Source organism: Klebsiella sp. DY2415 (genome assembly GCF_026314315.1).
GTDB lineage: Bacteria > Pseudomonadota > Gammaproteobacteria > Enterobacterales > Enterobacteriaceae > Klebsiella > Klebsiella ornithinolytica.
This window is the reverse complement of sequence record NZ_CP111116.1, coordinates 57,672-114,662: the sequence shown is the minus strand read 5'-3', so window position 1 is coordinate 114,662 and position 56,991 is coordinate 57,672. Positions and strand designations below refer to the sequence as shown.

55 protein-coding genes and 4 pseudogenes (1 of these 59 cut by a window edge) are annotated in these 56,991 nt (G+C 51.9%); 9 read left to right on the top strand and 50 right to left on the bottom strand.

Annotated features, from left to right (window positions below; genetic code table 11):
* Positions 1-151 precede the first annotated feature (151 nt).
* Together OQV00_RS26900 and OQV00_RS26895 are read right to left on the bottom strand one after the other, a co-directional pair.
* Positions 152-465: pseudogene (locus OQV00_RS26900) on the bottom strand (Tn3 family transposase); the annotation flags it as partial.
* A gap of 26 nt (positions 466-491) precedes the next feature.
* Positions 492-1,244 (bottom strand): alpha/beta hydrolase family protein, encoded by a 753-nt coding sequence (locus OQV00_RS26895; RefSeq protein ID WP_212710221.1) that lies wholly within the window; start codon positions 1,242-1,244, stop codon positions 492-494.
* A gap of 240 nt (positions 1,245-1,484) precedes the next feature.
* On the opposite strand from OQV00_RS26895, the gene OQV00_RS26890 reads away from it, so the two are divergent.
* Together OQV00_RS26890 and OQV00_RS26885 are read left to right on the top strand one after the other, a co-directional pair.
* Entirely contained in the window at positions 1,485-2,354 is an 870-nt protein-coding gene (locus OQV00_RS26890) for a DMT family transporter (RefSeq protein ID WP_001567390.1), read from the top strand.
* 133 nt (positions 2,355-2,487) lie between these two features.
* The gene (locus OQV00_RS26885; RefSeq protein WP_042111096.1) at positions 2,488-3,711 is read left to right on the top strand and encodes a MalY/PatB family protein; all 1,224 of its coding nucleotides are present in this window, start codon (positions 2,488-2,490) and stop codon (positions 3,709-3,711) included.
* A 185-nt stretch (positions 3,712-3,896) separates the two neighbouring features.
* Here the strand turns inward: OQV00_RS26885 and OQV00_RS26880 are convergent, their stop codons facing one another.
* From OQV00_RS26880 to OQV00_RS26870, 3 genes are all read right to left on the bottom strand, one after another.
* On the bottom strand, positions 3,897-4,670 hold the full coding sequence (locus tag OQV00_RS26880) for an SDR family NAD(P)-dependent oxidoreductase (protein ID WP_004729618.1): 774 nt from the start codon (positions 4,668-4,670) through the stop codon (positions 3,897-3,899).
* 65 nt (positions 4,671-4,735) lie between these two features.
* Positions 4,736-5,437, bottom strand: a complete 702-nt coding sequence (locus tag OQV00_RS26875) for a DsbA family oxidoreductase (RefSeq protein ID WP_001194072.1) — start codon at positions 5,435-5,437, stop codon at positions 4,736-4,738.
* Between the two features lie 65 nt (positions 5,438-5,502).
* The gene (locus tag OQV00_RS26870; RefSeq protein WP_006687059.1) at positions 5,503-6,609 is read right to left on the bottom strand and encodes an alkene reductase; all 1,107 of its coding nucleotides are present in this window, start codon (positions 6,607-6,609) and stop codon (positions 5,503-5,505) included.
* Positions 6,610-6,821: 212 nt separating this feature from the next.
* Here OQV00_RS26870 and OQV00_RS26865 point away from each other — a divergent pair, with 212 nt between their 5' ends.
* Complete coding sequence (locus OQV00_RS26865) at positions 6,822-7,151, top strand: thioredoxin family protein (protein WP_008502229.1); 330 nt, start codon at positions 6,822-6,824, stop codon at positions 7,149-7,151.
* 29 nt (positions 7,152-7,180) lie between these two features.
* Here OQV00_RS26865 and OQV00_RS26860 read toward each other — a convergent pair whose 3' ends face one another.
* From OQV00_RS26860 to OQV00_RS26845, 4 genes are all read right to left on the bottom strand, one after another.
* Entirely contained in the window at positions 7,181-7,519 is a 339-nt protein-coding gene (locus OQV00_RS26860) for a carboxymuconolactone decarboxylase family protein (protein ID WP_000888080.1), read from the bottom strand.
* 4 nt (positions 7,520-7,523) lie between these two features.
* Entirely contained in the window at positions 7,524-8,105 is a 582-nt protein-coding gene (locus tag OQV00_RS26855) for a TetR/AcrR family transcriptional regulator (RefSeq protein WP_008502230.1), read from the bottom strand.
* A 141-nt stretch (positions 8,106-8,246) separates the two neighbouring features.
* The gene (locus tag OQV00_RS26850) at positions 8,247-8,804 is read right to left on the bottom strand and encodes an OsmC family protein (RefSeq protein ID WP_000108589.1); all 558 of its coding nucleotides are present in this window, start codon (positions 8,802-8,804) and stop codon (positions 8,247-8,249) included.
* A gap of 184 nt (positions 8,805-8,988) precedes the next feature.
* A complete protein-coding gene (locus OQV00_RS26845; protein WP_012695450.1) occupies positions 8,989-9,573 on the bottom strand; it encodes a recombinase family protein in 585 nt (194 codons plus the stop codon).
* A 159-nt stretch (positions 9,574-9,732) separates the two neighbouring features.
* Between OQV00_RS26845 and OQV00_RS26840 the strand changes: the two genes are divergently transcribed.
* Both OQV00_RS26840 and OQV00_RS26835 read left to right on the top strand, forming a co-directional pair.
* Positions 9,733-12,717, top strand: coding sequence for a Tn3 family transposase (locus OQV00_RS26840; protein ID WP_266280882.1), 2,985 nt, complete (start codon positions 9,733-9,735; stop codon positions 12,715-12,717).
* Between the two features lie 103 nt (positions 12,718-12,820).
* Positions 12,821-13,753, top strand: a complete 933-nt coding sequence (locus tag OQV00_RS26835; RefSeq protein ID WP_251121037.1) for a DinB/UmuC family translesion DNA polymerase — start codon at positions 12,821-12,823, stop codon at positions 13,751-13,753.
* A 157-nt stretch (positions 13,754-13,910) separates the two neighbouring features.
* Here OQV00_RS26835 and OQV00_RS26830 read toward each other — a convergent pair whose 3' ends face one another.
* Together OQV00_RS26830 and OQV00_RS26825 are read right to left on the bottom strand one after the other, a co-directional pair.
* Positions 13,911-14,579 carry an SOS response-associated peptidase family protein gene (locus tag OQV00_RS26830; protein WP_071003480.1) on the bottom strand — a complete coding sequence of 223 codons (669 nt, stop codon included), beginning with the start codon at positions 14,577-14,579 and terminating at the stop codon, positions 13,911-13,913.
* Between the two features lie 72 nt (positions 14,580-14,651).
* Positions 14,652-14,870 (bottom strand): annotated as a pseudogene (locus tag OQV00_RS26825) (LysR family transcriptional regulator); the annotation flags it as partial.
* Between the two features lie 254 nt (positions 14,871-15,124).
* Here OQV00_RS26825 and OQV00_RS26820 point away from each other — a divergent pair.
* The gene (locus tag OQV00_RS26820; protein ID WP_071003476.1) at positions 15,125-16,282 is read left to right on the top strand and encodes an MFS transporter; all 1,158 of its coding nucleotides are present in this window, start codon (positions 15,125-15,127) and stop codon (positions 16,280-16,282) included.
* Here the strand turns inward: OQV00_RS26820 and OQV00_RS26815 are convergent.
* Positions 16,279-17,565, bottom strand: a complete 1,287-nt coding sequence (locus OQV00_RS26815; RefSeq protein ID WP_266280870.1) for an MFS transporter — start codon at positions 17,563-17,565, stop codon at positions 16,279-16,281. The two genes, OQV00_RS26820 and OQV00_RS26815, sit on opposite strands and share 4 nt — an antisense overlap.
* A 115-nt stretch (positions 17,566-17,680) precedes the next feature.
* The gene (locus tag OQV00_RS26810; RefSeq protein ID WP_266280868.1) at positions 17,681-19,093 is read right to left on the bottom strand and encodes an amidase; all 1,413 of its coding nucleotides are present in this window, start codon (positions 19,091-19,093) and stop codon (positions 17,681-17,683) included.
* A gap of 260 nt (positions 19,094-19,353) precedes the next feature.
* Between OQV00_RS26810 and OQV00_RS26805 the strand changes: the two genes are divergently transcribed.
* Positions 19,354-20,286, top strand: coding sequence for an AraC-like ligand-binding domain-containing protein (locus tag OQV00_RS26805; protein WP_071003470.1), 933 nt, complete (start codon positions 19,354-19,356; stop codon positions 20,284-20,286).
* Positions 20,287-20,425: 139 nt separating this feature from the next.
* A complete protein-coding gene (locus OQV00_RS26800; RefSeq protein ID WP_202182595.1) occupies positions 20,426-20,707 on the top strand; it encodes a nitrile hydratase subunit alpha in 282 nt (93 codons plus the stop codon).
* Between the two features lie 985 nt (positions 20,708-21,692).
* On the opposite strand, the gene OQV00_RS26795 is transcribed toward OQV00_RS26800, so the two are convergent.
* The 17 genes from OQV00_RS26795 to traQ all read right to left on the bottom strand — a co-directional run bounded on the left by OQV00_RS26795 (position 21,693) and on the right by traQ (position 41,734).
* Positions 21,693-22,958 (bottom strand): type II toxin-antitoxin system HipA family toxin, encoded by a 1,266-nt coding sequence (locus tag OQV00_RS26795; protein ID WP_049077831.1) that lies wholly within the window; start codon positions 22,956-22,958, stop codon positions 21,693-21,695.
* On the bottom strand, positions 22,948-23,268 hold the full coding sequence (locus tag OQV00_RS26790) for a helix-turn-helix domain-containing protein (RefSeq protein ID WP_266280856.1): 321 nt from the start codon (positions 23,266-23,268) through the stop codon (positions 22,948-22,950). Before OQV00_RS26790 ends, OQV00_RS26795 begins: the two co-directional genes overlap by 11 nt.
* A 161-nt stretch (positions 23,269-23,429) precedes the next feature.
* The gene (gene repA / locus OQV00_RS26785) at positions 23,430-24,290 is read right to left on the bottom strand and encodes a plasmid replication initiator RepA (RefSeq protein ID WP_075209041.1); all 861 of its coding nucleotides are present in this window, start codon (positions 24,288-24,290) and stop codon (positions 23,430-23,432) included.
* Between the two features lie 199 nt (positions 24,291-24,489).
* The gene (locus OQV00_RS26780) at positions 24,490-25,026 is read right to left on the bottom strand and encodes a phospholipase D family nuclease (RefSeq protein ID WP_266280854.1); all 537 of its coding nucleotides are present in this window, start codon (positions 25,024-25,026) and stop codon (positions 24,490-24,492) included.
* Positions 25,027-25,029: 3 nt separating this feature from the next.
* On the bottom strand, positions 25,030-25,269 hold the full coding sequence (locus tag OQV00_RS26775) for a thioredoxin domain-containing protein (RefSeq protein ID WP_224250949.1): 240 nt from the start codon (positions 25,267-25,269) through the stop codon (positions 25,030-25,032).
* Positions 25,211-25,435 carry a thioredoxin domain-containing protein gene (locus OQV00_RS26770; RefSeq protein WP_224250948.1) on the bottom strand — a complete coding sequence of 75 codons (225 nt, stop codon included), beginning with the start codon at positions 25,433-25,435 and terminating at the stop codon, positions 25,211-25,213. Before OQV00_RS26770 ends, OQV00_RS26775 begins: the two co-directional genes overlap by 59 nt.
* A 58-nt stretch (positions 25,436-25,493) precedes the next feature.
* Entirely contained in the window at positions 25,494-25,793 is a 300-nt protein-coding gene (locus tag OQV00_RS26765; RefSeq protein ID WP_224250947.1) for a hypothetical protein, read from the bottom strand.
* Positions 25,794-25,911: 118 nt separating this feature from the next.
* Positions 25,912-26,496 (bottom strand): fertility inhibition protein FinO, encoded by a 585-nt coding sequence (locus tag OQV00_RS26760; protein ID WP_266280851.1) that lies wholly within the window; start codon positions 26,494-26,496, stop codon positions 25,912-25,914.
* A gap of 98 nt (positions 26,497-26,594) precedes the next feature.
* Positions 26,595-27,317 (bottom strand): type-F conjugative transfer system pilin acetylase TraX, encoded by a 723-nt coding sequence (traX, locus tag OQV00_RS26755; RefSeq protein WP_154925370.1) that lies wholly within the window; start codon positions 27,315-27,317, stop codon positions 26,595-26,597.
* A gap of 82 nt (positions 27,318-27,399) precedes the next feature.
* Positions 27,400-32,652 (bottom strand): conjugative transfer relaxase/helicase TraI, encoded by a 5,253-nt coding sequence (traI, locus tag OQV00_RS26750; RefSeq protein ID WP_110522042.1) that lies wholly within the window; start codon positions 32,650-32,652, stop codon positions 27,400-27,402.
* On the bottom strand, positions 32,652-34,946 hold the full coding sequence (gene traD, locus OQV00_RS26745) for a type IV conjugative transfer system coupling protein TraD (protein WP_266280848.1): 2,295 nt from the start codon (positions 34,944-34,946) through the stop codon (positions 32,652-32,654). The genes traI and traD overlap by 1 nt, the downstream gene beginning before the upstream one ends.
* Before the next feature lie 195 nt (positions 34,947-35,141).
* Positions 35,142-35,873: a conjugal transfer complement resistance protein TraT gene (gene traT, locus OQV00_RS26740; protein WP_154925376.1), complete on the bottom strand. Its 732-nt coding sequence runs from the start codon at positions 35,871-35,873 to the stop codon at positions 35,142-35,144.
* Between the two features lie 311 nt (positions 35,874-36,184).
* Positions 36,185-36,700, bottom strand: coding sequence for a conjugal transfer protein TraS (locus OQV00_RS26735; RefSeq protein WP_154925378.1), 516 nt, complete (start codon positions 36,698-36,700; stop codon positions 36,185-36,187).
* Positions 36,697-39,591 (bottom strand): conjugal transfer mating-pair stabilization protein TraG, encoded by a 2,895-nt coding sequence (gene traG / locus OQV00_RS26730; protein ID WP_154925380.1) that lies wholly within the window; start codon positions 39,589-39,591, stop codon positions 36,697-36,699. Before traG ends, OQV00_RS26735 begins: the two co-directional genes overlap by 4 nt.
* Positions 39,591-40,961 carry a conjugal transfer pilus assembly protein TraH gene (gene traH, locus OQV00_RS26725; RefSeq protein WP_154925382.1) on the bottom strand — a complete coding sequence of 457 codons (1,371 nt, stop codon included), beginning with the start codon at positions 40,959-40,961 and terminating at the stop codon, positions 39,591-39,593. Before traH ends, traG begins: the two co-directional genes overlap by 1 nt.
* Positions 40,948-41,523: a type-F conjugative transfer system pilin assembly thiol-disulfide isomerase TrbB gene (trbB, locus tag OQV00_RS26720; RefSeq protein WP_250210061.1), complete on the bottom strand. Its 576-nt coding sequence runs from the start codon at positions 41,521-41,523 to the stop codon at positions 40,948-40,950. The genes traH and trbB overlap by 14 nt, the downstream gene beginning before the upstream one ends.
* Positions 41,498-41,734 (bottom strand): type-F conjugative transfer system pilin chaperone TraQ, encoded by a 237-nt coding sequence (traQ, locus tag OQV00_RS26715; RefSeq protein ID WP_154925387.1) that lies wholly within the window; start codon positions 41,732-41,734, stop codon positions 41,498-41,500. The genes trbB and traQ overlap by 26 nt, the downstream gene beginning before the upstream one ends.
* Before the next feature lie 88 nt (positions 41,735-41,822).
* Here traQ and OQV00_RS26710 point away from each other — a divergent pair, with 88 nt between their 5' ends.
* The gene (locus OQV00_RS26710; protein ID WP_177951992.1) at positions 41,823-42,182 is read left to right on the top strand and encodes a hypothetical protein; all 360 of its coding nucleotides are present in this window, start codon (positions 41,823-41,825) and stop codon (positions 42,180-42,182) included.
* Here the strand turns inward: OQV00_RS26710 and OQV00_RS26705 are convergent.
* The 20 genes and pseudogenes from OQV00_RS26705 to traE all read right to left on the bottom strand — a co-directional run.
* Complete coding sequence (locus OQV00_RS26705; RefSeq protein WP_154925389.1) at positions 42,145-42,585, bottom strand: hypothetical protein; 441 nt, start codon at positions 42,583-42,585, stop codon at positions 42,145-42,147. The genes OQV00_RS26710 and OQV00_RS26705 overlap by 38 nt on opposite strands.
* Positions 42,586-42,595: 10 nt before the next feature.
* Positions 42,596-43,348, bottom strand: a complete 753-nt coding sequence (gene traF / locus OQV00_RS26700) for a type-F conjugative transfer system pilin assembly protein TraF (protein WP_154925391.1) — start codon at positions 43,346-43,348, stop codon at positions 42,596-42,598.
* Positions 43,349-43,370: 22 nt separating this feature from the next.
* Positions 43,371-43,697: a hypothetical protein gene (locus OQV00_RS26695; RefSeq protein WP_154925393.1), complete on the bottom strand. Its 327-nt coding sequence runs from the start codon at positions 43,695-43,697 to the stop codon at positions 43,371-43,373.
* A 218-nt stretch (positions 43,698-43,915) separates the two neighbouring features.
* Positions 43,916-44,152 carry a conjugal transfer protein TrbE gene (gene trbE / locus OQV00_RS26690; RefSeq protein ID WP_154925395.1) on the bottom strand — a complete coding sequence of 79 codons (237 nt, stop codon included), beginning with the start codon at positions 44,150-44,152 and terminating at the stop codon, positions 43,916-43,918.
* Positions 44,142-44,753 (bottom strand): hypothetical protein, encoded by a 612-nt coding sequence (locus OQV00_RS26685; RefSeq protein WP_154925397.1) that lies wholly within the window; start codon positions 44,751-44,753, stop codon positions 44,142-44,144. Before OQV00_RS26685 ends, trbE begins: the two co-directional genes overlap by 11 nt.
* On the bottom strand, positions 44,746-46,728 hold the full coding sequence (traN, locus tag OQV00_RS26680; protein WP_154949027.1) for a type-F conjugative transfer system mating-pair stabilization protein TraN: 1,983 nt from the start codon (positions 46,726-46,728) through the stop codon (positions 44,746-44,748). The genes OQV00_RS26685 and traN overlap by 8 nt, the downstream gene beginning before the upstream one ends.
* Positions 46,725-47,351 (bottom strand): type-F conjugative transfer system pilin assembly protein TrbC, encoded by a 627-nt coding sequence (gene trbC, locus OQV00_RS26675; RefSeq protein ID WP_154925401.1) that lies wholly within the window; start codon positions 47,349-47,351, stop codon positions 46,725-46,727. Before trbC ends, traN begins: the two co-directional genes overlap by 4 nt.
* A 12-nt stretch (positions 47,352-47,363) precedes the next feature.
* Positions 47,364-48,356 carry a conjugal transfer pilus assembly protein TraU gene (gene traU / locus OQV00_RS26670; RefSeq protein WP_154925403.1) on the bottom strand — a complete coding sequence of 331 codons (993 nt, stop codon included), beginning with the start codon at positions 48,354-48,356 and terminating at the stop codon, positions 47,364-47,366.
* Positions 48,357-48,377: 21 nt separating this feature from the next.
* A complete protein-coding gene (traW, locus tag OQV00_RS26665) occupies positions 48,378-49,028 on the bottom strand; it encodes a type-F conjugative transfer system protein TraW (RefSeq protein WP_154925405.1) in 651 nt (216 codons plus the stop codon).
* The gene (trbI, locus tag OQV00_RS26660) at positions 49,025-49,417 is read right to left on the bottom strand and encodes a type-F conjugative transfer system protein TrbI (RefSeq protein WP_154925407.1); all 393 of its coding nucleotides are present in this window, start codon (positions 49,415-49,417) and stop codon (positions 49,025-49,027) included. The genes traW and trbI overlap by 4 nt, the downstream gene beginning before the upstream one ends.
* Positions 49,417-52,056: a type IV secretion system protein TraC gene (gene traC, locus OQV00_RS26655; RefSeq protein WP_154925409.1), complete on the bottom strand. Its 2,640-nt coding sequence runs from the start codon at positions 52,054-52,056 to the stop codon at positions 49,417-49,419. The genes trbI and traC overlap by 1 nt, the downstream gene beginning before the upstream one ends.
* Positions 52,057-52,203: 147 nt before the next feature.
* Positions 52,204-52,554 carry a hypothetical protein gene (locus OQV00_RS26650; RefSeq protein ID WP_154925411.1) on the bottom strand — a complete coding sequence of 117 codons (351 nt, stop codon included), beginning with the start codon at positions 52,552-52,554 and terminating at the stop codon, positions 52,204-52,206.
* Positions 52,551-52,956 (bottom strand): annotated as a pseudogene (locus OQV00_RS27105) (hypothetical protein). The gene OQV00_RS26650 and the pseudogene OQV00_RS27105 overlap by 4 nt, the downstream one beginning before the upstream one ends.
* Positions 52,956-53,288 (bottom strand): hypothetical protein, encoded by a 333-nt coding sequence (locus OQV00_RS26645; RefSeq protein WP_154925413.1) that lies wholly within the window; start codon positions 53,286-53,288, stop codon positions 52,956-52,958. The pseudogene OQV00_RS27105 and the gene OQV00_RS26645 overlap by 1 nt, the downstream one beginning before the upstream one ends.
* Positions 53,289-53,401: 113 nt before the next feature.
* Positions 53,402-53,971, bottom strand: a complete 570-nt coding sequence (gene traV / locus OQV00_RS26640) for a type IV conjugative transfer system lipoprotein TraV (RefSeq protein WP_154925415.1) — start codon at positions 53,969-53,971, stop codon at positions 53,402-53,404.
* Between the two features lie 22 nt (positions 53,972-53,993).
* Positions 53,994-54,218, bottom strand: a complete 225-nt coding sequence (locus OQV00_RS26635) for a hypothetical protein (protein ID WP_154925417.1) — start codon at positions 54,216-54,218, stop codon at positions 53,994-53,996.
* Positions 54,219-54,375: 157 nt separating this feature from the next.
* Positions 54,376-54,462: pseudogene (locus tag OQV00_RS27220) on the bottom strand (conjugal transfer protein TraP); the annotation flags it as partial.
* Between the two features lie 112 nt (positions 54,463-54,574).
* A complete protein-coding gene (traB, locus tag OQV00_RS26625; protein ID WP_266280988.1) occupies positions 54,575-55,996 on the bottom strand; it encodes an F-type conjugal transfer pilus assembly protein TraB in 1,422 nt (473 codons plus the stop codon).
* Positions 55,996-56,730, bottom strand: coding sequence for a type-F conjugative transfer system secretin TraK (gene traK / locus OQV00_RS26620; RefSeq protein ID WP_154925422.1), 735 nt, complete (start codon positions 56,728-56,730; stop codon positions 55,996-55,998). Before traK ends, traB begins: the two co-directional genes overlap by 1 nt.
* Positions 56,717-56,991: the final stretch of a type IV conjugative transfer system protein TraE gene (gene traE, locus OQV00_RS26615; protein ID WP_154925424.1), read on the bottom strand. The gene runs 292 nt beyond the window's last position; the window shows 275 of its 567 coding nt (coding positions 293-567); its start codon lies off the right edge, out of view; its stop codon occupies positions 56,717-56,719. Before traE ends, traK begins: the two co-directional genes overlap by 14 nt.

The following is a 56,991-nucleotide window of genomic DNA, read 5'->3' as shown; positions in this document are numbered from 1 at the left end:
GGGCTTTACGGCGTTTACGACGTAAAGGGCGTGATTTCCGGGGCCTTAGCGGCGACAGCTTGCTGCTGACGCTTAGGGGGATGTTCTTCAGTTATTTGGGGTCCGCTTGGAAAACGGAAATTATCCCACGCTAAGACTATATTTTGTACAGCAGTGGAGAAGGATGAGAGACCAGCAGTTCATTAACAGGGACTCCTTTTTGCTTAAGCGGCTCAATGGTTCTTTCTATATAAACCGTATTCCAGAGTGTTATCGCCGCCGTATGTAGTGTCAGCGCCGGTGGCGTGGTAACGCTGATCCTCTCACCCCCAGATCCCTGATTTCATTCAGCCGGTGCATGAAGGATGCTCGCCCAAGGGCCTCACCCTTATTCAGCCCCACCTGTATGCATCGGCCTAAGCCTTTATCGCAAAATCAGTCCAGCATAAACAGCGTCCGATCTCTGCAGAAAATCGCCCTCTGCGCTACGAGTTTGAACGCATTTACTCTGTTTATAGGTAACATTCGCTCCACGATATAATGATATCGGCAACGTATTCAGCATCCTGAGTATGAGTCAGAAGGTGATCCGCCTTACCCAACGAAATGAAACTCTTGGGATGCTTTGCTGCTTTGAATATTTTTTCGGCCTGCTCAATTAACACAGTATCATCTTCAGTCGCATGAAAAATAAGCAGAGGCTTGTTCATGGCGAACACCTTATGAGCGATTTTGTGTTCCTGAATATTGTCCAGCATCTGTTTCTTTAAGGTAAATACCCGCCCGGCCAGCTCAACGGGATAGGCTCCATGCTGGTTAATGTTTTCAACATCATCCTTAAAAAGACGTTTTACGTGTGTCAGTTCTCCGGGTGATCCTATGGTGACAACGGCCTTTGCCTCAGGAACTTCGCCGGCAATAGACAGAATGGCCGATCCCCCCAGGCTATGGCCGATGAGCAAAGAAGGCGCTTCGTACTGTCGGCGGAGATAATCTACCGCGCAAAGCAGGTCCGAAATATTGGATGAGAAGTTGGTGTTGGAAAAATCCCCTTCGCTGTTTCCCAGACCAGTAAAATCAAACCGGAGAACGGCGATAGCATTCTCTGTCAGTTTCCGCGCAATACGCGCCGCGCCTTTGAGGTCTTTGCCACACGTAAAACAATGAGCTAACAGCGCAAACGCTTTAGGATTTTCAGGAAGTTCAAGCAATCCGGCCAGTTCTTCACCAGCCGCATTTTTGAACGTAAATTTTAGTTTTTTCATAGGATATTCCAGGTCTTAAACTGATTTCATATGTTTGATCGCAGGGAAAAATAATCTTCTGCTCTGCATCTGGCATTACGCGTTTTCCTTCCTCTACTGGGGATGTGAAACAGAATTCATTCCGAATGCCTGTCCTCACCTTCCAGTTTGAAAGCTGATTATTGCTTCCTGTTCGGTGATCACTTACGCTATGCTACCAACTAGATGGTAGTTTGCAAGAATTTTATGAGGTCTCACTGAATGGCCAATTGCGCGCTCATTCTTAAAATATCCCTGGCAATGCTGGCATTTGCTGCAAACTCTATTCTGTGCCGTCTGGCCCTGCAGGGAGGCCACATTGATCCCCTTTCATTCAGCAGCCTCAGGCTGGCCAGTGGTGCACTCGTCCTGTCACCTTTCTTGTTTTATCACGCAAAAACTACATTATCGCTGTGGCGTCCGCTGAGCGGATTTTACCTCATGGTGTACGCAGTGCTCTTCTCTGTCGCCTATATCCATCTCGATACCGGGGCAGGTGCGCTGTTACTTTTTGGTGCCGTACAGTTTGCGATGGTGATCCACGGATTATTTAAAGGGGAATCACTCTCCGTTATGCGGGCTTGCGGTTTAGTTATTGCTCTGGCAGGAATTGCTGCCCTGCTGTTACCCGGGGCGAAGGCACCGCCGCTTTACAGTGCACTTATGATGATCGTTGCCGGATTAGCCTGGGCCGCCTATTCCGTCAGGGGGAGGGCGGGCCAGGCGGCCGGGGCTTCAACGGCGGCAAATTTTGTACTCGCCACGCCGATGGCTCTCGCTCTTTCGTTGCTGTTTATGAAGCAGGGTCACTATGATGCTGCGGGCATTGCTTTGTCATTGCTGTCCGGTGCCGCCGCCTCAGCCGGTGCATATGTATTGTGGTATACCCTTTTACCCTCTCTCGGCTCTATCACCGCCAGTACCCTTCAGCTCAGCGTTCCCTGTCTGGCAATGCTAGGGGGTGTGGTATTCCTGGATGAATCACTGACGGTCAGAACGATATTTTCTGCCCTGGCGGTGCTGACTGGCATTGTGATGGTGACACGCGAGAAATCCCCCCGTCAGTCGATGACAAAGGCGAGAGAGCCTTAATAACGCAATTAATTCATGCAGTTGTGATGATTCTCTTATGTTAATCACACGAGCCAGTTTTCCCGCTCCGGCATCAGACTGACAGTAATACTGAGGTCGACGTTTCTGACTACACCTAAGGCAGGTTTATGAAATGAAATATGATTTTGATGGGTACGTAAGCAGAGAGAAAACAGACAGTCTCACCGTGGACGGCTGGCGGGAATACCTGTTTTCGGGACAGTCCGAATTTGCAATGCGGTATCCGGCAGAAGGGCTAATCAACCTCTGGGTTGCTGACATGGCTTTTGCCACACCAGAGCCGATTCTTCAGGCCATCAGAGACCGTCTGGATAGAAAAATACTCGGCTACACTAAAATCTACGACGAAGAATACTATGAGATCTTTGGCAGCTGGTGTGAGCGACAATATGGTCACCGTTTCAAAACGGAAGACATTGTGCTGTCTCCGGGCATTATTCCCGCGCTGAACCGTCTCGTCCCGCTTCTGACCGACAAGGATGACAGTATTCTTATCATGACGCCTTCATATGGCCCGTTTAAAAAGGCGGGTGAATACAGTCAGCGTCGCGTGGTGTACTCGGCGTTAAAAAAATCAGCAGGCGGCTGGGAACCTGACTGGGAAGACTTTGCACGCAAAGCCAGTCAGGCCGATTTACGTGTGAAAATTCTTTTCCTGTGTAATCCGCATAACCCGACCGGACGAGTCTGGCGGCCTGATGAACTTAAGCGGATTATTGAAATTTGCCTGGCCAATGACATCTGGGTGGTATCTGACGAAATTCACTGCGACCTGTCCCGAAGCGGCATCGGTCATACACCGGCCGCCTCTCTTTTCCCTGATTCCACACGCATTATTACCTGCATGTCCTCGAGTAAAACATTCAATCTGGCCGGGAATTTGTTGGCAAATATCATTATTCCGGATCCCGGTGTCAGAAGCGAGTGGCGTCTCAGACACGACGAGTTCATCTCTCCGCTGAGCCTGGCAGCAAACAAAGCGGCGTGGAGTGAATGTGATGACTGGCTTGTCCATCTGAGGGAATATATTGACGGCAATTTCCAGTACCTGCACGACTACCTCAAAAGCTATTTACCCGAAACCAGGTTCTCGATCCCCGAAGGGACATATCTGGCCTGGATAGATATTAGCCGCTACCTGCCCGACACCGCAGGTGAGGATTTATCGCTGTATTTTGCCCGGGAGTCAGGGGTCCTTCTTGAAGGGGGCTTGCTGTTTGTCGACAATGGGGACGGATATATCCGGTTAAATCTGGCCTGCCCACGGAGTATGCTGACAGCAGGGATGAAAAGAATTTCACAGGTACTGCGGATACCGGCTCCTCATCGTGTATAACCCCTTTCTCTCTGGCCGTTTTGTCCTGTCAGGATGTCGTCAGAACCCGGCATAACACCCTGTGCCGGGAACACAAAAGGCACGGATGAACAGGTCGTGAATATTCTTAGTGAAGCCTGCTGATGACATGTCTGGCGACAAAAAAATGCCGCCCTTAAGGGGCGGCTTATGCCAGCGTCACGGGGTTATCGTCTGACCGCCATGATGCCCGCATCGACATCCCAGATAGCGCCCGTCACCCATGAGGTTTTGTCAGACAACAGGAAGAGAATAGTGTTTGCCACATCTTCGGCAGTTCCGACGCGTCCCAGCGGGTGGAAATCGTTCAGCGACTTCATAGCATCTGCGATATCCGCTTTGTCCATGAAGCCTTCGTATATCGGCGTATGAACAATCCCGGGAGACACCGCGTTGACACGAATACCCGCGCTGGCCAGCTCAATCGCCAGATTACGCGTCAGGGCATGCAGACCCGCTTTTGCCATTGAATAGGCCGAGGCCGGCGAGTCACCCAGTGCAGCCTGAGCACCAATCGAACCGACGTTGACGATAGACCCTTCGAGCTTCGCGGCGAGCATGTTCTTCACGACATCCTGTGTAATAAAGAACGTGGCTCGGTTCAGCGAAAGATACATGTCATAATCGGCAAAGCTGTGCTCGGTAAATCCTTTGGGCATGAAGATACCGGCGGCATTCACCATCAGGCTGATATCGCGATGGTGAGCATTAATTTCCTGACGGATAGTTTCCATACCTTCTTCGGTCATCAGGTTCGCCGCGATGACCGCAACCGGTCCCAGAGGGCTCAGTTCTTTTTGCACCGCTTCGGCTTTGTCTTTTTTATTCCCGGTCAGCACGACACTGCCGCCCGCTTCCAGTACCATGCGTGCCACGGCCAGGCCCATGCCGCTGGTACCGCCGACGACGAGCAGTTTTTTACCTTTGAAAAAAGTGTTCATTTTCTGACTCCATTACTGGTGGGTAAGACGTTGCCGGCAGCGTGAAACTGCCGGCGGTTGACGGATTAAATACTGCAGCCATCCGTTCCGCAGGTCTGACCCGCAGTGGCTGAAAATTCGGTTTGCTGTTCATCCCAGACCTGACGCAGGGCATTCAAAAAGTTATCTGCTGCCTGAGCCCCGCTGATGGCATATTTTTCGTTCATCACAAAAACCGGAACGCCGCTGAGGCCAATAGACTGTGCGTGGGCTTCATCGTCGGAAACGGTGGCGCGAAAATCGTCATTTTCCAGGGCGGCTTCAGCGTCAGCTTTCGGCATACCGGCTTCTACGGCCATGGCAACGAGCTGCTGACGGTCAAAGAGAGAGCGACCTTCGGTGATACTGCCATGATAAAAACGTTCTTCCACCGCGTCCGCAATTCCGGCCTTACGCGCGGCAACCAGCAGGGTGTGTGCATCTTCTGTATCACCAAACATCATGCCGTCGAAGTTGTAGATCAGACCTTCAGATTTACCGGCGGTGCCCACCTGATTCATCATCAGCTCCGCTGAATGCTGACTGCCCAGCTTTTTAACGATGGCATCCTTAAAAGGCATCGCGGGAGTACCACCGGCCAGACGGTAGCTGTGATGGCGGATCACCACCTGGTCGCGAAATTCAAAGCGATTCAGACCCTGTTCAAATCTTTTTTTAGCAATCCAGCACCACGGGCAGACCAAATCTGACCAGATATCGATGGTAAGGGTGGGTTTCAGCGTTTGCATAATGATTCCTCAAAGACGTTGGGCGGTCGGATCTCACTTATCAGAGAACCGCGACCGTATGGGATTTATTGCGCCTGCCAGACCGGGTAATCGGTATAGCCTTTTTCCGGGGAACCACTGACGCCGTAGTAGGTGGCGCGGTCACTTTCTGCCAGTGGCCAGCCGTTTTGCATTCTTTCAACCAGATCCGGGTTAGCGATGTAGGGCACACCAAATGCCACCAGATCCAGCTCATCATCTTCCAGAGCCTGCTCTGCGATATCACGGGTAAAACCGCCGGCAGCGATGATGGTGCCTTTAAACGTGTTGCGAAAACGGCGGCGGAATCCTTCCGGAAGTGGCGCTTTGGTGTACACCGGCTGATAGTAAAGGTGTACGTAAGCCAGCTCCCGCTGACCGAGCGCGTCGGTGATGGCTGACCAGGTTTGCTCTTCACCTTCATACGGCGCGAGGTCATAAATGCGGCCGAACGGTGACAGGCGCACGGCAACGTGGCTGTTACCCACGGCTTCCGCCACGGCGTCAATGGTCTCCAGCAGGAAACGCTGACGATTTTCCACCGAGCCGCCGTATTCGTCGGTGCGGGTGTTCAGTTCGCTACTGAGGAACTGGTCAAAGATGAATCCGTTTGCAGCCATGATTTCCACACCGTCAAAGCCGGCTTCCATCGCCAGGCGTGCGGAGTGCACGAAGTCTGCAGTGATGCGTTTCACTTCATGCGTTTCCAGCGCGCGTGGCTGGCTTGGTACAACCGGGCCCGGTTCTCCGGATTCGGTCAGCGCAAAAACGGTGGTATTGACCGCCTGAACGGTGCCCGCTGAAACCGGCGCTATGTGGCCTGGCTGAAGAGAGACGTGAGACATACGGCCGACGTGCCAGAGCTGCGCGAAAATACGGCCACCTTTGGCGTGAACCGCTTGTGTCACCTTACGCCAGCCCTGGACGTGTTCGTCGTTGTAGATACCAGGGGTATAGAGGTAACCCCGGCCTTCTTCTGAAACCGGCATCCCTTCGGTGATGAGCAGGCCAGCAGAAGCACGCTGTGCATAGTACAAAGCCACGACCTCATCCGGCACGTCATTCATGGTGCGGGTGCGGGTCATCGGTGCCATGACTACACGGTTTTTTAACGCCAGGCCAGACAGATTGTAGGGGGTGAAAAGCTTACTCATCGTATACCTCACAGAAACAAAAAGGAGTATCCCGGCAGGGATTTGCACAACCCGGAAATATCATCGACCGGACGTCGCGCACTGGAGTTGCATAAACATCTGATGGATGGCAATATACCAACCATCTAGTAGGTAGGTCAACGGGTGTGCCGTATTTTTTTGTCATAACGCAGCCATTTCTGAATTGTCACTCATTTTGCGAGGTCATCACCATGCGTACATTAACAGCTTATAACGAAGATAATTTCCGCCAGATAGAGCAGTACAAAGGAATATCGGTGGTACGTTTCTCTGCACCCTGGTGTCCGCCCTGTCAGGCCAGCGAAGAAATGTTCAGTCAGTTTGCAGACCGGCTCGATGGAGATATTCAGGTGGGGAAAGTCAATGTAGATCAGGCGCCGGTGCTGACAACCAAATACGAGATCTGGGGGCTGCCGTCTGTGCTGATATTTCATGAAGGGCAATTAGTTAAACGCATACCGGGTGTGAAACCTGCATCGGTATATGCTCAGGCGATTGCGGACATAAAAAAAGGGCAGTAATGCCCTTTTAACGTGGAATTTATTAATGCTTAACCGCGTGCCTGACCGACGGCATCCAGAGTGCGGGCTGAATAAATGACCGCCGCGCCAGCGTTGAGGTTAATCGCCACGCCCAGCGCTTCAGCAATTTCAGCGTCGGTTGCACCGGCTTTCACAGCGGCGTCGGCGTGAAAAGCAATACAGCCGTCGCAGCGGGTTGTGACTGCGCACGCCAGGGCAATGAGTTCACGCACTTTTGCGCCCAAAAGGTCAGTTTTGTTACCTGCGTTGCCCAGGGCAACCACGCCTTTCATGGTCTCGGGGGTCAGTTTGCCCAACTCGCCTAAACGTTGCATTAACTCTGAGCGATAGTTGTTCCAGTCCAGCATAGTGTCATTCTCCTGAATGAGGGGTATTAAGAAGCAGTTTTATATACTTAAGGCTGTTGGCGAAGACTTCGGGTCTGGCCGTTGCATGCGCCACTACGCTTGAGCCTTCACAGACATTAATGATCATCAAAGCAATATCTGATGGTTCGGCATGGGATGAAAACTCACCTGACTCCATGCCCGCCCTGACGACTTTTGTGAGCCACTCGATTTGCATATCGAAATAAAGTGATGTCTGTACAGTAATTGCCTGAGGCAGATTGGCGGTCTCTGCTGACAACGCACAACACAGTGGCAGTAGTGAAGCTTTATGGCTTTGCGCGAAGATATCGATGTAGGCCGCAATTCTTTTCTCCGCGCTTTTCTCAGTAGCCTCTATCTGCTCAAATACGCGTTGCGTATCAGAGAACGCCTGTATTACCACCTGCTCACCCAGAATATCTTTAGTCGGGAAATGGTGATGAATACTGGCCTTGGTGATACCCACTATTTTTGATAAATCAGCATAGCTGAATGCTGAATACCCTTTTTCGCGCATCAGGTGTTCTGCTTCGCTGAGCAGCCGTTCCCGTGTCATGGTTGTCATAATTACTCCATATAATCTACTAGTTGATAGATTATATTGTTGCTATTTTTCCGTAGCAAGTTGTATCACTGACTCAGTATCGTGCAGAGCTGAACGTCACTGCCATCCTGCATTCTGAATGGCAGCATTACATCTCTGACATCACGCCAGGCGTGTAATCATTTCAACCGGATTAGCCAGAGTATCGTGGATTGGCGAATTCTTTTGCATTTCGCTGACCAGCGCTTCTAACTCCTCGCGACTGGCGGTCTTGCTCGTAAGGTGAACATCGACGCGAATAGATTTCGCACCTTTACGCACGTTGCTGTCCAGCCCAAGGAAGCCGTTGAGGTTGATATCGAAATTAAGATCCAGCTCGATACCGTCCAGGTCGATCCCTTTTTCAGCAGCCATCATGGTAAGGGTGGCGGTATAACAGCCAGCCAGCGCCTGCATGATGTATTCAGTCGGGCTCATGCCGGTATCGGTGCCGAGTAAACCTGCGGGTTCATCACCGATATTAGAAAATTTCCCCACACGGCTGGTATCGATAACGCCGTTCTGGATTGTGGCGCCGGTCTCTGTGCGAACGGTTAATCCGCCGCTGGAACGGGCTTTCATCTGGAAAGTCAGGTTACCCAGGCCAGGCTGGCTGCGAACTGCTTCACGGGTATTGTGGATCGCAGCTGCGTCTGCAGAAGGTTTAACGGTAGTAGACATAATGGCTCCTGTAATTTCTTGATAAAAGGTATAGCTGGTGTAATCAGTACCAACCATCTAGTTGGTAGATTAATATCGCGAACCTCTTTTGTCTACTCTTTTATAAAAAATAGGGGGAAAAGAACCCAGCAGGCTGTTTTATTTCATAATAACCATTTGATTTTTTTATAATCTTCCCAGCCGCTCACTCTTGCAGCAATCCAGCCTTTACCCGAAGGATAGTCTGGCGGGTGGTATTAAATTCCCGGGCAATAGCACTGATACTGATGCCAGCATTTAGGCGCTCTGTCACTGTTTGCTTTTGTTCCTCGCTCAGGATGGGGGGGCGACCGAAGCGTTTTCCAGCCGCTTTTGCCCTCGCAATACCTGAATACGTTCGCTCAAGCAGCAAATCCCGCTCAAACTCCGCTACAGCAGAAATTACCTGCATAGTCATTTTTCCGGCCGGACTGGTCAAGTCAACGCCTCCGAGTGCGAGACAATGAACGCGAATATCTAAAGCCGCCAGTTGCTCTACTGTTTTTCGGATATCCATCGCATTACGACCCAGACGGTCAAGTTTGGTGACAATCAGTACATCCCCATTTTCCATGCGATCTAGCAACCGGATAAATCCGGGGCGTTCGCTGGCAGCAACCGAGCCACTGATATGCTCCTCAATAAGTCGTTGGGATCTGATGGCAAAACCCGCCGCTTCAATTTCACGACGCTGGTTTTCTGTGGTCTGTTCCAGAGTTGAGACCCTGCAGTAGGCAAAAACACGTGACATGGGAAACTTTCCGTACGAAATGGATGTCCGAATTATAACGTGTGTCCGAAATTAATTTCACTAAGTTTCGGACATGTGCTGTAAGTGGTGTACGAAACCGACCGGTTTCGGTCACTGTTAACCCATAACATATGGAAACTATACGCGAGGGAAGCATTTATGCCACGGCGACAGATACTGAGCAGTGAAGAGCAGGAGCGCTTGCTGGTTATTCCAGATGATGAAATTATTCTGACCCGAATGTGTTTTCTGAATGAACAGGATATTGCGCTCATTAATAAACATCGACGGCCAGCAAATCGCCTGGGTTTTGCTGTATTACTCTGTTATCTGCGTGGACCTGGATTTATTCCGGACAAAAGCAATACCCCTCACAGTGACGTCATATCCAGAATTGCTTCCCGGCTGAAACTTCAACCTGATTTATGGCCGGAATATGCATCCAGAGAGCAAACTCGCTGGGAACATCTGACTGAACTTTATCGCTACCTGAAATTATCCCCGTTCAGCCGGTCACTGCAAAAAGATTGTATCCAGCATCTGCACCCCTATGCCATGCGTACTGACAAAGGATTTATGCTGGCGGAAGAAATGCTCAGTTGGCTACATAACAATAATGTTATTTTCCCTTCTGTTGATGTGATCGAACGGACGCTTGCCGAAGTTGTCACGCTTGCTGACAGAGCCGTATTTTCGGCACTTACTGCGCAACTGGAAAAGCAGCATAAATCAGCACTCGACAGCCTGATCATATCAGAGGGTGAACAACCTTCCCGTCTGGCATGGCTACTTCAGCCTCCGGGTAAAATAAACGGTAAAAACGTGCTGCAACATATCGACCGGCTTAATTCCATCGCCGCGCTGGAATTGCCTGATGGTATTGCGCTTTCCGTTCACCAGAACAGGTTACTAAAACTGGCGCGTGAGGGCCGGAAAATGAGCAGCAGAGATCTGGCTAAATTCACCGATGTCAGACGTTACGCTACGCTGGTTTGTGTCATTCAGGAAGCGCGGGCCACACTGACTGATGAGGTTATCGAACTGCACGAACGTATTCTGGGCACTCTGTTCAGCCAGGCAAAACGCACACAAGCCGAGAGGCTTCAGCTGACGGGGAAACTCATCCAGAGCAAGTTGAAGCAATATTTTACTGTCGGTCAGGCACTACTGCATGCCAGAGAATCCGGTGAAGATCCCTGGGCAGCGATAGAAGATGTCCTTCCCTGGCAGGAGTTCATCAACAGCCTGGAAGAAACACGGTTTCTGTCCCGTAAGGGCAATTTCGACCCGCTTCACCTGATCACCGAAAAATACAGTACGCTGCGTAAATACGCCCCGCGTATGCTGTCAGCATTGCAGTTCATGGCGACACCTGCGGCGCAGACGCTCAGCGATGCGCTGGACACCATCAGGGAAATGTACCGTAAACAACTTCGTAAAGTGCCGCTATCGGCGCCAACAGGATTTATCCCTGAAAGCTGGCGAAAACTGGTACTCACGCCTTCAGGAATCGACCGCAAGTACTACGAGTTTTGCGTAATGAATGAACTCAAGGGGGCGCTACGTTCCGGTGATATCTGGGTAAAAGGATCGCGCCGCTACAGAAATTTTGATGATTATCTCATCCCGACTGCTGAGTTTGAGAAATCCCGCCACAATGACCAGTTACAGTTGGCCGTTCAGACCGATTGCCAGGCATATCTTCAGGCCCGTATGACGCTTCTTGCATCGCGTCTGGAAGAAGTTAACGCGATGGCGCTTGCCGGTGATTTGCCCGATGTTGATATTTCAGATAAAGGAGTAAAAATCACTCCGCTGGAGAACAGCGTCCCTTCGGGTGTTTCGTCCTTTGCCGATTTGGTTTATGGCATGCTTCCTCATCCGAAAATTACAGAGATACTGGAAGAAGTGGACAGCTGGACGGGGTTTACGCGTCACTTCGCGCACCTCAAAAATAATAACGTCAGACCAAAAGACGGAAGACTGTTGCTGACCACCATTCTGGCCGACGGCATCAATCTGGGGCTGACAAAAATGGCGGAGTCCTGCCCGGGGGCAACAAAATCGTCACTCGAAGGTATTCAGGCATGGTACATCAGAGATGAAACTTATTCAGCGGCACTGGCCGAGCTGGTCAACGCTCAGAAAGCGCGGCCTCTGGCCGCATTCTGGGGCGACGGGACAACATCATCGTCAGACGGGCAGAACTTTCGGGTAGGCAGTCACGGACGTTATGCCGGTCAGGTCAATCTTAAATATGGTCAGGAGCCGGGCGTGCAGATTTATACGCATATCTCAGACCAATACAGCCCGTTCTATGCCAAAGTGATCAGCCGGGTGCGCGACTCAACCCACGTGCTTGATGGCCTGCTGTACCATGAAAGCGATCTGGAAATTACCGAGCATTACACCGATACCGCAGGCTTCACTGAACATGTTTTCGCCCTGATGCACCTGCTGGGATTCGCTTTTGCGCCGAGGATCCGGGATCTTCATGACAAGCGGCTGTTTATTCATGGAAAGGCCGAACGCTATCCGGGGCTTCAGTCCGTCATATCAACAACCAGCCTGAATATCAAAGACATTGAGGCACACTGGGATGAGGTATTGCGCCTGGCAACCTCGATTAAGCAGGGGACAGTCACCGCATCGCTGATGATGAAAAAGTTAGCCAGTTACCCAAAACAGAATGGACTTGCCAAAGCGCTGAGAGAGATTGGCCGCATTGAGCGGACACTATTTATGCTGGACTGGTTCCGTGATCCCGGTCTGCGCCGACGCGTACAGGCGGGGCTGAATAAGGGTGAGGCCCGTAATGCCCTTGCGCGAGCGGTCTTTATGCACCGTCTGGGTGAAATAAGGGATCGTGGGCTGGAGAATCAGAGTTACCGCGCCAGCGGGCTGACGTTACTGACAGCGGCGATCACGTTGTGGAACACGGTATATATAGAAAGAGCTATTGAGTCACTAAAACGAAAAGGTATCCCGATAAATGAGCAACTGGTATCTCATCTTTCTCCCCTGGGCTGGGAACATATCAATCTGAGTGGAGATTACGTCTGGCGTAATAATCTTAAGCTGGGATCCGGAAAATACCGCTCATTACGCACAGTCGACACCACATTGTACAAAAAACAGTCTTAGCGTGGGATAATTTCCGTTTTCCAAGCGGACCCCATACTGGGGGAGATGGCGGCCGGGCAGGAAGTCTACTCCATTGACGAAAGCTTCCTAGACGTCACCGGCATTGGCAGCCTCATTCCGCTGGAGACGTTCGGACAGCAGATGCGCGCGCATCCGGCAGGAAACCGGGCTGATTATCGGCGTTGGGTTTGGGCCGACTAAAACGCTGGCCAAACTCGCCAACTACGCGGCGAAGAAGTGGACGCAGACAAACGGCGTGGTAGACCTGTCCGACCGGAGCCGGCAGCGGAAGCTGCTGCAGCTGATCGACGTCAGCGACATCTGGGGTATCGGACGGCGCATCAGCGTCCGGCTGAACCAGCTGGGCATTAACACGGGCCTGCAGCTGGCCGACAGCAACGTCAGTATGATAAGTAAAAACTTTGACGTTATCGTTGAGCGCACCGTGCGGAAGCTCAACGGTGAGTCTTGCCTCGCCCTTGAGGATGCACCGCCACCTAAGCAGCAGATCGTCAACTCCCGATCGTTTGGCCAGCGCGTTACTCATCCTGAGGATATGCAGCAGGCTGTCGTGCTTTATGCCACCCGCGCAGCAGAAAAGCTCAGGGAGCAGCAGTCACACTGCCGGCACATCAGCGTGTCGATCGCAACCGGGCGTCACGGAAGTGAGCCTCAGTATTCCAACACAGCCTCCCGCATCAGCGATTATCCCACGAACGACACGCGCGATATTATTGAATTAGCACTCAGTGGACTAAGCACTATCTGGCGGGAAGGCTACCGGTACGCAAAAGCCGGCGTCAGTCTGGCCGATTTCTATCAGTCGGGTGTGGCGCAGTATGACATGTTCAGTGAACAGCAGCCGCGTGCAAACGCCGATGCGCTGATGTCAGCCCTCGATAAGATAAATCGTTCCGGGAGGGGAAAGGTATGGTTTGCAGGGCAGGGAGCGCGTGACAGCAGCTGGCAGATGAAAAGAGAAATGCTCTCGCCCAGATACACGACGCGACTCAGTGATATTCCCTTGATCAAATAAATCACTTCCGGACGATTCTTTAAACAGCATCCTTATTAGCGGAAATCCTGAGGAAATGCCGCGGAGACAATCATTTTCCCCGCGCTTTTGTTGTACGTCAGATGTTTCGTGCTTCGGTACGCCTGCTCATTACTTGTTTATGAGTATGAAGTATTTCTTACTGAACGGGTTCAATAAGCTCGCTACCCTGATTATGGATGTTGCCCACCTTCGCGCTCACGGGGTGCCAGGTGAAGTCCTTCTCCGGAACTGCCGCATCACGGGCAATTTCCTCTGCCCGTTGTGGTGTGGTGTCAGCACTCAGCCATTCACGGACGGCGTCAGCAGCGATCACTAGCGGCCTGCGATCGTGGATGTCGACCATGCCCTGGTTGCTCGATGAGGTCACAATGACAAACCCCTCCTTACCGTGGTCCTGTCCGTAAGGCTGCTTACCGATGGCGGCAAAAAACAGGGGCTGCTTTTTTCTGTGGTAGATGAAGAACGGCTGCTTTTTCCCGCCCTCTTTTTGCCATTCAAACCAGCCGTCAGCCGGTACAATGGCGCGCCCGTGATTCCATAGCGGCTTAAACATGCGACCGCTCGCCGCCGTTTCGCCGCGCGCGTTAATAAGGGGCTGCTTATCCCACCACTCCGGGCCGTAACCCCAGAACACGGGATCGAGGTGCAGCGCATCCTCACGCTCGCTGAGGAGCAGTACCTTTGTGCCTGGCGCCACGTTGAAGCGGCCAATGGGCTCCGGATCGAACGTGATTTCGTCTGGTTTCAGTCCGAGTGAGTCAAAATATTCATCACGGCTGCTGTACTGCGCAAATCGTCCACACATAGACACCTCCTGCTGTAAGGATAGCGGGGTATACTGACGTCAGGAGGATTTAACATGAAACACAATTTAGCCGCACGAAGTAACAGGATAGGTTTCCCCCTCAGGGGTCAGGCTGAGTCCGCGCGTTGAGCGGTTAATAAGCTTAACGCTAAGACGTTCTTCAAGCCGCGATACGCTCTTGCCGATTGCCGATTTCGTCATTCCCAGCCTTTCAGCTGCGGCGGTGAAGGTGCCGAGCTGTGCGGTTGCCACAAAGGCGGTAATTCCTCCCAGGTGATCTTGATATTTCATAGGTTCCTTCTGATAAGCTCCATAAAATGTATGCCTGTAAAGGCTGAACTGCCTTTATTTCGGACCGTTAACTTGCTGAAAGAATAACATTCCTGATTATCATCGCGTTGCATCAACTGGCGCAATTTTCTAGCAGGAGATGATTTGTAATTTGATTTGAAGAGACATTTATTTGACTCAGCAGGACATAAACTCACCGGACGCTTAGAGGCTCAGGAGGCTACTGGTAGCATATCGGTTTTTAGGCAACCCTCATGTATGCACTCCTTTTTTCGATCTTTCTTATGGCGTTCAGTGCCAATATCCCCGTGTCGCTGTTTAATTTTTATGAGCAGTTGTACCAGCTCAGCAAATTCGATTTGACGTTTGTGTTTGCCGTTTACGGCGTCTCTCTTCTGATTGCTCTACAGTTGTCCGGGCACCTTTATCGAACTTTCGGCTATCGTGCAGGAGTCGTTCTTGGCCTCCTGCTGGCGCTGTGCGCCGGCATGTTTTTCACGTTTGGTAGCAGCTATTTGTCGCTGATCATCGCCCGCGTATTGAATGGTGCAAGCCTGGGAGTTTTCATGGGCGGAGCAAACACTCTGCTGCTTTTGACCGGATCACGTAACCGGAAAATCATTAACCTGTCGGGGATCCTGACGCTGTTTGGCTTTGGCTTTGGCCCGCTGTTCAGCGGCCTGTGCTATGAATACCTGGGCGTGGAGCTGATAACTCTGCCATTCATCGTTTTAATGCTGGCGGCAGTTTGTATATTTATTTTCCTTATTCCGACGCTTAGGCAAAGCAAGGACTTACGTTCCGCTGCAGGCTCGTCTTTAGCGGCAACTGCAGCCTCACCCGGGAATAACCGGCTGTTTTTTGCCTTTGTGCTTCCATCGATCTTTCTGATGTTCACTCTTAACAGTTCTATCATGGCTTTGCTCCCCTCCGTAGCCGTATCGGTATTGCATATCAGTAATCATGCGCTGCCCGGGGCATTGCTTTTCATCCTGCTTTCAGGTGGCTTACTGGCCAAGTTTCTCTTTCCGAATGCGCATGATGCATGGCGGGTAAGGACAGGAATTATCTCAATACTTGCGGGGGGATGGCTGATGTTACTGGGAAGCCAATTGGAAAGCTTAACCGTGTTCGTTATCGCGATTTTATTTCAGGCCGCAGGATGCGGATTTATTTTCCCCGGTACGCTTTCGCTCGCTGCCGCTTGCGCAGAGGGGGGAGATGTCTCACTGAATGTCTCCCGATTTTACCTCTCAGCCTACTCCGGGATGGTTATCCCGACCCTGCTTATCGGCGTACTTTCGGGCTATACCGGTATCATCCTGGCCCTGGCAATTTTGCTTGCGGCTCTGACAATCCTTGCCTGCTGGCTCTGGCGTAACGCCGCTAATCCAGAGCCAGCAGACCGTTAGCTCCGCAATTCTCGGGCCGGGTTGAGGGGGGCTTTATTGCCCGGATCGTATTCCGTCCACAAAGTCCGGGCAAGCACAGCATTAAGGAAATACATACCTGCAAAAATCCATACCAGCCCCTCCGTACCTAGGGAAGACATGAAGGAACTCACGATGGCCGGACCGACGAATACAGAGATACCTGCGCCCAGCGCATACAGTCCAAGTGCAGTACCATCATCTTTGGTACTGCCTTTGAGCGTAGACATAATGGTGGTCAGTGACATGTAGCCCGGTAGCGTGAAACCGTACACCGCGCACAAGATCATGCAGGCTACGAGATTTTTTCCAACCATTAGCGGCCCGTAGTAAGTTAAAAGCGTGGCCACGCCGCAGCCAATGCCACCCACGAGCGTCAGTGTGTTTCGCCAGCCAAAACGATCGCTGACGATCCCCATGACCGGGCAGGCAAAAATACAGACGGTATAAACAACAAAGATAATTGAGAGGTATTCAGCCACGCTAAAGCCAATCACTTTTGTGAAGAAGAAAGGCAGATACACAAACGATGCAATCTGTGGCGTAGTGTTGATGATGCGCATGACCAGCGCCACGCTGAGTTTAGGGTATACGTAAAGTGAGGTGAACGTCTTGGTTAGCTGGCGGAATGCGCCTTCGTTATTTTCATCCAGCCCTTTATATCCGGTTTTCTCGCGTACTCCAGTTATGCCCATCGTAAAGCCGATGGCCACCACCACAAGGGATGCCCACAGTGTCAGATACTCACCAAAGTGCGGCAACATTATGCTGGCGAGAATCGCACCAATGGTCGGGAAGCCGGCAGAAAAGGCAGCCCAGTACCACCCCATGGCACTGCTTCGCGTAGCCACCGGCGTGGCCGCGTTTACCCAGATCATGAATCCGAAGGCGAAGAGCGGGTATCCAAATCCACGCAGTGAGTATGTCAGCAGGATCAACGAATAATTATTTGATGGCAGTGCCCAGGCAAGGAATGTAACCTCAAAAATGAGCCAGATCATTCCTCCTGCCCACATGGCAAAACGCGGTCCTCGCCAGGCCGAGAACACACCTGCCAGCACTGCACCTATTGCTACAGTAATGCCATACCAGGTAATGACTAACGTTGCTTTGTGCACACCCAGTCCGATGTCGGTTAAATACAGCGCGAGAAAGTTGGTCTCGATTCCGTCACCCGCCATAAATAATGCTACGGCGATGTAACCCCAAATGAATTCTTTATTTATCCCTAAACGTTCAAGCGCTCCGGGCTTTATTTCTGTCATTTTTACGTCCTCAAAAAAAAACCAGAGCAATAGCGCTCTGGTTTTATATTTGAGGTTTTTTACACTGCGTGCTTGTCCCCTGCCGCCTTTTCTTTGACTGAAAGGGACATCAGAATTATTTCAGAGCGCGTCGGGTATGCCAGTCTGTTTTCTGCTGGAATACACGCCCCGCCTCAAATAAAGCGTGTTCATGAAAATCCGGTGCAATCAGCTGAAACACCACGGGCAGCGAATCATGAGAGAATCCGGCAGGCATAATCAGAGATGGATTACCTGACATATTAAACGGACAGGTAAATGTGTGCAGCGCTGCAATGAGCTCTTCATCAACCTGCGCCATGCGGGAAAGGGGCGGCGCTGTGAACGGCATGACAGGCAGGGCAAACATATCAACATTCTCAAATAATGCGTTGAGTTCTCCCCGGAACTGCTTACGGCGCAGAATACAGGCCTGATATTCCATGCCAGACAGGCGGGAGCCGCGTTCAATTAGGGCGGCGAGAGCCGGACCGTAATGCTCGCGATGCTGTGGCCAGGTTGCGCGATGTGAATAGGCTGTCTGCACGGCACAAACGTCAAACCAGTCTTCATTCATTTGCTGAACGTCCGGCAGTCTCACAGATCTGATCTCTGCACCAGCAGCAACCAGCACGTCCAGCGCGGACATTAAAATACTCACGATCTCATCATCAGCAAGACTCCCGATGAGATCCATGTCCAGCCCGATGCGAAGCCCCCTTAGATTTTGCGGGACCGCAGCCATATAGTCAGGCACAGACAGCCGTGAGGCGGTAACGTCACCCGGATCAGCGCCGGCGATTTGCTGCAGTACGGCAGCGCAGTCGTTCACACTGCGGGCAATGACGCCTACGTGATCGAGTGAGGCAGCAAGTTCAAACGTGCCGTGCCGTGATACGCGCCCCCACGTTGGTTTGATCCCCGTTAATCCGTTCGCTGCAGAGGGCAAGCGAATGGAGCCGCCGGTTTCACTCGACAGTGCTGCCACGCACAACCCTGAGGCAACGGCAACGGCGCTGCCACTTGATGATGCACCGGACCAGCGCTCATTATTCCATGGATTAAGCGGTGCACGAAAAGGGGGAGAATGTTCAGCATATACCCCTTCAGTCAGAACCGTTTTACCGGTGATGACTGCGCCGCTCTGGCGCAGTCGCGCAATCACTGTCGCATCTTCGGAAGCAATATTATCAATATGTACTGCCATGCCCGCCGTCGTGGCCTGCCCGCTGATATCAAAAATGTCTTTGACGGCGACGGGAATCCCCCCAAGACGACCAGCGTCTTCACCTGCGGCGAGCCTTCTGTCTGTCTCAGCCGCGGCGTTCAGCGCTTCCTCTTCAAGCACACAGATGTGACTGCCAATTGTACCGTCAAGTTCGTGGATGCGATCCAGCATGTGTCGGGTCAGCTCCGTTGCCGAGAGCTGCCTATGGCGTAGCGCCTGCGATAGCTGTTCGATTCCGGCGTAATGCAGAGGATCAGTGATAGAATTTATAATGTCGCGCATAAGGCATCCATCTGGGTTGATGAGTAATCAGGCCCCAGGCTATCAGTCCTATCCTTTTTCTGCCTGCCTGTACGGGACAGGGGTTTTCCTCTGAAGGACAAGCGCTCAAATTCAGTGCGACCATTGACCGATATGGTGCAGCGCACCACTTTGTGATGCTCCGGGGCTTCATGAAGTGCCCATGATCAGTAGCTTACCAGCAAGAAAACTGGCACATAAATTGCAAAAACTATGAGTCCACTGTTTCTGGAGTTACAGCGATGCAATACCGTACCGATGAAGTCCCCGCGGCGCAGCGTTTTGAATACTGGCGTGAAGTTGTCTCAGCACATCACTGCTGGGCGGAAACGTCCACTGATGTCCCTGCCAACTTTGAGGCCACGCTTGACGCACGCAGTCTTGGCGCACTCGGCCTGAGCCATATCCGGTGCGGAACCATTGCCTACGATCGCGACTGCGAAAACCTTCGTCGCGCACCAGGCGATGACTATCTCTTCAATCTCCTGCTGTCCGGTAAAGCTTGCCTGAGCCAGAACGACCGCCACACCGTGCAAAAGGCGGGCGACATGGTTTTCTACGATACGGCACGCCCTTTCGAATACAGTTTTGACGGGCAGTATGAAATGCTGATCCTGCGTGTTCCCCGCAAAGCGCTGGATTGCAAACACGCGCGCCTCGATAACGTTACGGCTCGCACCATGAGCAGGCAATCTGCGGCAGGACAGTTTCTGGCCTCCATGATTGAAAATTCCTTTACGCTGAGCGGGGCGCAAAGTACGGATGCTAACGGGCGGATAGGCAATTCACTGACTGATATTCTTGCCGTAACCCTGGAGAATGAGTTCACCCAGGCCGAGACGTTAAGCCATCACCAGCACACGCTGCTTCAGCGTACACAGGCATTTATGCTGAACCATCTGGATGACAGTGAGCTCAGTATGGAAACCATAGGCCGTCAGGTGGGGGCCTCGCCACGTACCCTGAGCAGGCTGTTTGCTTCCATCAACATGACCCCGATGCAGTGGATGTGGCATCAGCGCCTGGAAAAAAGCTACCAGTTCATCACCGAGGGGCGCGCGCGACAGGTCGCTGATGTCGCTGTCTCCTGCGGCTTCACGAGCTTTGCCCACTTCAGTCGTGCCTTCAAAAAACAGTACGGCCATCCCCCAAGCCAGCTCATGCGCCGTAACTGATCCTCTCCGGGCGGCATCTGACCGCCCGCTCCTGCCCCACCTTCCTGTCCCTTTAAGACAATTTTCTGTCCTGAGCAGTCATCATCACGCCGGCTGCATATGGAAAAGTAGAATTCAGCACAGACTGAAGGGATAAAGCATGAAAACTGAAAAACCACCCATTGCACCTGTTGATGAACGCGCGTATGCACTTGCGAGCATCCTGAAAGACAAAGGCCTTATCAGCGATGAATACATCAATAAGCTGGAATCTACTTTTGAGAGCTGGACGCCTGAAAACGGTGCGCGCATTGTCGCTAAAGCTTGGTCCGATGAAGCCTACCGTAAGCGACTTCTGGCTGATGGCACGGCTGCATGTGCAGAGCTGGGGTTCGGCGGAATTGGGGTTTTACCGAATCCGGCAAAAGATTGCTTCCTATAACGTCCGCTTCTGGCACAAAGCAGACGTTAAGACTTACAGCATCGGGAAACTTCTGGATGCCGCGTCAGCGGCATGGAGGCGCCAGATGAGGTTACCTATGTCTGTGGAGTCAAATGGCGCCGAAAGCCCGGCGTAGCCGGTTGCCGGGCTATAAATTCTGCCACCCTACCCCCTGCCCTGATTAGCCTTAACCCGCTAACAGCAATGAAGAAGTCAAAGTAATCCCTTTTAACCCCGGTGAGCGGGCTTTACGGCGTTTACGACGTAAAGGGCGTGATTTCCGGGGCCTTAGCGGCGGCAGCTTGCTGCTGACGCTTAGGGGGATGTTCATCAACTATCTCAGCGACACCAGGGAACTTAACGCGGTAGCTGCAAAGCTATACCCGCTAAAAACGTCTCAGACGCCTCTGTACGCGGTCGGAGTGGTCCCGGCAAGGCGACAGCCGCAGTCGGGGCGTATCTCCGCGTTAGCGGGCCGAGGGCCGCTTACGAGCGTGTACCAGATAACTGACCGCCGCTCCACCCACAGCGATGAAGAAGAGTAGTTACAACACCCATCATTAAAAGCGATGGTGTTCCCCGGCCTTCGGCCGGGGGCGGCGGCGCTTTTCAGTGGTGGAAAGGGTTCTGTTGTTGCAGCTGTGCACGGTATTGGATTGTGGCCAGAGAGGGGCTCGGGGTTCAGAAAAGGCAGCGGGCTCTCAGGGTGAGGAAGGAAAACTCTTTATGAATGTTGTAACTAATAATTATCCTCATAACTGACCATGAACAGGTACTTAGTTTAAAAGAATGCAGTTAAAGGGTTTTTAAAAGAATACTTGCAGCCTGGATAGACGCCGGTTATCAGTTAACCAGCCTGGTCTCTTGCAGTTAATAGTGGATATGTCGTTCCGCAAAGAGAGAAGAGCCATCCATACTGTTTTGTTACTTGACTGAAGACGGCGGTGGCCTGAGATACTGGAAGCCCTCGCCGTTTAAGCGCGGTTCAGGATTTGATACCGCTAATATTCTCATCGATGCGAGTCTGGATATAACTAAGGGTATCCCTGGTAACCTTTCCTGGAAGGAGCTCATGACATTTCTTCGAAAATGTCGTAGCCACACTGGCTATCCGGTCGATAATCTCATTCACCCGGCTTTCCTCCAGTTCAGCTTCCCGTATCCCGAGATTCATCAGATGCTCACGCTCTATAGTAAGCGCTTCGCCCATGACATCCATCTGATGGTATCCGCCTGGACCGTCACAGAATGTAATGTCAAAGGCTGGCGCCAGCGACCAGTTCCCGTTTGCTGACATCAGATAGGCAAAGTTTTTTGGATGATCGTCTCTGTTATTAAAGATGACGTTAAATACCACTCGTTCGAATGCGCGTCCTTTTTCACGGACATCATTTGTACAGAGCTGTGTCGCCCGAAGAAAACTGGCATAGTCCATTGAACCCGGAACCTGATAGTTTGCACCAGTAAAAGCAGCAAGACTTTGCATAGGGACTTTCATTCCCCGCTCTCTGTCAAATCTTCTGGTTGCAAACGCAGCCTGCTCACCTGGTAACTCAAAATATTCCGTCTCAGGAGTATCAATCCCGCATTCTCTCAGACACTGGGCGTATATCATTTCTACGGCGCAAACTTCAGGATGTTCCTGCCTTGCCGGAAATTTTATTAGCCATGGTTCAAGTCCCAGAGCAGGTACCGTTGTAAACTCACCGGTCCCGGAGTCCCGGTAAAGAAGGGCTTTTGGCCTCGCTCCCTGTGGTGATCCCCCCATAAGCAGAAGTCGGTTGAGAAACTCCCCCCCTTCCCCCTTCAGAACTTCCTGGACCTCTGCTGCTAACTGACTAATCGGGATATAGTCCTGGACAGATAAGACGTCCGGTGATGCCGGCATATATGACATCGCGCCCATAGCATTACTGCCGATGTACGCGAGACGTTCAAGAGGACCAATTCTTGCGCTGCTGAGTCCGCGTTTACGGAACAGTCTGTCCATAAGTAACATTCCCCACCCGTCAGGTAGTGAATCATAGACAGGTCCAGGGAGCCCCAGTTGGTGCTGTGGAAAATCTCTCCGGAGACTAGGACCAGAAAGCGGCAGCGTATAACGTGCCAGTTCCAGTCCTTTCTCACGGGCGGCAGGACTATATTCAAAAACAATAACTGGTCGCCCCGTCAACACAGTCGTACTGACTAAGGTACCCCAGAGCCAGCGCTCTCCCCAGCCTTCGTAAAAAACCTCAATACTATTCATTATGGCCTCCCTTACTTCTGATACGTTTTCGGGTTAAGGTGGACTCATAACGGCGTAGATCTTCGAGGTTTTCAAGTCTGGGTTTGAATAGTCCTTGCAGTTCATCAGTCCGCCCCAGGACCATGGCTACACGGATAATATTCTCAAACCCAGTATTTTTCCCCGATTCCAGATTTGACAACGTATTCACCCCAATGCCAGCCCTTTTGGCCAGTTCTGACTGGGTCATCTGTTGATTGATTCGTTCTTTGCGCAGTCGATCGCACAAGAGAGAAACCATTTCGTCAGGCTTTCTAAACGATAAATCCAGCATAATGTGAACTATCTCTATAAAACGCGATTAACACACAATATTATGGAATTATACCATGGTGGGCGGTGAGCGCAAATCAGAGCGAGGTAATGACAAGGCAATATCAGTCGTTTGGTCATGGAGACCTTATTAACCGTGAGGTGTCGAAAAGCCAGTTGGTTCTATATCCGTGTACATAGACTGCGCGAAAGAATCATCCTCTCTTTTACTCTTCTCTTAATCTCATCGCGTATCCGGGATAAATCAGAGACAAACAGTCCTTTTGCAATCTCCAGCGTAAGCTCCTTCCTCACACGTTCGGATATCTCCCGGAAGGTCAGTTGAGCTTCTTTTCTGGCTCTGCATCGTTTCTCTCCATAAGCTTTACGCATCAGTCTGTACGCTTTGAAACGGGCGCGGAACACCCCCCAGGCCAAAGTAACTAACTCGTTAAGGCTTAGTCTGCTCCGACCTTCTGCAGATCTCTGCAAATTAAGATATTCAGCCCGACTTCTGCGGACGGAATCAATCGATTCAGGCGAAACATCAAGAACCTCAAATAAGCGTGGCAGGAAAGTAATATCCGTTGGCAGATAACAACCTGCATCTGGATCATACTCCGTACGATAAGTTATCAGCCCAAGCTCCTCTGCCAGGTAGCGTAAAGCACGTGTCGCCCGACAAATTGATAAATTTCCCTGTTCCGATTCAGTAGCAAGTCCACATTCAGAGGCCAGTGTCGTCATGGTGACATTTACCCGATTAGCAAGGGGATCATAATGGAAGCACAATCCCTGAAGTAGTGCGTTTATAGCGCGGCATCTGAGTGCTGGCGGCCGCCGTTTCCTGTAACCGTTAGCTCTTGTATCAGCCACGAGCACTGTGAAGATAAATGTATCCGTAAAACCCTCAACTTTGGACATCAGTTTCTTGTTAAATGGCAGTGTACGTTTAGGTGTTTGCGTTCCCTTCTTACAAGGTACGGTAAACACCGGATAAGGATTATGTACTTGCACATAGCTAGAGCAGGAAACCTTATCCATTGACTACATCTCCCTTGCCAGATAAATGATGCTCAAAAATCAACCGATATTCTTGTAATACCTTTTCCATGGGGGTAATCTCCATACGTTGTGTTCACAAGCAACAGCATCCAACCCCGCTTATTTTTCCTGGTAGAAAAGTGGTAAGCGGGGTTTTTATTTGTCTGCTCAATTAGTTGAAATCTACGGCAATGAAAAATCAGTATGCATGAACCCAGTTAGTCCCCGTCTCCCATCTGGACTGCCAGTGCTGCAGGTAGATCTCAGCCAGCACCGGGTAATCCCGGATAACCAGCGCGTTTTCTGAGTTACTGCGCGCCGCTGCACGGGTGTAGTTGAACGATCCTGTTTCCACATTCCTCTCGTCAGTGATAATCACCTTGTCATGCATGATCCTGAACTTACTGACCGTTCGCACAGGAGTGCCGGCGTTGACCAGCAGATTCATCGCCGCTGCGCCGGCACTGCCTTTTTCGCTGTTCGCTTTCCAGTCGACAACCACTTTGACATCGACGCCCCGCTGCTTTGCCGTTATCAGTGCCCGGGTCACTTCCGGTGACGTAAAGCTGTAACCCATTAGACGGATGCTTTCTTTTGCGGTATCAATCGTGTTCAGAATCAGTTGCAGCGCTGAACCTTCAGGAGAAAAGCCGGCCTGCACGGTTGGCTGAGCTATCGATCCGCCAGAAAAAAATAAACAGACCACCAGAAGACCCGACAGTGTTATTCGTTTCATCTCTTATTTTCCCTGCGCCTTATTTATTGCTTGTTGAGTATTTTCTGCCTCAGTCATTCCGGCATATACCGTGGTATTATCCGCGGATGCTCCCTTAACGGGCATGATAATAACCCCCTGTGTACCGGTTAATCCCTTTGCAGTCGCAATATCATCGATATCTTTCAGAGTTGCATTAATTTCATTAATAGTATTTTCTTTGAATTGTATATTTACAGATTTTGATTCGATGACACCCTTCATTCATTCCTGTGCCATAAATGCCATTGTGATATTTGAGGTATACATCCTCCCCTTTTTCTTTCCAGACCTGCAGTCCGGTTTTTGCCGCCAGCAGAGATTCCGGACAGCGACTGCTGAACACCGGCCATTCCATAAAGTAGTAGCGTACGTTTTTGTTCGCTTTCATGACCTTTTCCAGCTCGGGCGCCAGCCGGCTGCACCAGATACACTGGTAATCAAAGAACTCAACCACCATGACAGCGCTGTCTGCAGCTAATACGTTTATCTGCCACTATCCGGGCCTGTTGTGCCAGTACGGCTGATTTTAATCCCCGGGTTTGTTTTTCCTGCTGCTCCTGCTGTAACGTCTCACTCATCGGGATAAGAATATCCGGATGTGCACGCATATAATCTGCGGCAATTTCGCCAATCCGGCTTTCCTGCTCAGGAGTAAATACAGGTGTTATTTCGTTAGCATATAACAGAGAGCTATGAATTAATATCACAGAAACACCCGAGGCTATTAAGGCAGCTTTAAGTTTCATAAATATCCTTTTAAATGACAATGTGTGACGGGCAGATATTATCACTCTGCCAGAGTATTCAATGACACTGGCAGAGTTAAAGAGGGAATACAGATTAAATAAACTGAATTAAAACAGATTAAATGATTTCATTCTGAAGTCCGGCCTGCTGCCGGTGCTGTTTTTCCATCCGCTGGAGCGCATACTGCTCTTCATCATCGGTCACCTGGCTCACCGGTTGCCCAGTTAAATCAACGCGCTCCGCACCCGCGGTCATCGATGAGAGATACATTTCAGAACGGGTAATTCGTTTCAGGCATTTAATCACCTGTTTATGGGACAACGGTATACCCCGAGCGATCATATCAGCAAAGATCGCTTCCCGGATCCCCGTAGCCAGAAGGCGCGGCGTGTTACCATCAAAGAGAGCAGGCCACCAGGTCTTCAGGGTGTCAACGGCCACCTGCAGCTCCGGCAGACGCAGGTAACGAATCGTCCGGGCGGGTTTCCCTGGGTTTTCAGGTTCTGTCGGAACTGATTTGACCGGTTTTCCCTGTTCCGCTTTTCTGGCCAGCTTCCCTTTCTTCACTTTCCATGCCGGCGGCGTGGTGACATTCACCACTTGCTTACGCCTGACGATGCGGGGCGTATCGGCAGCCTGGCCGGCCGTCTGTTCCGCCGGCTTTCGTTTCAGGCTGAGGGTTGGACGTTTATCTTCCGTCATAGGTTGAAGTAATCCTGCAGTTAACACTGAGTGAGTAAGATACGCCAGGTTGCCTGCCGGATCATCCTCCCGACTGACAGTCGGCTAATTTCTGCCCGTCACCCGGCGAGTATGCCGAGTAGCGCCAGGTGAACGGTGTAAAACAGGACAAAAAAATGCGTCGGCCAGAATCGTTTAACATGCTTCCCGGTATCCGAGCAGACACCCACGACCAGTATTGCAATTGCCAGTCCCGCCACGGACTGCCCGGCATCATGGAGGTTCATCAGCAGAACCATGACTGCCCAGAGTAAAGCATAGCCGGTTCTTTCCACGGGCTCTGTAGCACGACACAGCCGGTAGCTGTTGATCAGCATGAATACCCCGGCCAGACCGTAACTGTCTGTAGACAGTGGCAACCAGGCCACCACAATAGCGATCGCCAGCAGAATGTCGTTACGGGTACGCAGACTGAACCAACGCATCGCTTGTCCGGTAACGGCAAAAGTAAAGAGGATATTCCCCATATACCAGGGGTATCCCACCAGGATAAACGATCCCTGCGCTATCAGGGCCCAGCACCAGAGCTGGTTCAGCTGCGACTGGCGAATGTCGTGATACCTGGCCAGATTCATTCCCCAGACCAGACCAAACAGCGGAAAACAGCCTCTCCCCAGCAGACGCATCACCTCATTATTCCCGGCCAGCAGCAGGCCGGTGTGATCGATTACCATCAGAACAAGCGCGATGGTCTTGATGATATCCGTCTGTCCTGGCGTCCAGGTCAGCAGCCCCTGCAGCCAGCGGCCGATGGCGTTAAGACGCGTTTCATATGTTGTCATCTTCCTATCCTTTTATCAGCGCCCCGGCAGGGTGCCCGATTTTAATCGGGGAGGTTGCCGGAGCAGACAAGCCGTAGGCGCGTCAGTCGCCCCCGAGCGTTTTTTCACGACTGAGATCACGAACCATATCCCGTTCCATCTGCTGCAGACGTTCCCGCTGCAGGCTCTCTGAGACCACCTGCTGAACCGCCATTTCCTGCCTGTGGGTCTGCGGGTCATCCGGCAGTACCGTTTTTCCCCCTCCCGGTTTGTCACGCTCAAGCCCGCGAATAACGTCGCCGATAACCTCCTTAATCCGGTCGTCCGGCTCACCGTTTTTGCGCCCGTCTCCGGCCACCTCCCGGGCGGTCTGTTCCGCCTGTTTCTCCATTTGCTGGCGCTGTACCTCTTCTGCGGCCCTCTGCGCCAGTACCTCTGGCGGAAGCGGCACGTCAGCGCCGGTCTGTGGAAAAACCGGTACCGGATCTGCCCAGACGCGGCCGCCGGTGATGGCCCCCGGATTCCAGGGGCGGTCATCACCGGCCAGCCGGACGACCACCCCGCTGTCGGGATTGTCGCGGGCCATTCTGACGCCTTCGCTCATGTTACCGGCCAGCAGACTTTCACCATTGCGGCTGTTCTGCAGTCCCACGAACCGCGCTGCCTCGTTGCCCATCACGCGGCCTTCGCCACCGATGGCCTCCAGGCAGCCGTCCTTATCCGTCAGTGGACTGAGCCAGATACCGGCGTCTTTCCCGTTTTTATCGAACGCCGGCAACGCCACATGCGGCTTCGGGTATTTTTTCCCCGGAGAAATGAATTTACCCGGTGAACTCCCCCGGGCCAGACCGGACTGTTGCAGGGCTGCCCGGCCTGCGGCTGTTTCATCCAGTGGCTTTGCCCGTCCGAACAGAAGCTCTGCTGTTTTCACAGCCCGGTCGTTACGGGGTGCCAGAATATCGTGGGCCGTCGCTTTCTCAGGTGAATGATTAATGGCCTTTATCCAGCCCTCACGGCTGTCGGTATACACCTGAACATGCTGTTTCATACGCGATAACCCGACATAGGCGGATTCAAAGCTGGCCATCCGTTCCCGACCACCGGCCACACCTTCCAGCGCGATGGCATACGGTTCACTGGCCCCCTGAGCGCCGTGGGCAGTGATGGCATACGCGAGGTCGATGTGCCGCTGCGCCTCATCAGCCTTTGGGTTCATCGTTCGGGTGGTTTTGCCGTCCGACAGCGTGACACTGTCACCAGAAACAGATTTGACCTCCCACACACTGTTAGCCACATAGCCACGTTCCGTGTCACTCTTGCTGAAGCGCATTTTGTCCCCCTGAGACACAGTAATGGCTTCCTCTCGGTAGAGCGTGACACCTTCTGCGGACGCCTCCCGGGGTGAAATAAGACGCTCCTTTCCTTCACTGTCTGTCAGGGTGATAAGCTGGTTCTCCTTATCCACGCTCCCGATACGGTGGTAGACATTGTCGACCAGGGCCACTGCCCCCCTGTGAGCGGTCCAGGTCGACAGCCTGCGCAGCTCTCCGTCACGGATGTTGCTTGTGACCAGTACCGGCAGGGTGACTTCTTCCCTGCCGGTTTCGCCATTCTCCCGCCGTGCGTTATGAATCAGACTGTTCAGCGCCCGCCGGTCATCATTCAGATGGGTGATAATCAGCGTCTGCGACTGCGCTTCGGGGGTACGGCCGGTGTAGTCCTTCACCAGTGCCCCGTACAGCGTGTCGGGCTGACCTGCCGGCACGCTTTCTCCCTTATTCAGCGATTTCTGTATCGCCTCCTCCTGTGCGGGGGTGAATTCCACCACGGAATTTTCGGGTACCCAGGCCCCGTCTTTTCGCGGCACCTGCTCCGGGGTGACCTTTTCGATCGTGGCCAGCGCAGTGTTGATATCCCGGTCAATCAGGCTGTAGACCGCCGGTCGTAGTTCCGGTACCTGGCGCACGATTTCTTTCATAATGGCCACATCCGCGGCGCTGCGCTGTTGCATCAGCCGGAACGGCTGACCCGGCGCGATGGACTGCAGCTGGTCGGTATCACCGCTGAGCACAGCGCGCCCTCCCCCGGCCGCAATCAGGGAGAGCGCCTTCGCTGTGTCTGTCAGCCCCACCATTGAGCTCTCATCGAGCAGAAACAGCGTGTTGCTGAAATCCGGTGTCTGGCCATTACGCTGCAGGAGCTGCGTGTCATGCAGGAAGGAGGCGGTAGTCTGCGCATCCACGCCGGCACTCTGCATTTCCCCGACCGCACGGTGCGTCGGACCGAGTCCGATAACGCGCGGCCGTGTCTCTTCTGGCAGCAGGTTGATGGCTCCCGTCACGGCCCGAAACTGAGTAGTTTTCCCCACCCCGGCATAGCCCTGAACCACCGTGAACCGGTCAGTAGTCTCCAGTATCATCCGGGTGGAAGCTCGCTGCCCGGACGTCAGATCTGACAACAGGCTACCCGGCACGCTGTCCATCAGGGGAGCAACAGCCTCTTTTCCTTCCAGCACCCGGGTCAGGATGCTTTTCTCGGCATCCCAGGTCTGACGGGAAATCAGCAGGTCGTTTCCCTGACCGGGCGCCACCGGCACATTCAGCAAACTGCCCGCTTTAATCTGCGCCTGAATGGACCTGTCAATATCCGCCATCGGGACCTTGCCTCCCCCGGACTCCATCGCCGTGGCCAGCAACTGAGGACGTGTGAAGGTCAGGTTGTCGCTTTCCAGCAAGGGAATGGAAAGGTGAATGGCCTGCTCTGCGGGAGTGTGCAGCCTGGCTTTCTGTGATGCGATGGCCGCATCAAGTTCTGTCTCGCCGGCCCGGGCCTTCAGCTGTTCAGACACCACGCTGAAGGCGGTATGCCTGGCCAGCTTCTCTGTTGTGCGGGCCGCATCCTGTGCAGAGTACAGCCGGATATGGCTTCCGCTCTGCGCCAGCTGATTCAGCGTGGCATTATCCAGCTCGCGTTGCGTCAGGGAGGCAAAAACGGTCGCTGTTTCGCTGACCGAACGGCCGGGACTTTCCACCCATCCGTGCCCGACTTTGATACCGTCGAACGGCCCGGCGCCCACTGCCAGGATCTGGGTAGTTTTCTGCCCGGGACGCTGCACTGTCAGCTGTCCGGCCTCCGCTTTCAGCACTGTGACACTCTCGCCACCTTTCAGCCGTGTTTCGGGAATTTTCCCCAGCACCGACAGACGTTCACCGTCCGCCACCAGTAGTTTATCGGCCCGGAATAACGTCCACTGGCTGCCGACAGCCGAAACTTTCAGGTCCAGACGTTCCCCCTCTTTGTCCCTGAGGGTCAGCATATTGCTGCTCGCAGTCACCCGGTCTATCAAAAACCGGTCATGCTTCCGTGTCTCCGGGTCCCACCGCTCCATCACCATCCCTTCGCGGTAATAGTCGCGCACGCCCCGGCTTTTGCTGTCCAGCCACACCGGCGTCAGGGCGGTGACGGTTATCTCTTTCGCCCCCAGTACGCCCTCGTTTTTCAGGGTGTCGCGGATAACGTTGTTCAGGGCATTCTGCTCGCGCGTGCCACTGATTTGCGCCACGCTCTCCTGTCCCTCGCGTACGCTGACAGCAAATTCCTGTGCCAGCCGGCTGTAACGAACATTTTTGTCCGGCTCGCTGATGATATCTGCCGTCGTCTGATTTCCGCCCTGCCAGCGGTACGTGTTCACCCCGCTCTCTTTCAGCACGGTCACCGCGCTGCCGGTCCCGCTGCGTTTGCCGCTGTCGGACAGCAGAACCTGCACGTTATGGCGCATGGCGCCATCGAGCAGGGAAAGGGTCTCTTTCAGACTCAGCTTCTCTGCCTGATCCACAATGAGCGTCCCGCCAGGGATAAACGCGGTTCCGTCCTGCAGGGCAGACTTGCCGGTGACCGTCTCCCCCACCAGACGGGCATCCCCGGCGAGAAAATCACGAGACCGGTTATCTGCAGCAAGGATATGCACATCGCGCCCCTGCTCCCGGGCCATCAGCGTCAGCTCAGCCACCCGCTCCCGCTGCCCCGTGGCCCCTCCCTGTCCGTAAACAATCCCCATCGCCGGCCGGTCCTGCGCCAGCACGCTGACCGCATCGCTGAAAGGTGCATGACGCACAACAGAGGCATCAGGCGTGACGGAGACATGATTCTGGCGCTGAACCTCCTGGCTCAGCGCTTTAACGGACAATTCGTCAAGGACGTGGATGTTTGAGGTGAACAGACCTTTCTCGCGATCGAGCGGGATAAGCTGTTCGCGCTCAATAGCCGCATCAATGCCCGTTCTGGCCAGTTCAAATACCCCCGGCTTCGCCTCCAGCTGGCTGACCGTGCGGGCCAACATGTCGGCATAGGTAAACTGCACTTTGCGGTCGCTGAGACCGGCAATGGCTTTCGTGACCACGTCGCTGATATCCGGGCCGTCGGTTTTCGCCGGACTGACGGGCGCACGGTTGATTTCTGCAGCGCGCTTATCGGCATCCTCGCGATAGCTGTGAATATCGAAACCGCTCTCTTTGAGGGTGTTCACCCACTCCACCATTTTTTCTGCCGGATCGAGGGTTTCTTTCGATTTACGGGTATCCAGTGTGGCCACATCGCGGGACTTCAGGGAGGCATCAGGGCCTGCAGCCTCCCTGACCTCCTGACTGCGGGTGGAAAACGGCTCAACCGGCACATCTTTCATCTCCCACATGCCGTGTTTGCCTGTCACTTCCGTCTCATAGCCGAGTTTCTCAACGAGAGGTTTGAGCACCTCCCGGTAGAGTTTTCCGAAGGCTATCTGATTTGCGTACACATTCTCGATAAAGCCCGTTTTACCCACCGTATCGGTGCCAAGAGACTGCCACTTGCCGCCGTTCTGCGTCGCATTGATGACCACGGCATGGGTGTGCAACTGGGGCTCCTGATTGCGGTTTGTGTCGTGATTAAATTTCGCCACAATGAGATTGCCGGTCAGCACGGTTTTGCTTTTTCCGTCCGTCATGACCCGGGTCGCCGCCAGCGTTTCCACCTGTTTTACGGCTTCTGTGACGGCCTGATTATGGGCATCAATCAGCCGCTTATCCCCACCGATCATGGCCATGACAGACACGCTCTTAGGGGCGGAAAAGGTCAGGTCATAACCTGGCCGGTGTTTGTTCACGCCATCCTGCATCCGGGTCAGGTCACTGCCGTCCGGCAGCTTTCCTTTCAGCAGGTCAGTGAACACCTGCTTGTCCACCTTCCCGTCAAGGCCCAGCGCCTCCGCGCCCTTTCCCTGCCAGCGTTCATCCATAGATCCGATAACGTAATAGTTATCCTTGTCTGTATAGTAATTGCTGGCGCTCCCCGCCGACTTTACCGAACCAATCGACATCATCAGAAGTTTCCTCCGATTTCGATATCATCCTGCTCACTGCGGCTGTGGTTGATATTGACCTCTTCGCGTCGCTGCATATCCCGCTGTATCTGTTCACCTTCCAGCCAGGCGTCATAAGCCTGCATGTCTTCAATTACGCCATCCTCGTTCATTCCGGCCGGCAACATATCCTGGTCCGCCTCGACAGGCTGCTGCGCCAGTTCCTGCTCCGTCCCGCCCGCAGTCGCACTCACCGCGGCAGTGGATGCCGCTGCAGCAGTGCCGGTCACCGAAGCAGCAGGTTTAGGCCGGATTAATGGAACGGTTTTCACTCTCGTGACGGGAGCACCAGATAACGGGACGTCTGGCGTCTTACCGGCACCCTCTGCTGCCATCGACGAGGTTTTTACCGGCACAGGCAGTACGCTGTCTTTAGCAGGTTTAGTCTGCTCAGGCTGAACACCGGCTTTCTCTTCGGCTGGCTCAGACACAGGCTCATCCGGCGTGAACAATGCCCGAACCAGACTCCCCTCGGCTTCCCGGGCTTCCAGCTGAGCACTGAGTCTTTCATCGATGCGAGTATCGAGACGGCGCTGAATAAAGCCCTCGGCGATTTTCGGTCGGGGATTGTATTTCAGGGCCAGCTTCACGGCCGGATACGGCCCCGGCAGGGTGACATAGCAGGACAGGTCAGGCAGCGTCTGGATGTCGGAGTAGCTGACAAGGGTTTCCCGCTCTTTTTCCTTCCCGGTCGACACACCATCACGCACCGGGTCAGCCCCGTAGGAATACTGCTCGCTGGCCTTGAGGATTTCTTTCTCACCGATTTCGCCGGCGGCGAACTCGGCAATCTCCTTACTCGGGGAACGGAAGAAGGCTCGTGTGTTCATCACGTCAAACAGCGTGGCGGCAGGCTTCACGCCGTAAATATCTTCCAGCTGGGCGTAAGACTGGATACCGAACACATAACAGCCACCAAACTTACGGGCTTCCGGCAGAATTTCAACCAGGTCTGGCAGCTTGTGCAGCGTGGGCAGTTCGTCAGCGAAAATCCATACACGCCGGTTACGGTTCTCCCCCATCGCCAGCAGACCGCGGATGGCAATCGACAGCCACATCGAGATAACCGGCTTCAGGGAGGCGTGCGTATCGGCATTCGAGGAGATAAACAGCCAGCCATTAGGCTGGTCTTCACGTACGCCGCGCATCCAGTCGCGGATCGTGAACGGCTCGCCATTCTTTTCAATCCCCTGCAGGTAGCGGATGGCCTTGACATAGTTGGTCAGCACGGCACGGATGGAGATGGCTGTCTTCTCAATTTTCTCCTCGACCAGGTTGGCGGCCGGGGTGTTCTGCAGGTACGCACGCAGCTTATCGATTTTGATGGACAGCATGGTATCAACCAGCTTTTCGTAACTGCGGTCCTTGTCCCCGCGCATCAGGTAGGCACCTTCGGCAAAGATGGTGCGACCGGAACCCTGCCAGAACGGATCTTCCTTCGTGCCCATCGGGATAAGGGTGTTGGAGATGTTGTCGAAATCCGGCAGCGTCAGGCACTCTTTCCACAAATCCCAGGCCGCACAGCGCGAATCCAGCGGGTTGAGGATTTTATCCAGTGACGGGTCGTAATAGCTTTTGACAAACTCACAGGACCTGTCGTAGATGATGGCCATATCGCCCCGGGCGCGGACGTAGTTCAGCAGCCGGCGGATGACTTCGGATTTACCGGAGCCCACGGTTCCGTGGAGGCAGAAATTCTGGATTTCAGAATTCTTAAGAATAGGCAGGTCGCCAATTTTAATATCGGAGGCCGCTCCATCGCGTTTCATCTGGCGGGCCACATCTTTGGGCTTATCGGAAAGCTGGCGCCCCCCGGTATTTTCATCCTCACTCTGCAGTTTCCCCTGGCGGCCCAGCACCCAGCTGGCGACAAAGAACGTCACCACGCAGATTGTCAGCGACACAATGGCGGCAAAAACAAATGCCGTCCACAGCTGCTCACCGCACCAGATAGTATATTTATCGGCAAGAATTTGTTCCGCATTATATTCCAGAGACTTTCCGTAATAGCTAATCGTATAGACCGGCTGAGAGCGAATAATATCGAGCATCGGCGCCAGTGTCGTACACCACCAGTAAACGCAGCCGTTCACAAAGGTCTGCCAGCTGAGACGGTACATCAGCATCAGCCCACATAACACCCAGAATAAAATAAACAGCACATAAAATATAATATTGGCAATCTGACCAAACATGCGAAAACGCATATTCGCAATCTGACCGCCCTGAGTCATATCCTTGGCATTAAAGCTCATAATTCTTGACCTTAAATACAAAAGAGAAGGAATTTTCCGACCACGGTCGGCAACGCCTCACAGATGCACAAATAAATTGCGGAACTGTTCACCGTTCAAAGGAGGAATAAACTAATTAATTGACGAATTAAACCTGACAGACCAGGAAGGTGTTGCCAGTCTGGCCCGATATGTCCGGGCCGTGAGATGGAAGACTTACAGAATATTAGCGATAGATTTTGCCAGCTGATCTTCAAGAACAGGCTGGGCTTCCGGGAACTTCAGATTCACTTTATTTGCGTTAGAGACAACACGGGTCTGGTATTTATGTTGATTACCGGTCTCAGTGCTGGTCTGCACTTTCGCGCCCGAGGTGCCCTGACGTAATATCGCCACATTATCCGTCTGCACCTGAGTTTTCGCGCGTTCTGAAATTTGCACGTCAGTAATCATTGTGTAGTTCACATCTTCAACCATTGCATCAGCGGCCATGCCGACAAGTCCAGCGGCCAGACCGACTCCCAGAGTCGCACCTGCAGAGCTGGAGTTATACGCGGTGATCCCTGCCCCCAGCGCCGTGCCTGTTGCAGCACCTTCATAACCCCGGCTTAACCAGCCCTGGGTTTCACGCAGGTCCATTTTATCGGCCTTCAGGACATTTGCCTGAATCCAGTAACCCGCGGTATCGGGATTAGTGACGACCTGATAGCCTTTAGCCGTTACTGCACTGGTAATTTTAGACTGTAGCCCGCTCATATCTTTATCAGAGGTATTTTTGATTTGCAGATAAACGGTCTTATTATTTGACGGTTCCAGCCAGATTGTTTCGCTCATCTGTGTTTTCACTTCCAGATTTCGCTTTTTAACTGCTGTCCCCATTGCACTACAACCAGAAAGTACCAGCGCTGAACTGACGACCATTACAACCATAATTTTATTAAGTTTCATCCTGAATCCTTGTGATATAAACAATGAAGGTGAGCGCACTCACATCTATCTTATGCGTGCACGATCACTATATATGAAAGGAAATTTACTTCAATTAAAAACAGGCATCACCCAGAAAACCCATAACCACAACAAATAATAATGGCAGATCAATCACGGCGATCAATACCATATGGATTCCCTGCAACATCACCCCACCTTTCAGATAGAGCCAATCCAGAACTACAAATCATATTATTAAGTTTCATCCTGAAGCCTTTATATATAATCAATATAATTAGCATGCAGGAACTGAAAGGTAACATACCTATTCAATTAGCCTTGAAAGAGTTTATCGCAGATGTGAGTAACGAGAGTTGATACCTTCCAAAATCCAGATTCATGACAAAACCAAAAAAAACTGTCGTTAAAATGACCATAAATGCATAAGGAAATGGCGAGTCATATACAAAACGATTTAAAAAGGCAAGGAAAATAATCGATAGCATATATGCAGATGCATACACAATAATTTTCTTGGTGAAAAATAGATATATATCTGAACGTACCCTAAAGGATTTTGGCACTGATAAAAATAAAGAGCGAGCACTAGAGACGCCAAGAAGAAGAATCAGCCCCATCCCCCCAGGAAAAATTATAGCCCAAAAAATATATTTTGCTGCAAGGTAGTTATGGTTCACGCTGATCATTGCACAAAGTATATGCCATGCAACTATAACCAATCCAGGCCACAGACATGACCAAAAAGACGGAATTTCAACCTTCCCTTGTGAAAGTATATTCCTCAGTTCATCAACTTCTTCCATGATGATTTTATTAGTTATCATTGTCTCCCCCCTTTCCCATCAAGGTAATCCTTTTGAATATTAACTGCTTTTTCCTCTAACTCGCGTGGAGAGTCAGCTCCTGGTAAAGAACTAACCTTACTTTTTCTTTCATTATATTCATTTTCGAATTTATTTCCTTCCGTATTATGGTGTTTTTCAAGATCAGAATACTGTTTTTTGACCTCGCCCCCCTGGCCCTGAATTTCGCTCTGATTTTGCTGATGGGCCTGCTTGTTACTGTCTATCAACGAACCCACAGCCTCTTTCACGTTATTATTAATCCCCGCGTCCTGGGTCATCGTCTCAATATTGCCAGAATTATGCCCATAATCCGCCATTACCGTACCACGATCGCCACCGCCTGATACACCAGACATGTTCTGACCAATGGCCTCTCGCCCCTGTTGGTAAGCACCATCAACCTTTGGTTCAACCTGCGCTTTGACGAATTCACGCGCCAGGACTTCACGTTGCGCAGCGACTTCTGGCGAACTTGTGTTGGTCAGAATGGCCTCTGCATTCTGCGGTGAACGTTGTTGGACAAAGTTAGCAAACTGCTGAGTCAGGTTTTCACTCATCTGGCCGCTCATGCTCTCTGTGCGAGATGCCATTTCACTGTATTCATGGCTACGAGTCCGGCTGTTCGTATACTGGTCATAACTGTTTTTCGCACTGGAAAGTGATGCAGCAAACTGGTCAACACGCGAGCTGGCATTGTTATCGGTAATATTTCCTGATGTCGTCGTTTTACGGCTGGTAAAGTAATCGGATGCCTCCTTGAAGTCTTTCGCCGCCTGACTGCTCGTGTCATGCCGACTGTCATGTGATTCGCGTCCAGAGGAACTGACATTATCAGTATCACCTGAGCTGTGGGCCCAGCCAGCGCTTCCTTTACCACCAACTTCAGCAGACAATCCCGTGCCCAACTTACCCAGCTTGCCAAACAATTGGTCCCCGGAATTCCATTTACCAGATGCATGTATATCAAAAGATTGAGTTCGTTTAGAGGAGTCATCCATCAACTGCTGGAATGACTCATCATTACTGATATTGTTGGCTTTTGCATTAGAAACAACAGCGTTCCACATTTTGCTTCTGGCCATTGAATCCTGTGACGATTCCGTATTATCAGCCCCGGTGGTGGTTGACGTGCTGGTTCCCATATTTGTGCCAAACTGCTTCAGGCTGTTCCAGGCGCTGGTCACGCTGCTGTTATAACCCTGCAGAGAGCTCTCTGCCTGGATGTCAGATTCCCGGGCCATCTGCTGCTGTGCACTGGCTATCTGCCGACCGACATTGATATCCACTGGCAGTTTTGACATTGCCCCGCCACTGTCCCAGACCATTGAACCGTCCCGGGTCTGGGTACTCATTCCCCCGTTCCCCAACTGCCGCGACATTTGTCCGAAGCTTGTCGAGCTGTTGGTACCCCAGCTGTAGCCACTGACATTTTCCATCTGCATGTTTGCGAAGGAGTAATTGCCGTCCACAACACTGGATGATGCCTGGGACGTAGAGCTGAGGCCAGAGGAGGAAAAATGACTGTAGGCACTGGAAAACCCGGCCCCCATACTTTTCACCATCGCCCAACTGAGTGGCGGGATCATCATCGAGATATACCCCGCCGTGGTCGCGATATCCGAGTTCTTCAGCTGGATCTGAGAGAGTTCTGACAGCACCACGGGCACGCCATTTTGTTTCGCATAGTAGGCCATAGCACTGTTCAGGATGGCATAAAGCAGCGGCCAGGACTGCAGCCATATCAGGGTAAACACATATCCTTTCAGGACCTGCAGGGTCATCATGTTAAACATCGCGGCCATAATCATGATCGGGAACATCCCGATCATAATGCCCATGATGATCGTCTGCATCATGGGCAGGGAACGTAATGCCTGATGCCCCGTCGTGGCCTGTGCCAGGCGTTGTTTTTCCAGCGACGTGGTGTTGGCGATGTTGACCAGGCTGGCCGTATCACCACTGCGGGCTGCGTAACTCTGGATGCCGTTACGCAGCGCATTCATGGTGACGTTCTGGCGGATAATCTGCCCGGCACTCTGCCCTGAGTTGTAGAAGTAACTGTAACTGTCGCCTATCATCTGGCTGAACAGCAGGTCCGGATTCGGTTTGCCGCCAAACAGCTGGCGCACATAATAGCTCCAGGTTTTCCCGCCAGTCTGTGTATCCAGTGCCAGGCGCTGTTTCAGTTGCGTCGCTGCCACCTGGCAGCTGATAAAAGAGGTGCCGATTTCGGGCTTTTCCAGAAATTTATAGTCGTTATTCGGCACCTGACGTAGCGGGCTGGGTTTTGAAAATATCAGCGTGTACGGGTCGGACGAGTTCATCAGTTCCTCAAGGGTGTACTTGCCATTGAGAAAGATGTCTCCCATAACGCAGTTCTGGACATAGTCGGAGAACAGGGTGGTGATTTCCGGGTTTTGTGACAGAAAATCGGTGCTTTTCGCCACCAGGTTCCCGCCAAACAGCATCCCGGTTTTACTGTATGTCATGCTGTCAGGCAGGGAGAAGAGCATCTCATAGCCCTGCACCTGGCCATTGCCGACGCGCGTGGTCAGCGACGCCGGAATGGCCAGGCCAATGGGAACGTTATCGATTTTGTAGACCTGAGCCACATTGCTGTAGTCAATAATCTGAACCGGTGTGCGGATAACAACCAGCATCGAGACCAGGGTCAGGGAGAATACCCAGCCGAGGAGGTCCATAATGTTGTGTTTTTTTACCCAGCTGGTTGCGACAATCAGCACCGAGAAGGCGATGCACATTTTCTCGATCGACGACCAGGTACCAGTCCCCATAAAGGCCGCAATGGCATTGAGATTCCCCCGCAGCCAGTCGCCCCCGGCGATGGTATAGATTTCAAGTGGCTGCATCAGAGGCTTCCTCCGAAGTGATAGTTATTCTGGTAGCGAGTCATCATGCGGGCGGATACCTGCTGGCGCATATAACTCATCTGCCGGTCAACAACCAGCAATGCATCCTGCTGGACCTGGACGCGAGCCTGAAAGGCGGCAATCTGCACACTCGCCTGGTTCAGGTTCTCGAGGATCATATCCATCGTCGACTGCGGGTAGTTTCCGGTTGCGACCATTGCCCGGGCCTGCTGGATCAGCTCCTGAATGTACTGAAGCAGGATGTCGTAGCCGATATAGTCCGTCAGCTGGTAAAGCAGGGTATTCGAGACCCCGAGCATCTGCGGGTCAACCAGGTATTTAAAGACCGGGATGGTGGTGCTGGAGATAAACCCCTTCTCCTGCTCCGTCAGTTTTTCATCCGCCACAGCCTTGTTCTGGATGCTGCTCAGTAGCGTGGAAATCTGGTTCTTCAGCGCCTTGTTTGCAGCTATAGTGACCGTCGCATCCGCAACCACCTTGAGACATTTATCGGAATCATTGCAGTGGTAAATTTTTGCTGATCCCCCCTCCATCATCGCCTTAATCAGGTCCTGATCCGTGGTCCGTGCCGGCAGTGGCGTAATTTCACTGTTTTCCACAAAAATCAAGGTGCCGGTCAACGTCATCACAAACTCTTTCAGCTCTTTATTGCCGTCGAAGAACCGGTTTTTGGACAGGGCATTCCACATGATGTTGATGTTCTTCATCACGCGCTCCTTGTCCTTGTCGCTGGCCTTGTCCTGCACCTTGTCCATCTGCCCTCCTACCGAACAGCCCTGTCGGGAAGCGGCCCAGTCCGAAAAGATATTGCTCTCGCCGGCGATATCCTGGCAGACCTTCTGCTGCGCCACCTGGGTGCGAGGAAACAGCCCTCCGACAATCCCCTGGGCGGCCTGGCAACTGCTGAGGTTCATACTGTTGATGTCGCTGGCCATCTTCTGCAGAAAGTCTTTTGCCGTTTTGATCTCCGGCACGGTCGTCTGCAGCGCGAGGTCAAAGAAGTAGCCCGCAGCGTTGGACATGATTTGTTTTCCGAAGCGCTGCAGCTGCTCGCTGTTGATAAAAGAAAACGAACCGAGATAAGCATCGATACCGCCGCAACCGGCGTTAATATCCGGCAGGGTCATACTGACCAGCTGGATAGTTTTCACCTGGGTCCTCGCATAAAGCGAACCGCCGGAAGCGTAACCCGCCGCCTGCCCCTGCCAGACCTGCGGCTGGCTGGTATTGGAAGCGAACCCCAGCTTATTGAAGAAGTTATTCATGTCGCCGTTGACATCAGCAGCAGCCGGGAGAGAGACCCCCACCCAAAAGCCACCTGCCAGTGCGGCCATCTTAATTTTGTCCATTCCCAGGGGCCCCCATTATCTGAAATACCGTATCCACTCTTGCCATAAAGCCCTGTGCATCTGTGGCACCCTGCAATATCGGGTATGCCGCCAGCGTGTTCACGTTGACCAGAAATGTGGTCGGCGTGGCCACCGGGATATTGGGGAAAAAAGTCTGCATCACGTCAGGAGGAACCGGCAGTGCCTCCGGGAACGCCTCATCTCCCTGCCCGTCGATGGTGTAAGGGAAGACAGAGAAGCCGTACTGACCGGCCAACTGCTTCAGCACCGGGTCAAATTTATGACAGTACGGGCAGTGTCCCTGCATAAACAGCACCACTTTCCAGTCTCTGAGATTGACCTGTTTACCGTTGCTGAGCCGGTACCAACGAGCCTGAGGGACCGGCTTCGCAGATACAGGTACGCCAGCGGATACCGCCGGAGCCGTGCCAGTTATGCCCTGCGGGTCCCAGAGGGATTTCACGTCATCCAGCGTGCCAGCGTGGGTAACGGAAGACAGTGAAAATGCCAGTAACAGCAGCGTCGCGACACCAGCGTTAATTATCTTCTGGTTGCTTTTCACGGGCTCTCTCCTGTTTTTCAGCGTCAGCAATGAGAGCATTGAGAATGCGGTACCCTCCGAACACGACCATGCCCAGCCCGAATATTTCCCCAGTCTGGACGGCCAGCTCAGGCTGCTTCCTTACCAACCGGGCGATAAGGTGGAAAAATACGCCCACGGCCAGCACCCACATCCCTGTAATGTCTAAATCGGGAAAACGAATTTTTCGCATATAACCTCTTTCAAAATTTTGGACCTGTTTAATTCTCTGTGTTTAACTGATTGCTCAACATCAGTTGAAACGGATAGCAGGAGAGAAAATGGATAATGAAGTTGAAAAAAAACTATTGATTATCAGGGATATCATCCGCGAAACCCTTTTGGGGAACGCAATCATCCTGCTTGCGGTATACATCCTGTCAAAATCATTACCGCCTCAAAACATTCCGGATTATGGGATTATCATTCTGACATCCATCACAATGACAGGTGCTATAACATGGCTATTCTGGATAACAACAATTTACATTAAAAAAATAATCAAAAAGCGCACATGGATTATTATCTTTCTTTTCTGGTGCATTATTATACAACTATCTTGTCACTATAAAATAAATGAACTAATCAACTCCCGTGGATGCTTCAACAATCAAGCAGTAACTTTAAAAATAACCATGTAATCACAGCCACAACTATGGACGCGCCTCCGATACAAACCTTGTACCTTGAAGTTCTGGCGATTTTTGTTTCATCCTTAACAGATATCACGGCATATATCATTAAAGGTACTATCGACTGAACCAGCCCGGATACCATAATGATTTTAAAATAGTCAAATGAATAAAGGCATGCAATAAAAAGAAGTTGTGTAATCAGAACTGACATTGCAATGATAAGGTATTCTTTAAACAAATAATTCCGGGAGAATAATGCACCAAACAGAACAGGAAAAATCAGACTCGTCACAGGAAAAATAACAAACCAGAAAACCCGCCCCCCCTCAGGAACGCCCATTATTTCTGAAGCCAGTGCTGGAGTGGTGATGAAAAGCAAAGCCGCACACCCTACCCGAAAATAAATCATCCGTTAATCCTCAAAAATTGGGTTTAAAGTCGCTGGAGACGTAGAGGAACTGTTTCGCCAGGTCGTCCTGGCTAATAAAGCCGTAACTGAGAGGCTTCACCTGGCCGCTTTTCGGGTTAACCAGCATCATCGCAGGGAAGAACTTCACGCCAAGCTGCTCTGCCTGGCCCTGGTCCATCCGGCTGTCAGGAAGCATGGGATTCACCACACCGTCGACCGACACCGGTATCACGCTCAGGCCGTAGGTTTCGCGGAAGTTCTGAATCACCTGGACCAGCTGCCCATCAATGGCCTCCCGTCCGCGGTAGAAAAACATCACGCCGTAGTGCTGTGCGAGGGTGGCGATAGCCTGGCGCTGCTCGGCATAGTCAGCAGCCAGCTGGTTTTTCACAGTGCCGTTGTAGTGGCTGTACTGCAGGTTGTAATCAAGTTCCGGGTTTTCCAGCATGGCCTTCTTCGCGCTCATCGAGAACAGGCCTGCCTGCTGCGTCCAGTAATTCTGCAGTCGGAAATACTTCACAAAAGCCGGTACTGAGGGATACATAATGGCTTCCGCTAATGCTTTTTTCGTTGCAAGCTGAAGGGCTGCCTGTTTTTCCAGAATATCCATTTGCGGCGGAGGGGCCGCGGGTCCAGGTGGTTTCTCTTCTTCCCGGGGCTTTAGTTTCTCGTTGTACCACTGCCAGCCCGCATCTTTCGCCCAGGCTGGCGTCAGGCTGCAGCAAAGGCACCCCGCCACGATGACGACATGTAGTTTTCCCATGATGAACACCTTTTTGACTGAATTAATTAGGCTGGCGTGACAGGTGCTGATAAACGCTGTATTTATCGAGAAGACGCAATGTTTTTCCTGCGTCATTGCGGACTTCAAAGCGGTAACCGCTGCAGTACAGCGGAAGAGCGTTCATTTCTAAGGCCACACGCTCACCCTCTTTAACAACCCACGCAGCCTGAGAAATCCTGTCACACTGAATGCCCCAGGCGCGGTTGGTGACCATAAACGCATTAATCTGTTTATCCCGCCACAGGCTGTAAGACATGATGCTGATCAGAAAAGCGACAAACAGGCCGACAAATACAATCACCAGCCCGTACGATTTTTTCTCTTCCATGAACACTCCTGGTTATTTTTCTGATTAACAAAGGGACGCCCGTCTTTAACGCAAAAATCGTCTGGCTATAATCGTGAGCAAAATAATAAAGAAAAGATATCGGACAGACACGAAAGCATCGTCACTCGTTAATAACGTAGCTATGCAAATAATCAATAGAACAAGCACAAAAACCATTCCTGCAACTTTGCGCCATTCTTTAAATGTGGTCACCAGCTTCATTTATCCACCTTCATTTTCTGGATTACTTCCCCAAAGGCAGTAAAAAAGAGGTAATTAATACACCAGAAAAAACCGACCACGAGAATAAAAACAACACTTTCAATATAATCACCACCAGACGTCCCCTTTACGGCATCCCATGAAAAATACAGTACAGGAGATATAATAATTATCGTCAGCAGTAACCTCACCACAAAATCGACGACAGGTTTTTTATGAAAGTTAACTTTCATGGTTGTATTCCTTATTGCTGTTATCCTCCTTCACCTTCAGTCCGGCCTTACCTGCGGGTAAACTATCAGCAAAGCGAGTAGTGCATTCCTGTGCACCTTTTGATGTGAAGAATCCAGAATCCTCCTCCCCGATAATATAATCGGGGTAGGTAGTAAATCGAATGTCAGAGTGTTCGTCATAGTTTAACTTGCTATTATCCCTGAAAAAATCAACCCCTCCCTTATTTTTAAAGCGTTTCGCATCCTCACCTGATACTTTCATAACCAGCGAGTCGGGATCGACCTCCCACATATCACGAGTATCCAGCATTGTCCGGGTAGCTTTAAATTCAGCTTCAAATCGTAAACTTTTCAGACCGGTGGCGTATATGGCAACCCGCCCATCCATTTTTGTTTTATTTTCACTTTGCTCCGTAACCGTATACCGGGAAATCATTTTTAATTTTGTAAAAAACGTTTCATCCGTTCTCCTACACTGAATGACAGTGCCGGGAACCTGCATTGAATACAGCTTCTTGAGTTCCTCTTTGCTGGCAGCATTTGAAGCAGGTATTAGTAATGCGAAAAATATCATCGAGGTAAATCCGGCCAGCTTATTCATTTAAGCCATCCTTATTATTTTCAATACGGGACAATGTTACTGAAGACTGCGTAAGAAGTTCTTTAATGCGTGCTTTGGTCTTTTCCGTCAGTTCTGAATTTTCCGGGATATTTTGGTTATTTATTAGATCCTCCATGAAATTTGTGAAGTCCAGCTGGTTAAAGTTAATTTTTTGCATCTCTTCTATCGTAATTCCACGACAGTTCGGGCTGCTGGCACCGCCAAAGCCGATACGAAGCTGGCCATTTCGCCCCTGCTGCTGAACAATTTGTGCCAGTTTTGAGTCAAACTGGCAGTAACTACGTTTCTTTTCGAGGCAGATACCCAGCACCTTCTTCGAGCAAAACTCGCCAATACTCACCGTCAGCTTGTTCGTTTTCGCTTTAGCCAGCGCCTTCTCTTCACTGCTGCAACGTGCCAGACCCACATCCTGTCCCCATCCGCTGTCCTTGCAGCAGTTGCTGAATCCGGCCGCAAATTTTTTGCAGTATTTTGCTTTACCGGTGAATGCCCTGACATCCACGCCGTTCAGCTCCGCAACATCTTTCCCTGCGGCGGCCAGCGCTGCGAGCTCGGAAACAGCCTGTCCAAAGCCGTTATTCGTACCGCTGACCGCTTTATCGCATTCACCATCAAGACAGAAGACATCTCCGCCACAAATCATCTGCTTGCCACTGGTCCGGGTTTCACATGAGAACGTGGCATACTCATGCAGACAGGTACCGTCTTCCGCGCTGAATGCGCACTGACGTGATGACAGCGTACAGGCGGTGTTATTCATCAGGCTTTCACAGGAGCCGTTATCCGCTGGCTGAGTCAGCCAGGTATCTTTGTATTTCCAGCAGGCTTCAGTGAAGGTGTACTCTTTCCCGCCGAGATTAAGGGTTTTCGTCCCTCCCGGGCTGATACACTCTGATCCGATCTTCGTGCCCTCATCCTTACTGAACGGGCAGCTCTCAACCCACACAACCTCCGGAGCAAAGATCGTTTCCGTCTCTTCCATGACCAGAGTGACCGTGACCTGGATGGGCTTAATACTCACTGACGGGAGGGTTTTGGACGTTTTCATTACCGGAAAGGTCTGCCCGCCCACAACATTCCGGTCCATGCTGAATGACTGGTGTATTTTCCCGGTACCATCATAGTAATGGTCAGTACAGTGTGTGTTCTTACCACCGGAGCACGTCGTTACCGTATTGGGCCAGGCCATCACATCAACAGGAAATGTTTTTTCAAAGAGAGTGATGTTTTCACTGACAGCAATCTTGCAGCTATCTTTTACCTTTCCCTCACTGTCACATTGATAAATCCAGGGAACCGGGAGAGGCTCACCATCTACCGCGACGCTTAAAAGACGGCCTGACGACGGGATCGTCAGCCTCCCCTCCCAGCGGTTACTGCTCCGGGCATAATTCATCGGAACGGTTTGTTGATACGTGCGACTGACCTTTTGCGTCGTGGCATTGTCTTTCAGGGTCGCTTCCCGTGTGCAGAAGTTCTCGACCTGCAAATCCCGCTCACATGTATGGTTTGTGAACTCGCTGCGATTAACGACCGATGCCGTACAGGCCTGACCGGTATTCCCCACGATGGAATCGGCTCTGGACTCGGTTTCTTTTGCCGCCTGAATAAACGGCGCATCGACTGAGATACTGTCAGGTGGGCGGTTAGTAAACGACTCTGTGATGCTATTCCCCACTTCACTGCTGCTCCATGCCGCTGCAGAATCGCTTTTCAGGTTACTGTCCCCACTGGCGGAAACGCCGCCGTAATACTTCGACTGCTCAGGTTTGCTGGTATATCCCGGCAGCGTGTCAGCCCCGTTGAAGTTTTTCAGGGCATCAAGCCCACCTCCCTGGACCTGTTTTGCAAAGTCTGAGCCGGTTTTGTAATCCGTATTGCTGTCTGCACCGGCTGGTCCTGCAAACCCGATAAAGGCCCCCAGAACGGTTGCAATGACGGGAAGCGATCTCATTTAGTCCCCTCCAGAATATGACGGGCGGTGTTCGCGCAGTCCCCTTTCTCAGCGACCTTCTCCAGAGCCTGTTTCAGCCTGATATTGCCATGCACCACGTCGAAGCCGGCTTGACAGCGGACCACCAGGGCCGGCACGCTACGGATGTTGTGCTGCGTATAGAGCGTCGGGTCGATTTGCACGCCGTCAGTCACTCCGTCGTTAACCAGTTGCATCACTGCATCGGTCGTCGCTTTCATATCATTGTTGACCAGTCCCCGTAACGTGGCCGGGATACGGTACTGCATTGTTTCGTGAAGCATTCGCTTCAGACCTTCTTCCGGTATCGAGAAGGACACAAAGTACAGACCCCCTTCTGTCGGTTTTTCCTGGTTAGCCTCCTTCTGCTGACTGGCCAGGCTGTCGATAAACTGACGATCGGATTTTGCCAGGGGATTGCGGTTAATCTGCGCTTCCAGCTCCTGCTGCAGCTGTTTGTCCGGATGCTGGCGTAACTGTTCGCTGAAGTCTTCCTGCTGTTTCAGCCACTCCCTGTCTGCCGTAGTCGGGCTGCCAGGGCTACCGGCAGCGACTACTGAGCCTGAAAATACAATCAGCGTCATTAATACATTCTTTAACTTCATCAGGGACTCCGTTCAGAGGTAGACACAGTTACGTTTACGCCACATCAGGTAGCCGAAGTTCTTTCGCGTAACCGGAGGGTTTTTCCCGACCTCCCAGCGCATAACGCTGCGCCCGAGGGGATGGCACTGACCGCTGTCCGGGTACATGTTCACCATTTGATAGCGCCAGCGTTCCTTCGGAATAATCGGGGACGGGTATTCGTAGCAGACCGCCACATCCGCACCGACGGTCTCCATTATCTGGCCCTGGCGATGGAGCTTGTAGGCCATTCGCTCACTGAGTAACAGCGATGACTGCAGGGGACTGGACTCGTTGCTGGCCCAGCCGGAAAACGGGTACATCGAGCCCTGAGAGCCGGCGCACCAGAACAAAATATCCAGCGGTTTGTTGAATGCACTGGCTATGGCATCTGCTGCACACGCACCCTGAGCTATCGGGTTAGCAAACAAAATGGCTTCCGGATTCAGAATGGTGGTCAGGCTACTGTCCACCCAGGTCGGGTCGATTTCGGACAAATAGGCAATATCCATATCACCCCCTTCAAGGCACCCGGCAGAGGTAATGATGTTCAACCAGTAGGTCAGCGGATATTTGTACCAGTGGACGTGATAGAAGGCCCCGTTCACCTGCTTGTCGTCCTTTTTAGCCGTCCCCATGCCGGTCTTGCCGAGATTGATACTGAATCCCCCGAGGTTCACCATGCAGCCTGGCGAACGGCTGACATCCGTCATGGCCATCGGCTCCCAGTAACCAATCGCCATACCAATACGAACAAATATCGGGGGCGGTGCGGGGCAATACTGAATCGGGCTGGCCGGATTCACGGTGTCCGGGCCGCCCCCGGCCGCAACCGATGCACTCCCGATGGACATCGGAAAAATACATTGCCAACAGACATCGGTGATCGGATTCACAAACCGACCTTCACATGAGGGGTCTGCTGCGGCCGGGCCGCTGAAGGCTGAGAAAACAACGAAGATAAAAAAGAACAAAGAGGGCTTCATGTTTTATTCCTTTCCCTGAAGTTATTCCGGAGAATGTCTGGTTTCCTGATCGGGCGGGAAGGTCTCAATATTCAGCCGCTCACCGGAGGGTGCCGGGGTGATACGCGCCGGCACTGTGGTCAGGCCGAACCGCTGGCTCAGCACGCCGTTCTGGTCGAAATAAATCCGGCTGTCCAGCGCGGACGAGGTGTCAGGGACGCTGCCCCGGACCAGAATAATCTTGCTCATCAGCGTTTCCGGCACCTGGCGTTTCATCCAGGCTATCTGGTCAGGATCGTCGCCGTTGATAAAGTACAGGGTCTGCATAAAGGGCACGGTTTTCAGGGGATTGATGAGCTCGCCCTGGTGAGCAAACACCCGGCCCTCGTTATCCTTCAGGTCTTCGGTCAGACGGATACTGGGGTCAAACCAGCGCTGCTCATATTTCTTCGCCCTGTGCAGCCCCTCCACCGGGGCCGGACGCTGACTGTTCTCAATGACCCGCTGTTTAAACTCACCCATTGCCTGGTCCCATTGACCGGATTTTTGCAGTCCCTGCAGGCGCTGCGTGATGAGTTCCAGCATGTCCTGCTCCCGGACGGGCCATAAATCCCCCCAGGTACCGAGGTCGGCGCCGTAGGTCAGTGGCGATAACAGACAACCGGCGAGCAGGTAATAACGAAAGCGCATCATTCGCGGCCTCCTTTCATTCGCCGGGCAATGTCCATCTGAATTTTGAGGGTCACATCTGGCGCCCCCTGAACCACCGCCGGCGACACCAGAATGACCACATGATGCTGCAGCTGGTAATCCGCCAGGCTCTGCTCCAGTGCGCTATTAAACCGGTCCGACAACGCTTTTGACTGTGCCTCTGTCAGCTGCTTCTGACTGACGCTGTCCATAAAGCTGTCGAGCGTCTTCTTCATATCAAAGGCCACCACCCGCGGCGTGGTATACTCCAGTACGACCCGCGTGAGAAAGACGCTGACCGCCAGCGTAAAGAGCACCAGGGCCACGATGACTGAGACACGGCGAAAGATTGAGAACATCGTTCTGGTCTGTTGTTCTGTATTGTTTTCCATCAGGCTGCACTCCTTACGTTATCGCGTGCTATGCGGGCTTCCAGCTCGACCATTTCGGCCGTAAAGTTTCTGCAGGCCAGGTCATACACAGCATCGTGAATATCGACGCCCTCTTTCCTGCGGGTTTTGATGTACTCAAAGTCCCCGCCACTTGAGGAGTACATAGCCCGGCTGAGCGGATCGACGAACAAGCGGTGCCAGGAGGTGTGCGCTTCCACCTGCAGCATGAAAGAGCTGAACCACTGGTCTTTGGCCGACCCAAAACTATTAATCATGTCCCGCTGTATCTGAGTGAACTGATCCGGATACAGCTGGTTATATTTGGCAAATTCTTTCGCTGACTGCTTGAGGATAATTTTGTAGGAGGAGTTTCCCCAGGCTGCCCGTGCAGCACTGGACGCGGTCGGAGAGTCGAAGTCCACGATGTTCTGGGTGATAGTGATATATGAACCCAGGTGCCGGCGCGCCGTCCGGTATCCCTTCTCGATAAAGGTCCCGACCTTTTCGTTTTTGAAGTCCAGCAGTCTCCAGCCCTCGTCAATGACATTCAGTTTTTTCAGGCTTCGTGGGGACTGATACATCCGGTTTTCGATGTAGATAATGAGCGAGAACATGACTGCGACGAGCAGTGACGGACGGGACTCCAGGCCACCAAGTTCAAGGACAACCATACGGGCATCATCGTGCAGAGATGGCTCATCAGAGTTGAAGTAGTCGCCGTAAATCCCGTTCACCGTGTACTGATCGAGCAGGATAATCATCTCATCAAGGCGGCTGCGGATAGTCGGAGAATCGGCATACTCGGCGCTGTCCTTCGCCGTTTTGAGAAAATCGACCACATCATCAACGCGCGCCTTATTTCGCTTACTTAACCAGGCCGCCTGAACCGCCTGCAGGAGCAGACCTTCATGGACCTCGTCCAGGTTACCGTTCGGACTTGCCATCACCGACATCTGGTCCCGGATACGCTCAGCCGACAGATCAAAGTTGGCGTCATCAAGAACGTTGGCAAACGGGTTGAATTTCAGCGAGTCGCCGTCAAGGTAGACCCCACCCATGTTCTCGCACAGCGACTTATAGCCATCACCCATATCAAAAATCCAGGCAAACCCGCCGGAGTCGAGTACGCTGCGAACCAGCGGCTGGATAAGACCCGTTTTCCCCGCTCCGGAAGTCCCGCAGACGGCCATGTTGAAGTTGGTGTTGTTCATCCCCTCATAGAACAGGTCAATAAACGCCAGCTGATTACGATAGGTAGGTGCCGGCAACCCTGCCGGCGCCAGTGGACTGTCAGCAACGACCGGCAGCAGGTTGGCCACGTTAAAGGTTTCAGCTCGCTTAACAACACCTGCCGCCTGGAGTTCTTTGAACAGACCCTCACCGGATTTAAACGGCAACATGGCCAGGTAATTTCGCAGATGGTGATAACGTGCAGGCAGCAGCTCAAATCCCCCTTTGCGGTAACTGTTGAGGATCTCCTGCTCGGTGGCCAGGGAGGCTTCTGCGTTATCGGCTGTATAAGCGGTGATATTGAAGAAGTAGGACACCAGCGAGGACTGGTTAGTCGCCAGCCTCTGGCGGATATCCCCCCACTCCTGAACTTCCTTTTCCACGGACGGGAAATACTTCGCATAGGACGTTTTGCTTTTCTTCTCCAGGTCGAGAAACTTCAGGTTAGCCTCGTTCTGGGTCTTCACCTGATCTTCCACCATCAGCGTCAGCGTGATGACAAACGGGCAGGAGATGGAGAGCTCCGGGTTCAACAGGTTGGCGTAGTTGTCCGCGCTGGTCCAGAGAAACGCGATTTCCGGGTCCCGTGCCAGATGATAGTTCGTCACGCGTGTGACCTTCTCGTTGCCGTTCCGGTCCAGCAGGCCAATTTTCAGATGGTTCGCCGTCACCTGCATATCGAAACTGTCTTCGACGCACTGGTAATTCAGATCCTGATACGGGTCCAGCTTATAAGGCTTGCGATACATTTCTTCCGGGTCAGGGTTGACCTGCTCACGCACCATATCGACCAGGCCCTGCGCATCCAGGATTCGGGTCGGGATCTGCGCTCCCTGCAGAGAGGCCCGGATGATTTTTATCTGGTTCTCCAGTTCAACAATTTGCGCTTTTGAATGTTTCTTTCTGGGGACACAGCAGGATATGAATACGCGGTAGTTACGCAGCGTCAGCGGTAAATCCATTCCGGGAGGCAGAGAAAACTGTGTTTCTGCCGCTCGTAGATAATAGGCACGGGTGATGGCATTAAATTTTTCTGCCTGTTTACCGCTCCAGCTAAACTCCCGTAATCCATACTCAATATCGTCACCGACCAGCTTGCTAGAGACAAGATTGATGGTCACCGGAACATTACGGGGCAGTTTTGTACGCAGAAGATTTTCCAGAGACGACACAATATGTGCGTTAGCACCAGGCAAAGGACGTGCTTCAAAAACAAAACCGACTGTTTTCGTATTGATAAAAAGCCCCGTTGCAGAATCATAATCCTTATAAGGCAAAACATGGCTGAACTGTGGGAAATTCATACTACCCAACGTATCGTTGGCTTTTGCGGATTCGTCGGGTAATTTTAACGCTGAAACAAGCGAATTAACGGCCTGAGCAACGGTGTCCATGATGTTATTACTCATGCGAGCGTTCCTTATGAGGGTATTAAATAAGCATTAAAAAGACAAAATGGTGCATCACGAATACGTCAGAAAGTTATTTTAATAACCGTAATAAAAAGCATAAAAACGACCCGTATTTTGCAATAAACACCATTACCATCCTCATTTTCATTTATTGATACCGTTCAGAGCTTTCAGTTGTTTTTTACGTAGCTCTCTACTTTCATCCGCTCTTGCTTGCTGAGTTTTATTTAACTCATTTCGTTCCCTGCAATCGAATGCGAGTTTTTTAGCATTACGCAAACTTAAAGGTCCAGATTGACCTTCCAAAACGTCAGGTTTCAAAGCCTGTATAAACGCTTCTGTTGCGCAGGGTGTTTCTTTTGCAATAGCGGTCAGTTGTTCTGGCCGGGCAGGCAGTCTTTCATCATAATCCTTGTGAAAAAAATAAATTAATACGATTGCAGGAACACCAACAAACATAAAAATAAGCGTAAGTTTTAAAAGCATTACCTTCATTTATTTTTAGCCTTATACAATTCCCATTGGTGGATATACTCATCATACTGAATCCTGGGGACATTAATGATGACACCCGCACAATCCAGTTTGTTTACAGTATCAGCAAACGTACCTGTTGGAACGTTCACCTCCAGGAGTTTGCAGTCATTCTTCCAGTGTCTCCCGGCTTCGAGTTCATCCATTGTGAATGACCCACTTGAGAAGCTAACAAGCATGCTAAACGCAAGCACTGCCATAAGCGCACTAAAGATAAATGTGTTACCTCTGCTGACTCGCAAATTAATTTTCTCAGGGATAACAAACATGGCCAGTGCCCCGCCCCCCCCCTATAAAGATAAGCAATAAGCACACACCATTAAGCCAGGTAATATTATTACCCTCCAGATAGTAGGCTCTCATTATCTGCCTCCTTTTAATGTCTCTACCGCATCGTTCAAAGGCTCACTGGTTTTTATTTCAATACGTTTGGATTTGTTATACGCGGATAAAGCGCGGTTGTACTTATCTGTCACCACATTAACAATGACCCCTGAACAATCCAGTCGGTTTATATTACTTGTAAAAACACCGCCAGGAACATCAATCTCCTTCAGATTACAGTCAGTCGACCAATACTTTCCGTCCTTAATTAAGTCTTCTTTACTGGGTTGTGTTAATTTTAAAACTAACATTAAAACCATCAATACAACTGCCACTAAAGACAGAGAACTAAAAAGCTTATAATTAAACATAATTTTCCCCAGAAGTAAAAAATACGCTACCGCCCATCCCTTTCAACGCTCAGGGCACTCGTTTTAAAATCATTAATATAATTATTTCTCAGCACCATAAATGGCACTGGCGATTAGTTAATACGGGGCTGACCCCACGCCGATGGTGTAACAACAAAGACAACTGTTGTAGGTTGGTGATAAACATCATCAGAATCAACGTAAGACGCTATCCATAATGACGCTGTTTGCTCACCCTTTCTCAGGGGCCTGGGATAATTACCTGGCACCGTAGACGGAGAAGTATATGTACTGGTATTCACTGGTCTGATATACACCGGAGCCATTCGGCTTCTCAGTACGTCATCATGATTGACCGGTACCGTATTCAGGAACCCGGATTTATTGCTCACCGTCACAGTTGGCGCAGTATTTCGCACCGGATTAATGACTGGCTGAGGCGGCAGCAGGTATGAGTTTGGCGAAGACGTCCTGAAATTTCCGTCAGCCAGTCGTGGCAACCCTGCCGCAGCCGGCTTTGCTGATGCGTTTTCCTCCTGGGCTTTTGCTTTCTCATTGGCCTGCTCCATCGTCATACAGGTATCGGATGTTGTGGCATTACATTCAAAATCGGACTCTGTGCCCGCGCACCCGGTTAAGAGCAAAGCGCTGCCCAGAGGAATTAACAGCATTAATTCCTTCATGATATTTCCCATCATTTGTCATTTATTTTTTCAGGATCATCCTGAATGTGGTGTTTGCCTTAATCGTATGGACTAATTTATCTCGTTCACCCGGAATCATCGCACCGTAAACCCGCTTAAGCTGAGTGACATCCGATCGGGCAAAAATCAGTTCTGATGAAAATGCCGATTTTCTTGCACCAGACTCTCCGGCCGGAACCGTATTACCCTTTCCGTCGGGAAAGGGATTATTTCTCTTTGATTTCATTTTTATCTTCCTCGCTAAACCTGGTGGAAGGGTCATAAACAATGATGGCCTCACCGCGTTTCTGATATCCGGCCAGTAGCGGGGATATCGCGCCTTTGCCGGATCTGCAGCCGGGGAAGACATTACCCCTGGCATCCCTTACCCACGTGATACCCGTTCTGCTGGCAGGGGTACGACGGAAAACCACTGCACCACCCGTAAAGACAACCGCCATCAGCAGCCAGATCCAGAGGATGTTTTTCGTGCAGAACACCAGAACAACCAGCGCCGCCATCATGGCCAGCGGATAAACCATCGCATAGTGAATCAGCCAGTTAATCCAGCGCAGTACTGACAATGTGAAACTCAGGAGAAGCTTAACCATTGTTTTCTCCCTGAGAAGCAGCTCCCGGAGAAAACTCACGCGGGTCAAGTTTGCCCAGCTTCTTCAGCATCTCATCGGTATTAAAACCATTCAGGTTCCCGCCGGATTGCTGTGACCTGCTCTCAGGTTGTTCGGGGTGCTGCTGATTCTGCGCCTGCTGTTGCCCATTTTTCTCCGCTTCAAGCTCCTCAATGGTTTTCAGCTGAAAACCGTCCTGGAACACCACGGTCACTTCATTACCCGCACCGATCGGGATGACCGGGTGATACTGTTCAGCGCGTTTGATGTAATACTCACTCAGGGTCTGTGCGGCTTTGGATGCCCCGCCGCCAATCCCCATCTTCAGCACATCCCCGGCGCCAACGGATGCCGTTGCACCCAGGCCAACAGCAGGTTGCGAAGCCCGCTCCATGCCCTGACCAATCCCGTCAACAAAGCCTGCGCCCCAGGCCCAGCCGAGGATTTTGCCGTTACGCATCACCACTTCGCCTTTCACTCCATTCTTGCCCATAAAGGACACATGTCCGTTAATCGGCTGGTCGATGGTTTTATCCCCTTTGATACAGCTGATATTGCGCGTACGGACAATCGCACGTTCACTCGATACGTCACCCCAGGCTTCGAGACCGACAAAGCAACCGGTCAGGTCATAGGTTTTACTGTTCGGCATCTCCACCCGACCGACCACACGCAGTTGCATTGGCACCGTCGATTCGTTACCGGTGACAGAAGCATTTGCGTCAGCACCTTCAATCAGGATGCTTTTCGCAAAACTACCAGACGGGATGTACGGTAACTCTTTGCCTTTTCTCCCTTTGTTGTAGTTGAACGTTCTTCTCTGGATCTGATTTGGTACCGGTACAGACTGATAACTGACCTGAGGAGGCTGTACGGATCCGTTGCCCGGATAGAAAGCCGTCGGTGGCGGTACCGCGCCGCCAGACAGAGGTGGGAAATTAGCAGGCTGCGGCTCCCCTTCGGGTCCTGGCGGAGGAGACGGCGGTGCCGGTGCGGGTTCCCCGCCAGAGACAGCCGGTTTCACCCCCAGCGCCTTCAGTTGCTCCTGCATCGTTACATTCTCATTACTCAGTTTATCGATACGTATCTGGTCAGCGGTGCGCGATTTACTAAGCAGATCTACTTCGCCCTGCAGGGATTCAAAGCGCTTGTTCAGGTCGGCCGCGGTAGCCTGCATTTCAGTGGTCGCGTGCTGCGCCACTTTGCTGTTGAAACTGCTGTCGACCACGCCGGTCATATCCGGAGCAGGTTCGCCCTGCACAGGTGTCTCTTCATCGGAACTCAGATTCAGATCGGAAAGATACATCCCACCGGCCACGGTACCGGCACCACCGACAAGAATGAGGCCGAGCCAGAGGTACTGCTTACGTTTGATGTGCGTATTAAAATTAGCCATCAGTGACTCCCTTCAGCAGTCGTGACCCAGACCTGCATACGTCCACCACCTGTCAGTTGACCTGCCGGGGAACTGAGCATGATGGCGCGTGTACCGGACTGCCAGAAGTCACTTTCACGAACCATGCGTGGGGAAAGCGTCATATTCTCCAGGCTGTAGCGGACCACTTTCAGGTGATGACCTGTCCATGCGCTTTCGGCTGTTGCCCGCAAACCCGCAGGTACCTGTAACGACTCTGACGTGACCGGCACAGACTGATAGTCATCAGGAATGTTGTCCTGGCGCACGGCGCGATTCAGGGTGACCAGCACAGACTCATACGGGTTTGACTCTTCCCAGGCCTTTGCCGGGCCGGGGGTACCGACAAGCTCAGTCACCAGCTGGATTGTCCGGCCCACCCCCGTGCGAGGTACGGCACGAATGGAGAAGTTCAGGCCCCGTTCGGTTTCCACGATAAACGTGAATGGTTTTTTACTGACGGTGGCCAGAATGGCACCTCCGCTGTCAGTCTGTTCCTGATTGGTCAGCCCTCCATCCAGGCTGTTAATGGCAGTAATACGGTCACCCGGTACAGTAAACAGATTCGGATCGGTATTGCTCACGGCAATATTTGCCTGCCCGCCATTTGCCAGTGGTACAACAGTGGGGGCCAGTGTCACGCTCAGCGTGGCAGATATCGCAGGGACCGTAAAACACAGGCTGCAGGAGATAAATAAGGGTTTAATTGCTTTCATTATTTACTTCTCCAAACCGCGCCAGCCAGCTGACACCATCAACACGATTAAGCTGCAGGACATACTGTTTAATTTCACTATAGGGCGCAGAATCCCCTATCCAGGTTTTCAGTTCTCCACGGATATCGACCCGGTTTTCTGCCGGATAGGAACGTACAGATGTCATATAAAATGTGGCATTGACGTTATTATCTTTTATCCGTTTGGCATCTTCTGCTAATTGAACCTTGAGACTGTTTTGTGCTCCTGGATAGACATATC

Coding starts and splice junctions, on each gene's coding strand:
- OQV00_RS26790 (WP_266280856.1), bottom strand. CDS start 23,268: ATGCTGGATTTATCGTTTAGAAAGCCTGACGAAATGGTTTCTCTCTTG.
- traD (WP_266280848.1), bottom strand. CDS start 34,946: ATGAGCTTTAATGCCAAGGATATGACTCAGGGCGGTCAGATTGCGAAT.
- OQV00_RS26800 (WP_202182595.1), top strand. CDS start 20,426: ATGAAAACTGAAAAACCACCCATTGCACCTGTTGATGAACGCGCGTAT.
- traX (WP_154925370.1), bottom strand. CDS start 27,317: ATGACAACATATGAAACGCGTCTTAACGCCATCGGCCGCTGGCTGCAG.
- OQV00_RS26650 (WP_154925411.1), bottom strand. CDS start 52,554: ATGAAGGTAATGCTTTTAAAACTTACGCTTATTTTTATGTTTGTTGGT.
- traF (WP_154925391.1), bottom strand. CDS start 43,348: ATGGGAAAACTACATGTCGTCATCGTGGCGGGGTGCCTTTGCTGCAGC.
- OQV00_RS26710 (WP_177951992.1), top strand. CDS start 41,823: ATGGATAATGAAGTTGAAAAAAAACTATTGATTATCAGGGATATCATC.
- OQV00_RS26875 (WP_001194072.1), bottom strand. CDS start 5,437: ATGCAAACGCTGAAACCCACCCTTACCATCGATATCTGGTCAGATTTG.
- OQV00_RS26895 (WP_212710221.1), bottom strand. CDS start 1,244: ATGAAAAAACTAAAATTTACGTTCAAAAATGCGGCTGGTGAAGAACTG.
- OQV00_RS26870 (WP_006687059.1), bottom strand. CDS start 6,609: ATGAGTAAGCTTTTCACCCCCTACAATCTGTCTGGCCTGGCGTTAAAA.
- traI (WP_110522042.1), bottom strand. CDS start 32,652: ATGATGTCGATTGGTTCGGTAAAGTCGGCGGGGAGCGCCAGCAATTAC.
- OQV00_RS26885 (WP_042111096.1), top strand. CDS start 2,488: ATGAAATATGATTTTGATGGGTACGTAAGCAGAGAGAAAACAGACAGT.
- OQV00_RS26760 (WP_266280851.1), bottom strand. CDS start 26,496: ATGACGGAAGATAAACGTCCAACCCTCAGCCTGAAACGAAAGCCGGCG.
- OQV00_RS26645 (WP_154925413.1), bottom strand. CDS start 53,288: ATGTTTAATTATAAGCTTTTTAGTTCTCTGTCTTTAGTGGCAGTTGTA.
- OQV00_RS26635 (WP_154925417.1), bottom strand. CDS start 54,218: ATGAAATCAAAGAGAAATAATCCCTTTCCCGACGGAAAGGGTAATACG.
- OQV00_RS26880 (WP_004729618.1), bottom strand. CDS start 4,670: ATGAACACTTTTTTCAAAGGTAAAAAACTGCTCGTCGTCGGCGGTACC.
- repA (WP_075209041.1), bottom strand. CDS start 24,290: ATGGATAAGGTTTCCTGCTCTAGCTATGTGCAAGTACATAATCCTTAT.
- traW (WP_154925405.1), bottom strand. CDS start 49,028: ATGATGCGCTTTCGTTATTACCTGCTCGCCGGTTGTCTGTTATCGCCA.
- OQV00_RS26770 (WP_224250948.1), bottom strand. CDS start 25,435: ATGAAAGCGAACAAAAACGTACGCTACTACTTTATGGAATGGCCGGTG.
- trbC (WP_154925401.1), bottom strand. CDS start 47,351: ATGAAGTTAAAGAATGTATTAATGACGCTGATTGTATTTTCAGGCTCA.
- trbE (WP_154925395.1), bottom strand. CDS start 44,152: ATGAAAGTTAACTTTCATAAAAAACCTGTCGTCGATTTTGTGGTGAGG.
- traQ (WP_154925387.1), bottom strand. CDS start 41,734: ATGCGAAAAATTCGTTTTCCCGATTTAGACATTACAGGGATGTGGGTG.
- OQV00_RS26780 (WP_266280854.1), bottom strand. CDS start 25,026: ATGAAACGAATAACACTGTCGGGTCTTCTGGTGGTCTGTTTATTTTTT.
- OQV00_RS26765 (WP_224250947.1), bottom strand. CDS start 25,793: ATGAAACTTAAAGCTGCCTTAATAGCCTCGGGTGTTTCTGTGATATTA.
- traT (WP_154925376.1), bottom strand. CDS start 35,873: ATGAAACTTAATAAAATTATGGTTGTAATGGTCGTCAGTTCAGCGCTG.
- OQV00_RS26890 (WP_001567390.1), top strand. CDS start 1,485: ATGGCCAATTGCGCGCTCATTCTTAAAATATCCCTGGCAATGCTGGCA.
- traV (WP_154925415.1), bottom strand. CDS start 53,971: ATGAAGGAATTAATGCTGTTAATTCCTCTGGGCAGCGCTTTGCTCTTA.
- traB (WP_266280988.1), bottom strand. CDS start 55,996: ATGGCTAATTTTAATACGCACATCAAACGTAAGCAGTACCTCTGGCTC.
- OQV00_RS26840 (WP_266280882.1), top strand. CDS start 9,733: ATGCCACGGCGACAGATACTGAGCAGTGAAGAGCAGGAGCGCTTGCTG.
- OQV00_RS26865 (WP_008502229.1), top strand. CDS start 6,822: ATGCGTACATTAACAGCTTATAACGAAGATAATTTCCGCCAGATAGAG.
- OQV00_RS26820 (WP_071003476.1), top strand. CDS start 15,125: ATGTATGCACTCCTTTTTTCGATCTTTCTTATGGCGTTCAGTGCCAAT.
- OQV00_RS26775 (WP_224250949.1), bottom strand. CDS start 25,269: ATGAAGGGTGTCATCGAATCAAAATCTGTAAATATACAATTCAAAGAA.
- traN (WP_154949027.1), bottom strand. CDS start 46,728: ATGAGATCGCTTCCCGTCATTGCAACCGTTCTGGGGGCCTTTATCGGG.
- traK (WP_154925422.1), bottom strand. CDS start 56,730: ATGAAAGCAATTAAACCCTTATTTATCTCCTGCAGCCTGTGTTTTACG.
- trbI (WP_154925407.1), bottom strand. CDS start 49,417: ATGGAAAACAATACAGAACAACAGACCAGAACGATGTTCTCAATCTTT.
- OQV00_RS26815 (WP_266280870.1), bottom strand. CDS start 17,565: ATGACAGAAATAAAGCCCGGAGCGCTTGAACGTTTAGGGATAAATAAA.
- OQV00_RS26810 (WP_266280868.1), bottom strand. CDS start 19,093: ATGCGCGACATTATAAATTCTATCACTGATCCTCTGCATTACGCCGGA.
- OQV00_RS26850 (WP_000108589.1), bottom strand. CDS start 8,804: ATGTCTACTACCGTTAAACCTTCTGCAGACGCAGCTGCGATCCACAAT.
- OQV00_RS26735 (WP_154925378.1), bottom strand. CDS start 36,700: ATGATAACTAATAAAATCATCATGGAAGAAGTTGATGAACTGAGGAAT.
- OQV00_RS26860 (WP_000888080.1), bottom strand. CDS start 7,519: ATGCTGGACTGGAACAACTATCGCTCAGAGTTAATGCAACGTTTAGGC.
- OQV00_RS26685 (WP_154925397.1), bottom strand. CDS start 44,753: ATGAATAAGCTGGCCGGATTTACCTCGATGATATTTTTCGCATTACTA.
- OQV00_RS26695 (WP_154925393.1), bottom strand. CDS start 43,697: ATGGAAGAGAAAAAATCGTACGGGCTGGTGATTGTATTTGTCGGCCTG.
- OQV00_RS26845 (WP_012695450.1), bottom strand. CDS start 9,573: ATGTCACGTGTTTTTGCCTACTGCAGGGTCTCAACTCTGGAACAGACC.
- OQV00_RS26705 (WP_154925389.1), bottom strand. CDS start 42,585: ATGATTTATTTTCGGGTAGGGTGTGCGGCTTTGCTTTTCATCACCACT.
- OQV00_RS26855 (WP_008502230.1), bottom strand. CDS start 8,105: ATGACAACCATGACACGGGAACGGCTGCTCAGCGAAGCAGAACACCTG.
- traC (WP_154925409.1), bottom strand. CDS start 52,056: ATGAGTAATAACATCATGGACACCGTTGCTCAGGCCGTTAATTCGCTT.
- traU (WP_154925403.1), bottom strand. CDS start 48,356: ATGAAGCCCTCTTTGTTCTTTTTTATCTTCGTTGTTTTCTCAGCCTTC.
- traH (WP_154925382.1), bottom strand. CDS start 40,961: ATGGACAAAATTAAGATGGCCGCACTGGCAGGTGGCTTTTGGGTGGGG.
- OQV00_RS26805 (WP_071003470.1), top strand. CDS start 19,354: ATGCAATACCGTACCGATGAAGTCCCCGCGGCGCAGCGTTTTGAATAC.
- traG (WP_154925380.1), bottom strand. CDS start 39,591: ATGCAGCCACTTGAAATCTATACCATCGCCGGGGGCGACTGGCTGCGG.
- OQV00_RS26830 (WP_071003480.1), bottom strand. CDS start 14,579: ATGTGTGGACGATTTGCGCAGTACAGCAGCCGTGATGAATATTTTGAC.